We start from the raw sequence: 54,153 nt of genomic DNA, 5'->3' as shown, positions 1-54,153 counted from the left end.
GCGTGGCGCTGCGCTGCTCGTTGAGCGAGGCCTGCTGCGTGGCGAACACACCGTTGAGATTGTTGAAGCGGCGCGCCAGCGCGTCGGCCTCGCTGATCACCTGCTGGCGCAAGGGCACCGAGCTGGGCTCGACGCTGGCGGCGTTGAGCGCGCTGTAGAACTTGTCGAGGCCGCCCGACAGGCTGGTGCCGTCGCTGCCCATGACCTGCTCCAGCTGGGCGAAGTACGGCTGCGCCGCCGCCAGCTCGCCCTGCCCCGCCGCCGCCTGCCACATCTGCAGGTTCTTGTAGCTGTCGCTGAAGCGGCGGATGGCGGTGACGTCGACGCCCATGCCGGCGCCGAGACGGTCGCCCGCGCCCGGCACCAGGGTCGACAGCAGCACGCCCTGGCGCGAATAGCCGGGGGTCATTTCGTTGGAAAGGTTCTGGCTGACTGTGTTGAGCGCGGCCTGGGCGGCGATCGCGCCGGACAGCGCGTTCTGGATCATGCGCATGGCGGGCTGGCTATCTGTGGTTCAGTGGAAAAAACGGCGTGGCGAAGGCGGCCAGTGCCGGCGCCCGTCTCGGGCGCCTTCTGGGAAACAGAGGCGACCCCGGCGGCGTTTTCCTTAAGTGCATTATTGCCATTGACCGTTGCGCCGGGCAGTAGCTGCGCCAGGATGACGTTGGCGATACCGAACACGCGTTGCCGGGCGATCTGGCCGGCCACCGCGGTGTCGGCAAAGTCGAGCAGGTCGCTGTTGATGGACTGGGCGAAGATGCTGTCCTCGCCGGCCATGGCGCGCGTGGTCTTGCGCATCTGCCCCAGCATTTCGCGGACGAACAGCGCCTCGAACTCTTCGGCGGCCTTGCCGACCTTCTTGCGGTACTCGGCCGAGGGCGGCTGCACCGGGGTCTCGAGGTTGGCCGAAGAACCCTCGGCGCCGCTGCCGGCCTTCTTCACGTCGGTGCTCAGCATGCTCGCTCCTCCTCAGATCACCACCAGCTCGCCATCCAGCGCGCCGGCCTGATCCAGCGCCTGCAGGATGGCCATGATGTCGTCCGGCGTGGCGCCGGTGCTGTTGATGGTGTCGATGATGGTTTGCAGCTTGGCGCCCGCCGGCCACTTGAACATGCGGCCCTGGTCCTGCTGCACGCTGACGTCCGATTGCGGCGTGACCACGGTGTTGCCGCGCCCAAACGGATTGGGCTGGCTCACCTGCGAGCTCTCGGCGATCACCACGCGCAGGTTGCCGTGCGACACCGCGGCGGGGCGTACCGTCACCCCCTGGCTGATCACCACGGTGCCGGTGCGCGAATTGAATATCACGCGCGGCGTCTCTTCGCCCACCCCGATGTTGAGCTTCTCCAGCCGGGCGACGAAGGCCACGCGCGCGGTCGGGTCCGGCGGCGCCAGCACCTCGACCGAGGTGGCGTCGCGCGTGCTGGCGATGCGGCCGTAGCGCTGGTTGATGGTGTTGACGATGTTGGTGGCGGTCTCGAAATTGGGGCGCTTGAGGCTCAGGCGCACCGACGGCCCGCTCTCGAAGTCGGACGGGATTTCGCGCTCGATCGAGGCGCCGTTGGGGATGCGCCCCGAGGTCGGGGTGTTCACCGTGACGCTGGAGCCGCTCTTGCCCTGCGCCGACAGACCGCCGATCACCAGGTTGCCCTGCGCCAGCGCGTACACCTCGCCGTCGGCGGCGCGCAAGGGCGTCAGCAGCAGCGTGCCGCCGCGCAGGCTCTTGGCGTCGCCCAGCGACGACACCGTGACGTCGATGGTCTGGCCGTGCCGGTAACCGGGCGGCAGGCTGGCGCTGACCATCACCGCCGCCACGTTCTTGACCTTGGTGCTGCTGCCCTCGGGCTGCTTGATGCCGAACTGCTTGAGCAGGTTACTCACCGACTGGCCGGAGAATTTCACCTGCGAGTTGTCGCCGGTGCCGTCCAGGCCGACCACGATGCCGTAGCCGATCAGCTGGTTTTCGCGGATGCCTTCGACGCTGACCAGGTTGCGCAGCAGCTGGGCGCCGGCGTTGAGCGGCAACAGGCCGGCCACCAGCACCAGCATCAGGCGGGAAAGGTAACGGTAGGGCATGAGGTCTCTCAGAACGGCATCCATGGGCTGGTTAAGAAGCGCGTCAGCCAGCCCGGGGCGTTGGCGTCGCTCAGGACGCCCCGGCCGGAGTAGGCGATGCGCGCGTTGGCGATGCGCTGCGACGACACGCGGTTGTCGGTGTCGATGTCGTCGACGCGGACGTAGCCCGCCAGCTGCAGGTACTCCTCGCCCTGGTTGAGGGTGAGCTGCTTCTCGCCCTTCACCAGCAGCAGGCCGTTGGGCAGCACCTGGTGCACGATCACGCTGAGCGCGCCGGACAAGGCATTCTGCTGGGTGGACGAGGACGAGCCGTCGAAGGTGCGGTCGGCGTCGATCCCGACCTTGGTGTTGATGGTCTTGCTGCCGAGGATGGTGGGCTGGATGCTGGCGCCCGACTTCTTGTCGAGCAGGGTGCCGGCCTTCTTGCTGGCCTGGGTGGTTTCTTCCAGCACCACGGTCAGGGCGTCGCCGACGCGGTAGGCGCGGCTGTCAGTGACCAGCGACCGGGCGCCGCCGGCGGTGTACACGCCGCCGCCGATGCCGCGCGCCGCCGACTTCGGCGGCAGCGGCGGCTCGAACTCGGCGCGCGGCGGCGGCAGGGTCTGGGTGCAGCCGGCCAGCAGCAGCGTGGCCAGTACGAGCGCCGTCCGCTTCATCGCACCGACTGCGCCAGGTACTGCATCATGTTGTCGGCGGCGGACAGCACCTTGGTATTCATCTCGTAGGTGCGCTGCGCCGCGATCATGTCCACCATCTCTTCCACCACCTGCACGTTGGAGCCCTCCAGCGCGCCCTGCTTGAGCTTGCCCAGCGCGTCGCTGCCGGGATTGCCGACGGTGGGCGTGCCGCTGGCGGTGGTTTCCTGGAACAGGTTGTCGCCCAGCGCCAGCAGCCCGGTGGGGTTGACGAAGTTGGCCAGCGTCAACTGGCCGATCTCGGTCTGCGCGGTGGAGCCGGACTGGGTGATCGACACCGTGCCGGTCTCGCCGATGCTGACCGAGGTCGCCGTGACCGGCACCGTGATGGCGGGCACGATGGGCAGGCCCTGCGCGTTCACCAGCTGGCCGTCGGCGTTGACCTGCAGCTGGCCGGCGCGGGTATAGCCGGTTTCGCCGTTGGACATCTGCACCTGCAGGAAGCCCTGGCCGACGATGGCCACGTCCAGCGCCTGGCCGGTGGTGGTGATGCTGCCGCTGGTGAACACCTTCTGCGTGCCCAGGAGGCGCGTGCCGTTGCCCAGCTGCACCCCGGACGGCGAGGCGTTGTTGGCGTCGACGCGGGCGCCGGGCTGGCGTTCGACCTGGTAGAACAGGTCCTCGAACACCATGCGGTCGCGCTTGAAGCCAACCGTGTTGACGTTGGCCAGGTTGTTGGCGATGGCGCCCAGGCGCGCGTCTTGTGCCTGGATGCCGGTTTTACTGATCCACAATGCCGGATTCATGCCCTACCCCTCGGTTGCCTAACCGCGCACCAGGCGGTTACCGGCCTCGACCATGTCGTTGGCCGCGTTGAACATCTTCATCTGCATCTCGAAACCGCGATTGAGCGACATGGTGGCGATCATCTCCTCCACCGCCGACACGTTGCTCTGCTCCAGGTGCTCGCCCTGCACCCGCACCGTTTCGTCCGCCGGCAGCGTGTTGCCGAGGCGGCTGACGATCAGGCCGTTTTCATCCTTGGAGAGCTCTTCCGGCGCCGGCTTGACCAGCTTCAGCCGGTCCACCACCTGCAGCGCGCTCTCGCCCGGCGGCTGGATCGAAATCGTACCGTCGCCCGCCACCGCGACGCGCACGTAAGGCGGCAGCACGATCGGGCCGCCGTCGCCCAGCACCGGCCGGCCATTGACGGTGAGCGCGCCGTTGGCGTCGACACTGAAATTGCCGGCGCGGGTGTAGGCTTCGCCGCTGCCGACAGCGACGGCGAGAAAGCCGTCGCCCTGCAGCGCCACGTCGAGGTCGCGCCCGGTCTCCACCACGGTGCCGGCGCGATGGTCGACGGCGTTCGGTTCGGCGCGCGTCATGTGGCGGGCGTCGTAACCGTAGCCGCGTACCGCCTGGCTGCTGGCCACCTCGATATCGGCGCGGAAACCGTTGGTCTGGGCGTTGGCCAGGTTGTTGGCGTGCACCTGCTGCGCCTTGAGGGTGCGGTCGGCCCCGCTCATGATGGTGTAGATCAGCGCGTCCATGTCTTACACCGCCTGCATCAGTGCCTGGATCACCTGGCCCTCGGTCGAGATCACCTTGGTGTTGGCCTCGTAGTTGCGCTGCGCGCTCATCAGGTTGACCAGCTCGGCGGTCATGTCGACGTTGGATTGCTCCAGCGAACCGGCGCTGAGCGTGCCGGCGAGACCGCTGCCGGGCGCCGAGAGCAGCGCGGTGCCGGAGGCCGGCGAGTCCACCCAGCTGGTGGCGGACACCGGGATCAGGCCATCCTCGTTGGGGAAGTTGGCCAGTGCGATGGTGCCGACCGCCTGCTTCTGGCCGTTGCTGTAGGTGGCGAGGATGTCGCCGTTGTCCTGCAGGCTGACCCCGGTGAGCGCGCCGGAGGCGTAGCCGTTGCCGCTGTTGACGGTGGTGGTGGTATCACCGGCGAACTGGGTGGTGCCGGTGTAGTCGAGCTTGACGGCCAAGGCCGCGGCGCCCGTCGGGGTGCCCAGCGCGAGCGCGGCGCCGCCGCTGGCCAGCGCCGACGAGGTCAGCGCGCCGTTGCTGTCGAAGGCCAGGTCGGCGGTGTCCGCAAGCAGGCTGCCGTCGAGGCCGAAATGCACCGTCACGTCGTTGGTGCCGTTCTTGACGAAGTACTGGGTCAGGGTGTGCTTCTCGCCCAGCGAGTCGTACACGGTGGAAACGCTGGAGCCGTTGAAGGTGGTCGGGTCGGCCGGGTCGAAGGCCGTCGCCGGCGTGGTCCAGCCGGACGACAGGTTGCCGACGTATTGCAGGGTGTCGCTGGCCTTGGCCGCGATCTGCCCGGTGGGCACCGTGATGTCGCCCAGCGCGCCGCGGGCACCGCCGCTGGCGCCGCTGACGGCGGCGTAGCCCTGGACATGGCGGCCGAAGCTGTCGACCAGCACGCCGTCCTTGTCGGTGTTGAAGATGCCGACGCGGGTGTAGGCGACGCTGCCGGCGTTGTCGCGGGTGACGAAGAAGCCGCGGCCCTGGATCGCGGCGTCCAGCGCGCGCCCGGTGGTGACGGTGCCGCCGCTGCGGCCGATGCTCTGCGTGTTGGAGGCGACCTCGACCCCGGTGGCCTGGGTGCCGGCGTAGGTGGCGGAGAAGTTGGCGCGGCTCGACTTGAAGCCGTAGGTGCCGGAGTTGGCGATGTTGTTGCTGATGCTGCCGAGCTGGGAGTTGACCGCGTTGATGCCGGACAGGGCGATTTCAAGACTCATGGAAGACTCCGCTTACGAGACGCTGGACGAGGTGTTCCCCAGCAGGCGGGAAACCGAAGAGGCCGGGACATCCCCCAGCCCGGAAAGGGTGAGCATGGGCTCGCCGCCCTGCACCGGCAGGCGCACGCCCTGGACCACGGCGGCCAGCTCCAGCATCGGCGTGGCGCGCGAGGCGGTGGTCGCCGACAGCGCGTAGCTGCCGGCGGCAAGGCCGTAGTCGGCCGGGTTGACGCTGAACGCGACCTCGCCTGCCGGCTGGGCGCCCAGGTCGATCGGGTGCAGCTTGCCGTCGGCGCCGGTGAGCTGCAGCGTGACCTGGTTTTCCGCGCCGGACAGGGTGAGGCGGCCGGAGAGTGGCGTGCCGTCGAGCTGCACGGTGTTGCTCTGCACCAGCACGCTGTTGCCGACCTGGTTGCCCAGGCCCAGCCCCTGCAGCTCGCGCAGCAGCACGGCGTTGTCTTTCAGTTGCGACAACATGCCGAGCGAGGTCTGCATCTGGTTCATCTGCACCAGCTGGTTGACGAACTGCGACGGGTCGGCCGGGTCGAGCGGATTCTGGTTCTTGATCTGCGCCATCAGCAGCGTCATGAACATGCCCGAGCCACTGCTCTGCGACTGGCCGTTGCTGGCGACCGGGGTCGCGCCCTGGCTCGATGCGGTGCTGTCGTTCAACAGCGAATTGCTGACGGTCATCAGCCTTCTCCCAGTTTGAGCAGGTCCTGCTGCATGGTTTTCACCCGCGCCAGCACTTCCACGTTGGTCTGGAAGGCGCGCGAGGCGGACATCATGTCGGTCATCTCCTCGACCGGATTGACGTTGGGGTAGAACACGTTGCCGTCGGCGTCGGCGAGCGGGTTGGACGGCTCGTGCACCTTGCGCAGCGGGCTGTCGCTCTTCACCACGTCGAGTACCTGCACGCTGGCGCCCTGCCAGGCGCCGTCGCTGTCGGCGCCCCGGTACACGGTGGCGAACACCGGCTTGCGCGCGCGAAACGCCGCGCCCTCCGAGCCGGAGGCCGATTCGGCGTTGGCGAGGTTGCTGGCGACGGTGTTGAGACGCACGGTCTGGGCCGTCATGGCCGAACCGGCGATGCGGGAAATATCCCTGAATGCCATGGTGGATTACCCTGCGATGACTTTGGCCAGGCCCTTGTACTGCATGTTGAGGAAGGTCAGGCTGGTCTGAAATTCGGAGACGTTCTGCGAGAACTCGGCTTGCTCGACGCCGAGCTCGACGGTATTGCCGTCGCGCGACGGGTGGTTGGGGACGCGGTAGAGCAGACCGCCGGACGAATCGTCGAGCGGAAAATCGGCTTCATCGGCGGCGGCGGCCAGCGCCGAACGGAAATCGACGTCGCGCGCCTGGTAGCCCGGCGTGGTTTCGTTGGCGATGTTGGATGCCAGGACCTTGGTGCGTTCCGCCCGCAGCTTGAGCGCCTCCGGGTGGATATCCAGCGCCTTGTCGAAATGTATGCCCATTGCCACGCCCGATTCCGTTCAATACCATTGAAAAACAGAGCTATGTTAATAGCCGCCTTACTTGAAAGGCGATACTAATAACTGGCCATCCCGACGTACATGTAATAATTACCAAGCCCGAGCAAATGGCAATATTCACAGCCCTCCGCCCTACCCCCCTGTTGCTGACCCTGCTGACCCTGTCGCTGCCGGCCGCCGCGGACGCCAGCCCGGCCGCGCGCGAACTCGACCGCGCGGTGCTGACCCACGCCCGGCGCTGGCTCGACGACGCCGCGGCCCGGGTCGGGGTGGAGCAGGCACGGCCGCGCCTGACGCCGATCCCGCCGCGCGAGGCGGCGGCGCTGCCGGCCTGCCGCCAGCCGCTGGAGGTCGAGGCGTTCGACACGGCGTCGCTGTCGCGCCTGCGTTTTGCCGTGCGCTGCCCGGAGCCGCAGGGCTGGAGCACCGTCTACACCGTGCGTGCCGAACTCGACGCGCGTCAGCTGGTGGCGACACGCGACCTCGACGCCGGCAAGGTGCTCGGCGCCGACGACGTGGAATGGGCGCAGCGCCCGGTGTACGAGCTGGAAGAGGGTTTGCACAGCCCGGCCGAGGCGGTCGGCCTGAGCAGCCGCAGCGCGCTGCGACGCGGCCAGCCGCTGCGCAGGAAGCTGCTGGAGGCCGCCGTGCTGGTGCGGCGTGGCGAAGCGGTGGAAATCGTGGCGAGCAAGGAGGGGATCGTGGTGACGGCGCCGGGCGAATCGCTGGAAAGCGGACGCCGCAACGACGTCATCCGCGTGCGCAACGTCGGCAGCGGCAAGATCGTGCGTGCCCGGGTGACCGAGGCCGGGCGGGTGGCGCCGGAGTGAGGGCCCTGCCTCAGACGCACACAAGCCCCGTCCCGGACGGGGCTTTTGCATGGCGCCCCGACTCAGAACCCGCTTACGATCTGTCGCGAGCACCCCTCAGCGGGGTGAAGAGCAGCGCAGAAACCGGAATGTACTGCAGTACATGAGGATTTCGAGCAGCACATGAGCCCCGATCAGGGTGCACAGCAAGATCGTAAATGGGTTCTCAGCTGCCCGCCCGGATCGACGCTACCACCCGCGCCAGCTTGCCGGCGTAGTCCGGGTCGGTGGCGTAGCCGCCCTTGGCCAAGGCCTGGGCGAATGCCGCGGCGTCGTTGCCCACGCCCTGCACGCCACGGAAGCGCGGGTTGCTGGCCAAAAGCTGGGTGTAGTCGGCGAAGGCGCCGCGCCAATCCGGATAGGCGCGGAAGCGCTCGCTGCGCTTCACGTCGGCGCCCGCCTCGTGCTCGGTGGTGAGCGCCGTCACCACCTCGCCCTGCCAGCTGGCGCCGGCCTTGATACCGAACAGGTTGTGGCTGTTGGTGCCGTCGGCCTGTGTCAGCGGGCGCTTGCCCCAGCCGGACTCCAGCGCGGCGTGCGCGGCGATCAGATCGGGCGCCACCCCCAACCGCGCCGCGGCCTCGCGCGCGTACGGCTCGACCTCGCTCAGGAACGCCTGCTGTGCCGTGCCCGGCGTGCTGGCGTCGTCGCCACCCACCGTGGCCGCCATCGCCTCGGCACCGCGCTGGCGCGCCCAGGCGCCTTCCGGCGACAGCGTCATCTCGCTCGCGCCGAACCCCTTCTCGATCGAATCGACCACCTCCTGCCGGGTCTGGCGATAGAGCGCGGAGAAGCCGCCGCCCTCGCCCGCCGCCGGCAACGGCAGCGCCACGGCGCGCCAGGCGGCGTCGAAAGGGAGTGAACCGAGGGTTGGATCAGAGCGGAACATAGATATCCTTCTCGCCGAACAGCACACGCTCCAGGTTGTCGTGCTGCGCCATCAGCAGCCGGCCGTTGCGCTCGTTCAGCGTCTTGCACTGCGCCACCCGCCCGCGCAGCGTCGCCCACAGTGCTTCGCAGGCCTGACGCGGGGCGGCGGGCAGCTGTGCCAGCACCTCCTCGACCGACAGCCGCCGCGGTCGTCCCAGCAGCTCGGCCGCCAGTTCGCGCCGGGCGCGACGGCGACCGTCGAGCCGGCCGACCAGCGTCACGATCCGCTCGCCGGTCTCGGCCAGCGTCGCCGCGTCATGGCCCAGCGCGCCCTTGAACTGCCGCTCCAGCAGCTGTTCCAGTTGCTGGTAATCGGCCAGGTCGAGGCGCATGTCGCCCAGCAGCTGGCGGAAACGGGCCTCGCGGCTCATCCGCGTCCGCCGTGATAACGGTCGATCAGCGCCGCCAGCCGTTCCGGGTCGAACGGAGCCTCGCCACGCGCCAGCGCCGCTTTGACCGCCGCGACGCGCTCGAGGTCGATCTCGGGTTGCTCGCGCAGGGCGGCCTGCGCCGACTGCAGCAGCGCCGCCCCACTGGCCTCGGCCGCCGCCGCAGGGCGGACGGCAGGCGCGGTCGGGGAGGTGGCCGGGCGCTCGGCCGGGGCGACGTCGCGACGTTCAGGGCGTTGGGGAGTGATGCGCATGGTGAGCCTCGTCAATGCAATTCGTCTGTCTTATAGAGACAAGACGACCGCCTGCCAGAAAAACTTAAAAGTTCTCCGGCAGCATCTTGAGCAACACGATGCGGCGGTTTTCCATGCGGATGTAGTGGCCGTAGACCAGCTCCTTGAGGATGCGCGCCACCATCTCGCGCGAGGAGCCGATCTGGTCGGCGATTTCCTGCTGGGTCAGCGGCTTGTCGAGCTGCAGCACGCCGTCCTCCTCGACCATCAGCTCGTTGAACAGGATGCGGATGCGGCCGTAGACGTCGAGCAGCGCCAGGTTCTTGGCCGAGGTCGAGATGCGCCGCACCATGCCCGCCAGTCGCAGCAGGATCTTGCTGCGGATGGTCTCGCAGGGCAGACCGTCGGCCACGCCGAACACGCTGACCAGGTCGGTGCGCCGGAACATCAAGAGCCGGCAGTCGCGCTCGGCCACGGCGCTCCAGGCGCACGGTCCGCCGTCCAGGTAGGAGACCTCGCCCATGAGTTCGCCCGGTTCGTTGAACATGAACACGAACTTCTTGCCCTGGCCGTCCGAGACGAAGGACTCGATGCGTCCTTCGGTCAGCAGATAAATGGCGGCGCTGTTTCCCCCTTCCAGAAACAGCGGGTCGCCCTTGCGCAGGTTCAGTGGAACGGCGAGGTCGATCAATTCGTCGAGAGCGAAGTCGTTGAGGCTGCCGAAAAAATCGGTCGCGAGCAGGAGCTGTTTGGTATCTTGCTTTGTCATTTTTTTATATGTGCACGAGCTATTTAAACAAACACCACCGCGTGGCGCGGCATGGCATGAACGTTGTGGAGCGGACGGTTATTGGCATTTTTTTGTTTGTCCTGCCATGCCAAATCGATTAACGGTGCCATTGTTATTAATAACGGCCTTATTGTAAAGTTTTGCAAAGCAATTAGTGAACTTTTCTTGATTCAGACGATCAAAAGCCCGGATTTTTGTCCGGGCTTTTGTAGAGGAAGAGGTAAGGCGGGGCTTAAGGACGCAGTTGCTGCTTGAGCGCGGCCAGTTCGGCCGCGGAGGGTTTCTCGGCGCCGGCGGCGGGCTGGCCGCTCTCGCCGGGCATGCCGAACATCGCCGCCACGGTCTGCGCCTGGCCGGTGGTCAGCACCAGGAGTTCGATGCGGCGGTTGAGCGCGGCGTCCGGATGGCGCGCATCGAGCGGGGCACGGTCGGCCATGCCGACCACTTGCAGGATGCCGTTGCTGGCCATTCCCCCCAGCAGCAGTTGCATGCGCGCCGCCATGGCACGGTTGCTGGACAGGCTCCAGTTGGAGAAGGCGGCGTAATCCTGCCCCTTGTACTGCAGCGAGTCGGTATGGCCCACCAGCAACAGCTGGTTGTCGATGTGGGCGAACATCTGCCCCATCTTCTGCAGCAGGTGCTTGAAACGCTCGTTGATCACCGCGCTGCCGCGCTCGAACATGCCCTGCTTGTCGGTATCGTGCAGCATCACGCGCAGGCCGTAGGGAGTGATCACGGTCTGAATGTTGCCGGCCAGCCCGGCCTCGACCGACAGGTCCGACATCATCTTGGCCAGCTTCTGCAGGTCGGCGGCGCTGTCGTAGCGGTGGCGCAGCTTGGCGCCGTTGCCGTCGTCGAGCGCCGAGGGCTGGGCGCTGCTCTTGACCTGCGAATTGGGGCGCGACTCGGTGGCCTGCTGGCCGGGCACCAGTTCGCGCGGGATCAGGCTGCCGTGCGGCGTACCCTGGTGCTCGATGCGCGACTGGGTGCCCTCCGCCAGCGGGCTGCCGCCGCCGTTGCGCAATAGCTGGGCCATGGTCTCCTGCTCGCGCGAGGCGAGCAGCCACATCACCAGGAACAGGCACATCAGCGCCAGCACGAAGTCGGCGAACGCCACCTTCCATGCCCCGCTGTGGCCGCCATCGTCCTGGCGCCGCGACACTTTCTTGATGACGGCGGCGGTGCCTTCCTTTTTCTTGTCCAGGCTCACGGTGCGCTACCTCACACGCCTTGCAGCGCGTTGATCCAGCTTTCCAGCTGCGAAAAGCTCGGCTTGGTGTTGAGCTGGACCAGGCGGCGCCCGGCGTCGATCGCCAGCAGCGGCGGCTTGCCGGAGGCGTGCGTGGTGATCACCACCTTGACCGATTCGAAGTTGGAGAGCTCCTCCTTGACCTGCTGGTGCATCACGTTGCTGAGCGGGTCGAGCACGCCGTAGCAGAAGAAGATGCCGATGAAGGTGCCGACCATGGCGGCGCCGACCTTCTCGGCGATCTCGCCGGTGGTGGCGCCGTTGCCGACGCTGTTCATGGTCATCACGATGCCCAGCACCGCGGCCAGGATGCCGAAGCCCGGCATCGCCTCGCCGATCTTGTGCAGCGACTTGGAGGGCTGGTTGAGCTCCTCGTGGATGGCGTCGATTTCCTGATCGAGCACGCCTTCCAGCTCGTGCGCGCTGATCTTGCCCATCGCCATCAGGCGGAAATTGTCGACGATGAAGGCCAGCAGCTTGGGCTGCTGCAGCACCAGCGGGTATCGGTTGAACAACGGGCTCTGGCGCGGCGCCTCGACGTGCTCGTCGAGCGCCTTCAGGCCCTGGCTCGCGGTGATCAGGAGTTCGTACATCAACAGCAGGAGCTGGCGCTGGAATTCGGCGCCGTGCTTCTTGCGCAGCACCACACGCTTGATCTGGCCGCCCATTTCCAGCAGCACGTGCTTGGGGTTGCCCAGCACGATGGCGCCGATCGCGGCGCCGCAGATGATGAGCAGTTCCACCGGTTGCCAGATGACGTGGATCGCCCCCCCGCCCAGCATGAAGCCGCCGAAGACGCATCCGAGAACGATGCCGATGCCGAGTAGTTGCTGCATAGTTGCCTTTCCAGGGAGTTCAGGCGGCGTCGAGCCGGACCTTCATTTTCTTGAGAGCGCTCTTGTTGATCTGGCACACCCGCGCTTCGGTCAGGTCGAGCACGGCGGCGATCTCCTTGAGGCTGAGTTCGAATTCGTAGTAGAGCTGGATCACGCGCTGTTCGCGCTCGTCCAGCGCGGAGAGCGCCGCCGCCAGGGTGCGCCGCTGCAGCACGCTGGCCTCGGGGGTGTTGTCGTCGATGGGCTCGATGCCGGCCGCGACCAGTTCGTCGAAGCTGGCCATGGCCTCGGCGTTTTCAGCCACCAGCAGCGCACGGTAGTCCTCGGCGCTGAGCCCCAGCTGCGCCACCGCTTCCGCCTCGCTGGGCTCGCGCCCGAGACGGCGCGTCAGCTCGCGCAAGCCATCGCGCAGGCGGTGCGCGTCCTGGCGCAGCGCGCGCGGCCGCCAGTCGAGGCGGCGCAGCTCGTCGAGGATGGCGCCGCGCACGCGCAGCACGGCGTAGCCGGCGAAGCGCGCATCCGGTTCGCCGTAGCGGCGCAGTGCCTCGAGCAGCGCCATCAGGCCGATCTGCTCCATGTCCTCGCGCTCGATCACGCCGTTGGCTTGCGAATTGAGCTGGCGCGCCACGCGCTTCACCAGCGGAGCGAAATCGCGCAGGCAGCGCGCCTCGAGTTCGGCAGGCGCGTCGGGAGTGGCGTAGTCGGCGTACATGATGGGCTTACTCGATGATCAGCTTGCCGACCATGACTTCGGAGAACGGCTGGGCGCCGTGTTCGGCACCGTAGCTGGCGCGGTAGGCCTTGCCCAGCAGCTTCTGGTAGTCGTCGATGGTCATGCCGGAGGCGCGCGCCAGCGCGAGCGGCGACAGCGCGCGCACCGCCACGGTCTTGAGGAAGGGCAGTTGCTCCTTGAGCTCCTTTTCGTGCGTCTCGCCGGTGCGGAACACCAGGTCGAGCGCCATGTAGTGCAGTTCGGGGTCGCCCGCCTCGCTGCGCAGCATGACAATGACCTTGTCCAGGCTGACGTAGCGGCTCGGTTCGGCCTTCTCGGCGGAGGCCAGCGGAGCGGCCGCCTTGCCCTGCCCCAGCCACCAGTAGACGCCGCCGGCACCGAGCGCCACGGCCAGCACCATCCCCAGCACCGCGCCCATTATCGTTTTCGTGTTCATCCGATCTGTCCTTTCTCTGCCTCAGCCCTGCGCCAGCGCGAACGGTGCAAAACCATCGCCGCCGACCTCGGCCAGCGCGCGTCCCGGGCTGCGGCCGTCCGGCGCGCCGTCGCGCCCGGAGCGGCCCTGCCCCTGTCCCTGGTGGCCGCCGGGCGCACCTTCGCGCACTTCCACCGCCACCTGGGTGTACTGCCGTGCCGACAGGTCCTGGCGTAGCGCGTCGCCGATCGCCTGCAGCTGGCGCACCACCTCGCCGTGCGAGGCCACCAGCTGCACCGTCAGGGCGCCGGCCTCGTGGCGGATGGCGATTTCCAGCGAGCCGAACGACGGCGGGTCGAGGCGGATCAGCGCACGGTCCATGCCGTGCGTGCTCTGCACCGCCAGGCGCTCGCCCAGCGCGGCGCGCAGCGACTCGCCCCAGCGCGCCGGCTGGCCGGCGGGCAGCGAGAGCGGCGCCCATTCCGGCAAGGCCGCGCGCGGCTCGACGCCCTGGGCGTGGACGAACCAGCCCGGCAGCGGATTCGGCGCCGGGCTGCCGGCCAGCGGTGCGGCGCTGCCATCCTGCGTGGCCAGGCGCAGTGGGAGCCCGGCCGGGAGCGGGGATTGCGCGTCAGCCGGCAGCGCAGGAACGGTGCCAGCGGCGGAGGCCAGGCTGTCGCGCGCCGAGGCCGGCACGCTGCCCGCCGCCACGCCGGCCAGGCCCTGGAAAGCGGCAAGGTTGGCCGAAGGCAACGGCGGGGTAAGCGGGAGCGGCGGCAGCAGCAGCGACAAGGGCGTGACCGGCACGGTCGGCAACGCCGTAGCGGCCGGCTCCTGCTCGCTGTGATGGCGCTCGTCGTCCGGACCGGCATCGGTAGTCGTCGGGGGGGACGCGGTGCCCGGTGCCGGCGCTGCCGGGGCGGGCACCGGCAGCACCGCCGCCAGCAGCGCCGCGGCGAAGTCGGCCGGCGCGGCGGAGTCGGGGGACGCGGCGGGGGTCGCGGCGGGCGCTACCGCCGCGACGGCGACGGGTTCGGCGGAACGGGTTTCCGCCAGCGGTACGGTGGACAGGGTGGGCAAGGTCGTCATGCGCCCTCCCATTGCCGGGCCTGGGCGTAGGCGAGCTGGCCTTCGCGTTCCCGGCTCAGCAGCGCGAGGCGCTGTTCCAGTTCGGCTCCAGCCGTGCTGCCGGCCGCCAGGATTTCGCGGTAGAGCGCGCAGAAGCGCGCGAGGCGGACGGGCTCGATGGCCGCCGGCGCGCCGGCCAGCCACGCCGACAGCCGTGCGTCCAGCGCCGTCAGCCGCTCCCAGTCCTGCGCCGCCAGGGCCACGCGCAGGGCGCTTTCCAGGTGATCGAGTTCAGGCGGCTTCATGCTGATCGCGCACTCCCATCCAGCCGCCCTTGAGCGTGCCCAGCAGGCCGACGACCTCGTCCAGCGCCGCCACGTCGAGCTCCACGCTGGCATGGTAGAGGCGGAAGGCGCAGTAGTCGTAGAGCCGCGCCGGGTCGGTCACCACCTCGCCGCCCGACTCGAAATCCAGCGCGCTGGAGAGGCCGTTGAGGATGTTGATGCACTTGGTGATGCTGTCGCCCTTCTGCTCGAAACGCTGGCCCTCCAGGTGGCCGCGGGCGCGCGCCAGCTCTTCCAGCAGGCCGTCGAACAGCACCAGCACCAGCTGCACCGGCGAGGCGGTGGCGGTCTGCGCTTCCAGGTTGACCGAGTGGTAACTGCGGTAGGCTTCGTAATCCAAGGTGGCTTCCTGTCGTCGGTTACGGGTTACTGGCTGAAGTAGCTGTTGAGCGAATCCAGGGTCTGGCTCATCTGCGCCTGCATGGTCTGCAGCTGGGTGAACTGCGCCAGGTAGCGCTTGTAGGCCTGGTCGTACTGGTTATCGATGCGCGTCTGCTGCGCGTCGAGGTCGTTCTGCATGCGCTGCGCGCTGTCCTTGCGCTGCGTGATCAGGCCGCTGCTGGCGTTGAGCCACTTGTCGAGGTAGCTGCCGGCCTGGGCGAGCAGGCCGTCGGCGTTGCTGCCGTTGAAGAAGCCGTCGAGCGCGGTGGGCTGGTTGGCCAGGAGCTTGTCGAGCTTGCTGCGGTCGAGCGACAGCGTGCCGTCGCGCGCGGCGGTGATGCCCATGTCGGCCAGGCGCACGCCACCGAAGCTCTGGCGGATCAGGGTGTTGAGATGGTCGCGCAGCGAGCGCACCCCGGCGTCGGTGGCGAACGGCCCGGCCTTCTGGTCCTTGTCGGCGCCCCCGGCAGCGGTCAGGCCGCCCAGCGACTTGAGCAGTGTGTTGTAGGCGTCGACGAAGTTCTGCACGTTGCCGCCGGTGTCGCCGTCGCTGCGCGCCACGTCCAGCGTCAGGCTCTGGCCGGCGCTCATGGCGCCGAAGGTCATGGTGACGCCGCCGATGGCGGTGAAGGTGTTGGAGGCCTGCTGCATCAGCACCCCGCTACCCTGCCCGCCCAGCCAGACCTTGGCGTCCTGCGCGGGGCTCAGTTGCGACGAGGTCGCGAACGCGGTCTGCAGGGCGGCATCGCTGGCCTGGCTGGCGTCGACGCTGATGGTGTTGGCGGCCCCGGTCTTGCCCGAGGTCAGCACCAGGCGCGAGATGCCGTTGGCGGTCAGCACCATGGCGTTGACCTTGCCGGCGTTGCCCGCAGACTGGTTGATGGCCAGGGCGATTTCGCTGGTGGTGAGATTGTGGTCGCCGTCGCGGTCGGCGCTGGCGAGATCGACGCTGAAGGGGTTGCCGCCGAGGCTGACGGTGAGGGTACCGCCGCTGGCGCCGGACACCCCGTCGTACGCCAGCTGCTGCGCACTCGCCAGCTGCTCGACGAACAGCGAGTAGCTGCCGGCCTGGGCCGTGCCGCTGGCGCTGACGGTGCCGGCGTTGCTCTGGCTGAAGCTGGCGCTCATCGCCACCATGCTCTTCTTGGCCGACAGCGTGGTCAGCGCCGAGCGGAAGTCCTGCAGCGCGCTCTGCAGCTTGCTCAGGCCGTCGCTGCGCGCCTTGGCGCTGCTGTTCTGCATCGACAGGCGCTGCTGCGCCTGCTGCACGTACAGGTTGGCCAACTGCGTGGCCATCTGTGTCGGGTTGATGTCGGCCATGGTGTGCTCCTTATCCGGTCTCAATATCTGTTCAAGGCGACCGGAACGGCGGTTTCCTTCAGGCGGCGTGAATAATCACACCGTGCCGCGGCCGCGCCACCACGCCTGGCCGGCGAAGTCGTCGCTGTACTTCTGCTCGCGCCGGGCACGCTCGCTGGCGAGCCGTGCGGCGGTGTCGTCGCGCACCTGCGCCAGCGCCTCGCGCCGCAGCGTGGCCGCCGCCAGCGCGCGCTGGCTCACCGCGGCATCGGCCTCGGCCAGGTTCAGATCCTGTTGCTGCGAGGCCATCAGCTGCAGCAGCGCCCCCTTGTAGCCGGCGCAGTTGAGCGCCAGCGCCGGCGAGGCGGTGGCCGCGCTGGCGCCGCTCTGGCCGCACAGCTCGCCCATGCGCTCGATGTTGCGGCGGTAGCGTTCCTGCAGGCGGCGCTTGGCGACGAGCTCGGACTCCAGGCGTTCCACGTCGTTATCACGCAGCCGCACCATCAGCTGCAGGCGGTGCAGGGCTTCTTGCTGTTTCATGATGCGGACAGTTCCTCGAGTTGCTGCAGTGTCGCGCCGTAGGGCGCCGCGACGGCGGCGTCCTGGCGCAGGAAACGTTCGATGAGCGGCATCCGCTGCACCGCGCGGTCGGTCTCGGCGTCGGCGCCGGGCACGTAGCCGCCCAGCGGGATCAGCGCGCGCACCTCCTGGTAGCGCGCCCACAGCCCGCGCAGGGTGCGCGCCGCCTCGCGCTGGCTCGCCCCGGCCACCAGCCCCATGCAACGGCTGACCGAGGCGGCAATGTCGATGGCGGGGTAGTGGCCGCGCTCGGCCAGCCCGCGCGACAGCACGATGTGGCCGTCGAGGATGGCGCGCGCGGTGTCGACCACCGGGTCCTGCTGGTCGTCGCCTTCGGCCAGCACGGTGTAGATCGCGCTCATGCTGCCCTCGCCCTCGCCGTTGCCGGCGCTTTCGGCCAACGTCGGCAACAGCCCGAACACCGACGGCGGGTAGCCGCGCGTGGCGGGCGGCTCGCCCAGCGCCAGCGCCACCTCGCGCTGCGCCATAGCGTAGCGCGTGAGCGAATCGACCAAGAGCAGCACGTGGCGCCCCTGGTCGCGGAAATGCGCGGCGATGGTGTGGGTGAGCTCGGTGGCCTTGAGCCGCATCAGCGGCGACTCGTCGGCCGGCGCCACCACCAGCACCGCCTTGGCCAGGCCCTCGGCGCCGAGTGCGTGCTCGACGAACTCGCGCACCTCGCGGCCGCGTTCGCCGATCAGCCCGACCACCACCACGTCGGCCTCGGTGTGGCGGGTGATCATGCCGAGCAGCACGCTCTTGCCGACACCGCTGCCGGCGAACAGGCCGACGCGCTGGCCGCGCCCGAGCGTCAACAGGCCGTTGATGGCGCGCACGCCGACGTCGAGCGGGGTATCGACCGGGCGCTTTTTCAGGGGATTGACGCGCGGCGGATGCGCCGCCAGCGGGTGCTCGCCGCCGAGGCGGCCCAGCCCGTCGAGCGGCTCGCCCAGGCCGTTGACGATGCGCCCGAGCCAGGACGGGCCGATGAACAGCCCGGCGGCGTCCGGCGCCGGCTGCACGCGCGCACCGGTGGTCAGGCCGACCGGCTTCTTGAACGGCATCAGGTAGGACACCTCGCGCTTGAAGCCGACCACCTGCGCCTGCAGCCACTCGCCGGCGGCGGTTTCGATCAGGCAGCGCTGGCCGGTCTCGAGCGGACAGCCGACGCTCTCCAAGAGCAGGCCGGAGGCCCCGACCAGGCGGCCGGTGACGGTCGCCACCGGCACGTTGTCGAGTTCCAGCTTTTCCAGCGCGGCGCGCAGCATACTCAGACCTCCGCCACGGCGCCGGTCGCGGCCGTGCCACTGGGCGCGGTCAGCGGCGCAGCCGCGCCCAACTGCTCGCGCACCTTGTCGAGGCAGGCCTCCAGGCGCTGCTGACAGCCGGCGTCGGCTTCGCTCTCGGCAGTGCGTACGCGGCACTCGCCGGCGGCCAGCTTGGCGTCCGGCACCAGGCGCCAGCGCACGGCGCGCTCCGGCGCCAGTTCGCGGATGCGCGCGCATTCCTCGGCGTTGAGCAGCACCTCGACCTCGCCGCTCACCGGCGGCAGCGCGGCCAGCGTCTCCTCGACCAGGTCGAGGATCTGCGCCGGCTTCAGCGTCAGCTCGCAGCGGATCACCTGGCGCGCCACCTTGGCCACCAGCTCGACCACGTCCTCGCGCAGCGCGCCCTGGTAGTCCTCGCAGGTGCGGCGCATCGCCTCGGCCGCGGCGGCGAGCGGGGCAGCCAGGCCGTCCAGCTGCACCAGCACCTCGCGCCGCGCCGCCTCGAAACCCTGCGCGCGGCCTTCGGCCAACCCCTGGGCCAGGCCGGCGTCGCGCCCGGCCTGCTCGCCGGCGGCCACGCCCTCGCGGTAGCCGGCGTCCATGCCCTGGCGGAAACCGTCGGCGACCGAGGCCTGCAGTTGCGCGGCATCGTCACCGTGCGGGCCGGGCGCGGCGGACGGGGCCTGGAGCAACGGCGGAAAACGGAACGGGCGCCAGTGCTTCACTCGACCACTTCCTCGGGGAACAGCTGCAGGTCGATCTCTCCGGCATCGGCCAGCGCCTTGACCTGCGCCATGATCTCGCGCCGCACCTCTTCGACGCGGCTTTTCGGCACCGGGCCGGAGCGGCGCATCATGTCCTCGAAGCTCTGCGCCTGGCGGCGCGGCATGGTCTGCACGATGGCCTCGCGCACCGCCGGCTCGGCGCCCTTGAGCGCAATAGCCCACTGTTCCAGCGCCACCTCCTCGGCGATGCGCATCAGCACCGTCTCGGTCTGGCGCGACAGCACGAAGAAGTCGTACATGCGCGCCTCGATCTCGCCGACGATATCCGGGTCGTGCGCACGCAACAATTCGATCATGCGCGCGCGGTCGCCCGGCAGGCGGTTGATGATGTCGGCGGTCTGCTGCATGCCCTCCACCGCGGTGCTCTGCGTGTGCAGGCTTTCCAGGCAGCGGTTGACCAGCTCTTCCAGCTCGAGCAGGAGGTCGCGGTCGACGTCCTTGAGACGGGCGATGTTGACCAGCACGCGGTCGCGGTTTTCTTCCGGCAGCACCTCCACCACCCGGCCCGCCAGCGCCGGCGGCAGGAAGGCGAGGAACACCGCCTGCATGCGCACGTGCTCGCTGCCGATGCGGTCGGCCAGCCACTGCGGCGAGACCCACTGCAGGCGCGCCATCTTGGGACGGATGGCATCGCCGTAGATGTTGTCGAGCACGCTGTTGGCGATGTCGCTGCCCAGCGCCAGGTCGAGCGAGCGCTTGAGGAAGGAGCGGCTGGCGCCGTGCACCCCGCTCTGCTCGCGGTATTCGTCGAAGAATTTCTGGATCGCGCCCTTGACCGAGTCCACCTTGATGCCGCTCAGGCCCGACATCTCCTGGGTGACCGCCAGCAGCTCCTCGCGCGACAGGCAGCGCAGCACGCCGGCGGCCGGCTCCTCGCCCATGCACAGCAGCAGGATGGCGGCCTGCTGCACCGGGGTCATCGCGGCGGGATCGGCCGGCAGGTTGGCCGAAGCGGCGCTCGCGCCGGGCTTACTGGTTTCTTCCATCTTTCTGCACCCACTGTTTCACCACCTCGGCCACACGCTCCGGTTCCTTGGCGGCCAGACCCTTGAGATGGTCGACCAGCACGTCCACCGACGAACCCGCCGGCGGCAAATCGTAGTTCTCCAAGAGCGGCATCACCGGGCTCGCGCCGGTGGGCTGCCCCTCCGGCAACGCCAGCGGGCGGCCCTGCGGCGCCGCGCCGGCCGGCTGCTCGTCCGGCTCCAGCAGCAGCGGCTCCGGCTGCCCCTGGCCCGCCAGCGGCACCAGCGCCCCAGCGGTCTGCGGCCGGCTCGCCCACTGGCGCAGAATCTTCAACAGCGGGCGCGCGATCAGCAGGTAGCCCAGCAGCAGCGCCACGCCGTAGGCCAGCCAGCTGGCGCCGTCGAGCAGGGTGTCGCGCTGCTGCCACCACGGCTCCAGCGCCACCTGGCCGGGGAAGTTCATCGCCGTCACCGCCAGCGCGTCGCCGCGCTCGGCCTTGATGCCCAGGCCGTTGCGCAGCACCTTGTCGACGTTGGCGAGCTGCTCCGCCTGCCAGCCGCCCTTGGCCGGCGCGGCGGCCTGGTTCAGCACCACCGCCACCGACAGCCGAGAGAGCCGGCCGCGCGCATGCTTGATCTGCATGATGCTGCGGTCGTAGGCGTACTGGCGCGTCACGGCGTTCTTGCTGTTGCCGCCGACGCTCTCCTGCGCCGGCGCAGAGGAATCGGTATTGATCGGACGGTTGCTGAGCGAACCGGGAATGCCCAGCGCCAGCTTGTCGTTGGATTTTTCCTCGCGCGACGCCTCGTTGGTGATCTTGGGCGCCTCGCCGTACTTCTCGCGCGTCTCCTCGACGCGGTCGTTGTCCACCTCGGCGGTGATGCTCACCTTGAAGTTGTCGGCGCCGACCACCGGGGTCAGCAGCGCCCGCACGTTCTCCAGCGCCTCCTCGCGGTAGCGCTTGGCGGCGTCGCTCTCGGCGGCGGGCTGGCCGCCTTCGGCCAACTCGATGCGCGACGACAGCAGGTTGCCGGCCTGGTCCACCAGCGTCACCTTGGCCGGGTTCAGGGTCGACACGCTGCCCGCCACCAGGTTGACCACGGCGGCGATCTGCTCGTTGGAGAGCTGCCGCCCCGGCTTCAGCGTCACCACCACCGAGGCCGAGCCCTTGTCCTCGCCGGCGGTGACGAAGGACGAGGAGCGCGGCAGCGACAGGTGCACGCGCGCCGCCTGCACCGGCTCCAGCGCCAGGATGCTCTGCGTCAGCTCACCCTCCAGGCCGCGACGGAAACGCACGTCCTGCACGAACTGGCTGACGCCGAGCGGGTCGTTCTTGTCCAACAGCTCCAGCCCGGCCGGCAACTGCGCCACCACGCCCTTGGCGGCGAGCGCCATGCGCACGCGCCCTAGGTCGGCGTCCGGTACCAGCACCTGGCCGGTCTGCGGGTGAAGGCGGTAGGGAATCTTCTCGGCGTCGAGCACCGCCATCATGTCGGCGGCGACCACCTTTTCCTGGGCGCCGAACACCGGCTTGTAGCGGGCATCGTCGCGCCACAGCCAGAACGTCACCGCCAGCGTCAGGCCAATGGCCAGCACCAGCAGCGGCAACAGGGTGCGGACGGCAGCGGCGGGCATGGCCGGGCGGCGGGCGGCAAGGCCGCGCCACGAGGCCAGGCCGGAACGGAGTTGAGCTATCACGTCGGACCTGCGCTTCAGATGGGCATCTTGATCAGGTCGTCGACGGCGCCGACCACCTTGTTACGGACCTGCATCAGCATCGAGAACGACAGGCTGGCCTCCTGGCTCAGCATCATCGCCCCGACCAGGTCGTCGCTCTTGCCGCTGTCCACCTCGGCCATCTTGTCGTTGGCGGCGCGGGTCTGGGCGTCGACCTCGCGCACCGCCCCCTGCATCGCCTGCGAAAAGCTCGACGCCGCCGGCGCGGCGTCCAGTCCGGCCGGCTCGGCGGCGGCCGCCACCTTGGTCAGCCCCGACATGTCGCGGAGCAGTTGCGTCTGGTCGGCGTTGATCATCACGCCCAGGGATGGAGTCATGCGGAATTCCTTGCGGTACAGGGCCGTTGGCAGGGCCGGAACTGGCGGAGCCTAATCCGTATCTTCCCCAGCCTATCCTTGGCAAATTTCCGGGCAGTTTAAACTTTTGCTTACTGATAAGCGCCGTGAATTTTCACAACTGCTTATGTGAATTTTCACCTCCCAGTGCCACGGCCATTCAGTAAGATGCGCGATCATTTGTCCCGCCGCGGCGCGCCCGCCGCCGGCCGGCCCCGCAACCCGAACAGACCTGCCATGCCCAAGTCCAGAATCCTTCCTCCCGCCGACGGAGCCCGCTTAGCGGCGCTGGACCCGACCACGCTGGGACGCCCCTTCCATCTGCTGCCGGCGTTCCTGCGGCTGGTGGAACAGGAACTGGCCGACTTCGTCGCGCACGAGCTCAACGCCCGTTACCGCGCCCAGTTCCAGTTCAAGGGCGTGCAGGCCGGCCAGGCCGACCTCGACCCCGAGCGCCGCACCTGGCACCGCCTCGACGGTGCCGGCATCGGCGTCAACGTGGCGCGCCCGCTACTGCTGCGCATCCTCGACTACCGCTACGGCGGACGCGCCAGCCCGGCGCTGCCCGCCGCCCAGCCGCCGCGCGAAACCGAAACCGAACGGCGCCTGGCGCGCATGCTGGGCGAGCGCCTCACCGCGCGCCTGGTGCAGGCGGTACGGCGCCTCGCGCGCCGCCCGCTGCCCACGCTCAAGGCCCCCCCGGCGGTGGAGACCCTGCCCTTCCCCCGGCGACGCGCCGGCCTGGCACATGCAGCTGACGCTGGGCGAAGCCGGCAGCGGCGGCGCGAGCCAGATCGGCCTGGCGCTGGACGCGGCGGTGTTCGCCCAGGTGCTGCGCCAGCTGCCGCTGCAGGCGGCGCTGCCGGGCCCGGCCGCGGGCAAGACGCTGGCGCGGCCGTTTGCCGAACAACTGTCGATCCGGCTGTCGGCGCGCCTCATGGAAAAGCGCCTGACGCTGGGCGAAATCCTCGACCTCCGGGTCGGCTCGGTGCTGCCGGTCAGCCTGCAGCAGCAGGCCGACGTCTACATCGGCCGCACCCGGGTATTCACCGCCGCGGTGGCCGAAAGCCACGGCAAGCTGTGCCTGACCTCATTCGACGATGCGGAGTAAGCAATGGAACTGAACGACGATTTCGACCTGGACGGCATGCTGAAGGATATCGATGCCGCGCCAGCGGACCACGCCCCCGCCAGCGCGGCGCCGGCCCGCCCGGCACGCGACATGAGCCACTTCCTGCGCAAGATTCCGGTCACGCTGACGCTAGAAGTCGGCAGCGCCGACATCTCGCTGGCCGACCTGGTGAACATCGGCCAGGGCTCGGTGCTGGAACTCGACAAGCTGGCCGGCGAGCCGCTCGACATCAAGGTCAACGGCTCGGTGATCGGCCGCGCCGAAGTGGTGGTGGCGGGCGACAACTACGGCCTGCGCGTGGTCGAACTCAACGACCTCGACCTCGACACCCTGGCGCCATGATCCCCCCGCGACACCGCCTGCCGCGCCTCGCGCTGGCCACCGCCCTGCTGCTGGCGACGGCGCCGGCCTGGGCCGCCGACACGCTCAAGCTGCTGTCCGCCAACGCAGGCGGCACCCCGGTCGACTTCACGGTCAAGACCCAGATCCTGATCATCATGACCCTGCTCGGGCTGTTGCCCGTGCTGATGCTGATGATGACCAGCTTCACCCGCTTCGTGATCGTGCTGTCGCTGCTGAGGCAGGCGCTCGGCCTGCAGCAGGGCCTGCCCAACCGCCTGGTGACCGGCGTGGCGCTGATCCTGACGCTGTTGGTGATGCGCCCGGTCGGGCTGGAGGTGTGGAACAAGGCGATGCTGCCGTTCGACCAGGACAAGATCACCATGCAGCAGGCGCTGGACGTGGCGCAGCAGCCGATCTCGCGCTTCATGCTGGCGCAGACCAGCAAGGCGGCGCTGGCGCAGGTGGCCAAGCTGTCCGGCGAGGAGAACGTGGCGCGGCCGCAGGACCACGCCTTCGCCGTCAAGCTCGCCGCCTTCGTGCTGTCCGAACTGAAAACCGCGTTCCAGATCGGCTGCATGCTGTTCATCCCCTTCCTGGTGATCGACCCGGTGGTGTCCAGCGTGCTGATGGCGATGGGCATGATGATGCTGTCGCCGCTGGTGATCTCGCTGCCGCTCAAGCTCCTGATGTTCGTGCTGGTGGACGGCTGGTCGCTCACCGTCAACACCCTCGTCACCTCGATCCAGGCCTACTGACATGCTCACCCCCGATATCGCGGTCGACCTCGTCAACGACAGCCTGCGCGTAGTGGTCACCCTAGTGGTGCTGCTGGTGCTGCCGAGCCTGATCGTCGGTGTCGTGGTCAGCCTGATCCAGGCCGCCACCCAGATCAACGAGCAGACGCTGTCCTTCCTGCCGCGCCTGTTGATCACGCTGGGCACCATCGCGCTCACCGGGCACTGGATGACCGGCCTGCTGATGGACTTCTGCATCGACATGTTCCACCGCGCCGCCACGCTGGTGGGATGACGGGCGCGCCGCCATGACCGGCCTGTTCGCCGACCTGATCCAGCTGCTGCCGGCCCTGTGGTGGCCGTTCTGCCGCTTCCTCGCCGCGCTCGCCGTCGCCCCGCTCAGCGGCGAAGGCATGACGCCGGCGCGCGTGCGCGTCGGCGCCGCGCTGGCGCTGGCGGTGGCGTCGCTGCCGGCGCTGCGCGGCATGCCGGCGATCGACCCGTTCTCGCTGTACGGCATCGCCGTCACCGTCGAGCAGGCCATCATCGGCCTGATCTTCGGCACTGGCGTTCCAGCTGGTGATGGCGGTGCTGTCGCTGCTGGGCTTCCTGGTGTCGTCGCAGATGGGGCTGTCGATGGCGGTGATGAACGATCCCGGCAACGGCAACTCCTCCGACGTGGTCTCCACCCTGCTCTACCTGTTGGGTGCCATGGTGTTCTTCGCCGTGGACGGTCACCTGGTGCTGATCCAGGTGGTGTACACCAGCTTCAAGGCCTGGCCGGTCGGCAGCGGCATCGACGCGCTGTCGCTCACGACGCTGGCCAACAGCGTCGGCTGGGTGCTGGCGGCGGCCATCCTGCTGGCGCTGCCGGCGGTGTTCGCCACCTTCGTGGTGCAGATCGGCTTCGGCCTGATCAACCGCGTCGCCCCCGCCCTCAACCTGTTCTCGCTGGGCTTCCCGGTGGTGACGCTGTTCGGCCTCGGCACCCTGGGGCTGATCGTGCGCTTCGTGCCGGAGCAGTACCTGCGCCTGTCCGGGCAGCTGCTGCAGATGCTCGACGGCATGCTGGGGCACGGCCATGGCTGAGACGCGCGGCGGCGACAAGACCGAAAAGGCCACTCCGCACAAACTGCGCCAGGCGCGCCAGCAGGGCCAGGTGGCGCGCTCGCGCGACATGGCGAGCGCCATCGGCCTGCTCGTCGCGCTCAAGCTCGCCTTCCTGTCGATGCCGGGCTGGCTGGACGACTTCCGCCGCCTGTTCGCGCTGTCGTTCGCCACACTGTCGGGCCAAGGCGCCCTGGGCAACACCTGGTCGATGCTGTTCTCCGGCACGCTGACGCTGCTCGTCAAGATGATCCTGCCGCTCGCGGTGATTCCGCTCCTGGTGGCGACGGTGTCGCTGTTTCCGGGGGGCTGGGTATTCGTCATGAAACACTTCCAGCCGCGCTTCGACCGCCTCAACCCGCTCGCCCACTTCGGCCGCATCGCCTCACCGCAGCACGCCAGCGACATCGCCAAGTCCATCGTCAAGGCGCTGGTGCTGGGCGCGGTGCTGTACCACGTCAGCCGCGGTGCGGCGCAGGACTTCTTCGCGCTGCAGGGCGTGCCGCTCGACGAGGCGCTGAGCCGCGCCGCCAGCCTGCTGATGGACGCGCTGCTGGCGCTGACCGCGGTGTTCATCGCCTTCGCGCTGATCGACCTGCCACTGCAGACCCTGCTGTTCCTGCGCCAGCAACGCATGAGCAAGCAGGAGATCAAGGACGAGTACAAAACCACCGAAGGCCGCCCCGAGATCAAGCAGCGCGTGCGCCAGCTGCAACTGCAAATGGCGCAGCGCGGCGTGCGCAAGTCGGTGCCCACCGCCGACGTCGTGATCGTCAACCCCAGCCATTACGCCGTGGCGCTCAAATACGACGAAGGCCGCGCCGAGGCACCGTTCATCATCGCCAAGGGCATCGACGAGATGGCGCTCTACATCCGCCAGGTGGCGGCCGAGCACGCGGTGGAGGTGCTGCCGATCCCGCCCCTGGCGCGCGCCGTCTACCACACCACCCAGGTCAACCAGCAGATTCCCGCCCCGCTCTACCGGGCGGTGGCGCAGGTGCTGACCTATGTTCTGCAACTGAAGGCGTTCCGCGCGGGTTCGCGGCATAGCCGGCCGGAATTGCCGGCCGAGCTGCCCGTCCCGCACGAGTTGGCCGAACCCCGAAATCCAGCATGAAGTCACTGTCCCGCCTGTTCGCCGAAATCGCCCGCCACAAGGTGGCCGCGCCGCTCTACCTGCTCGCCATCCTGGCGATGGTGATCCTGCCCTTGCCGCCGTTGATGCTGGACGCCCTGTTCACCTTCAACATCGTGCTGGCGATCATCGTCATTCTGGTCAGCGTGTCGGCCAGTGCGGCCGCTGGACTTCTCGGTGTTCCCCACCATCATCCTCGCCACCACGCTGATGCGCCTCACGCTCAACGTCGCCTCCACGCGCGTGGTGCTGCTCAACGGCCACCAGGGCACGGCGGCGGCCGGCCGGGTGATCGAGGCCTTCGGCCACGTGGTGATCGGCGGCAACTTCGTGGTCGGCCTGGTGGTGTTCGTGATCCTGATGATCATCAACTTCGTGGTGGTGACCAAGGGCGCCGAGCGCATCTCGGAGGTGTCCGCGCGCTTCACGCTGGACGCCCTGCCCGGCAAGCAGATGGCGATCGACGCCGACCTCAACGCCGGCGTCATCAACCAGGAAGCCGCGCAGCAGCGCCGCCGCGACATCGCCAACGAGGCCGACTTCTACGGCGCCATGGACGGCGCCTCCAAGTTCGTGCGCGGCGACGCCATCGCCGGCATCCTGATCCTGATCATCAACCTGTTCGGCGGCGTGGCGATCGGCGCCCTGATGCACGACATGGGCTTCGCCGACGCCTTCCGCCAGTACGCGCTGATGACCATCGGCGACGGCCTGGTGGCGCAGATCCCGGCGCTGCTACTGTCGTCCGCCGCCGCCATCATCGTCACCCGCGTCAGCGACTCCGGCGACATGCAGGAGCAGGTCGGCTCGCAGCTGTTGGCCTCGCCCACGGTGCTGCTGTCCGCCGCCGGCATGATGTTCGTGCTGGCCATCATCCCCGGCATGCCCTGGCCGACCTTCCTCGCCTTCGCCGCCCTGCTCGCCTTCGTCGGCTGGCGCCTGCGCCGCGCGGGCGAGCATGCCCCGGCCGCGGCCGACCCGGCCAAGGTCCACCAGGCGCTGCTGGCCGACGGCGAAATCGAGCTGGAGTGGAACGCCCTGCCCTACGTCGAGGTGCTGTCGCTGACGCTGGGCTACAAGCTGGTCGGGCTGATCGACAAGGCGCAGGGCGCGCCGCTCAGCAAGCGCGTCAAGGGCGTGCGCCAGACCCTGAGCGAGAGCATGGGCGTCCTGCTGCCGGCGGTGACGGTGCGCGACGACCTGCGCCTCAAGCCCTCGCAGTACGCCATCGCCATCAACGGGGCGACGTTGGCCGAAGCCGAGGTCTACGCCGACCGCCTGATGGCCATCCCCTCGCCCGAGGTGTACGGCCAGCTCGACGGCCTCCCCGGCATCGACCCGGCCTACGCCATGCCGGTGACCTGGATCGCGCCGGACGACAAGGCGCGCGCGCTGGGGCTGGGCTACCAGGTGGTGGACTGCCCCAGCGTGATCGCCACCCACCTCAACAAGGTGATGCGCGAAAACCTGGCCGAGCTGTTCCGCCACGACGACGTCGCCGCGCTGGGCGAGCGGCTGTCGGCGCTGGCCCCCAAGCTCTCCCAGGCACTGACCCAGGCGCTGGGGCCCAGCCAGCAACTCAAGGTCTTCCGCGCCCTATTGACCGACACCGTGTCGCTCAAGGACATCGTGCCGATCGCCACCACCCTGGTCGAAGCCGCCGACACCAGCAAGGACCCGATCATGCTGGCCGCCGAGGTGCGCAGTGCGCTCAAGCGCCAGATCGTGCAGGGCATCCTGGGGCCGCGCGGCGAGATGAAGGCGTTCAACCTCACCGCCGAGCTGGAAAACCTGCTGCTGGGCGCACTGTCGCAGGCGCAGCAAACCGGCAAGCCGGCGCTCGACAGCTTCCCGATCGACCCCAACGTGCTGCAGCAGCTGCAGGTCAACATGCCGATCATCCGTGACCAGATGAAACAACACGCCACCGCGCCGATCCTCTTGGTGATGCCGCAGATCCGCCCGCTCCTGGCGCGCTACGGCCGGCTGTTCGCCCCCGGTCTCAACGTGCTGTCCTACAACGAAGTACCGGAAAACCGCGAAGTCAGCCTGATCGGCACGCTGGGCTGAACGGTACGGAGGGGAAGACACGCAGGATGGAGGCTAAAACGTTAGAGGGTGCAGCGCAGCACAGCCCCACGCGCGCCTCCCGACAAGCAGACAGCAGCGAACTAGCCTCCCCCACAGAAACATAGGCTGGGTGCAGCACATCGCCCCCTAAACCAGCCCGGCCGGCGTGCCGCCCTGCACCGATTCCGGCGGCGGGCAGAGCAACAACATCACTTCCGCCGCCACGGCAAACAGCGCCAGCGACACCCGCCTCGCCTCGAGCAGGCTGACGCCGTGGCGCCCCAGCGCCAGCCCCGGCAGTACATCCCGTTCGCCGATATGGCAGGCGACAAGATGCAGCCCGGTACGCTCCACCGCCTGGCGAATCGGCTCGCGCCACGCCGCCAGCCACCGGCAGCCCGCGGCAGACGCCACCAACACCAGAACCACGCCCGCTGGCTGTAGACGCAGCCGCAGCCGCATCCAGCCGAGCTCCGGCAAGGTCGCCTCCAGCAGCAGATCCAGCGTGTCGTCGTCCGACGCCTCGTCCTGCCCCGGCACGGCGTCTTCCACGCTCAAGGCCAGCGCCGGCCCGCCCCACAACCACAACGGCAGGCTCAGCGGCAACGGGGCTTCGGCCAACGTTTGCCCCCGCAACCCGGCCAGCGCCAGTTGCGGCGCGGCCAGCAGCAAGGCGCCGGACAGATGGCTGCCGCCTTCCTGCCGGAAGCGCGCCGCGCTGACGGCCAGCTTGCCCAGCAAGGCCTCACGCCAATCGCCCCCCAACTTCGCCGCATCCGGACGCTCGGGGGTCAGCCGTGGCCAGCTCGCCTGATCCCTCTGCCAGGCCGGCGCCGCAGCGCCCTCCTCCGGTGTCGCGGCAACCCCTGGGGGGCATCCAGCCACACCAGTTCCAGGCGTGGCGTCACCGCGCGCACCAGCAAGCGCAACTCGCTGCCCGGCGGCGGAACCTCTCCGGGCAACGGCCACGCCGGCAGCAGCCATGTCACGTCCGCCCCCTGCAGCTCCAGCGCGCCGTCGCTCCGCCGCGCAGCGAGGGTCAGCCGCAGCTCCTCGCCGGCCACCGGCAAGCGTCCGCTCTCGGCGGCGGTACTGCGCCTCACCGCTGCCACTGGCGACAGCGCCGCAATACGTTCCACCATCGGTCAACCCCAATGAAAAAGGCCAGCCGCACAAAAGCGGCTGGCCTGGATACCGTGGGAAGGGAGGAGCGTCGTGAAACCCATCGCACGCTCCCGACGGGGCAAGGCCGCTCTGGCCCTCCCCATCCTCCCTGCACCTTACTGCATCAGCGACATGGCCAGCTGGCCGATGGTGCCGCTCTGCTTCAGCATGCCGGTGCCGGCCTGCATCAGCATCTGCTTGGTGGTCATCGACGCGGTCTCGGCAGCGTAGTCGGTGTCCATGATGCGGCCCTTGGCGATCTGGGTGTTGTTGTTGACGTTGGACAGGTTGTTGTAGACGTGGTCCAGACGGTTGGCGCCGGCACCGATGGCCGAACGCACCGTGCCCAGGTCATTCAGCGCGGTCTCGGCCAGGGTGATCGCGGCGTTGGCACCGGTGGTCAGGTCGCCGGCCTGCAGCGCGGCCATCGACGTGGCGAAGGTGCCCATCTGAGTGGAGGCATCGAAGGCGTAGGTTTCGCTGGCGGAGGAACCGATCTGGAAGGTGACCGGGCCGGTGCCCAGCTTGCCGCCAGCCAGCAAGGCGGTGCCGCCGAACTTGGTGTTGCTCATGATGTTGGTCAGTTCGTTGCCCAACTGAGCGAATTCGGCCTGGGCCGCGGTCTGGTCGGCGGCGCTGGCGGTGCCGTTGGCCGCTTCGGTGGCGAGGTCCTTCATGCGCAGCATGATGTTGGACACTTCACCCAAGGCGCCATCGGCGGTCTGCAGCATGCTGATGCCGTTCTGGGCGTTCTTCATCGCCACGGTCATGCCACGGCTCTGCGCGTCCAGGCGGGTGGCGATCTGCAGGCCGGCGGCGTCGTCCATGGCCGAGTTGATGCGGAAACCGGTACCCAGGCGGGTCATCGCGGTGGTCAGGGCGCTCTGGCTGGCGTTCAGGTTGCTCTTGGTGAACAGGGCGGCGGCGTTGGTTTGCAGGCTCAGCATGGTTTAGTGCTCCTTTTGGGCTAATCGGGACCGGCGTCATCGCCGTCACCAGTACAAAGCGACCAAACCAGCGGGCACATTAAACCTCGGTGAGTGTGAAAAATCACACCCCGCCAACACGCCGAGGCGCCGCTTCCCGATGCCACCAGCCAAACCCAAGCCACCATGCCCTATCCGGAACCAGGCACGGCGATCCTCACCCAGAAGCGTCACGACCAGGCGACGCCATCCGAAAACCCAAACGGGCAGGCGCCCCCTCCCCGGATCGACCGCAACCGCCGGGCAACGCCGGCAAAACGATGGAAAGGAGAGAGTCGTGCCCGCAGTACATGGCAACGCCATATGGCACCGACGCCGGCGCGACGGTTAGCACGTAAGACAATAGTGAAGGGACAAAAACAAAAGGACGCCGGCTTTGCAGCCGGCGTCCTTGGAAATACTTTGGCTCCCCGAGCAGGGCTCGAACCTGCGACCTGCGGATTAACAGTCCGTCGCTCTACCAACTGAGCTATCAGGGAACATCTGAAGAGGAAAGGATCATAAACAAAACTCCCCTCTTCGTCAACACCGTCGAGTCACCTCGAACGATTTTTCTACCTCAGTGCCGGGTCTCCACCTGCACCAGCTCCACCGGGGCGCCGGACTCGAGCGACTCGCGCACCGCTTCACGACGGCGCACCCCCGTCACCACCGGCTCGACCAGCGGCTGAGGCTGCGCCTCGGCCGTCGGCTTGGTGCTGACCATCACCAGACCACCCAGGTCGATCGCTGCAGGCGCAGCAGCGACAACCGGAGCGGCCGTCTCCACCGCGACGGCAACGACCTCGGCCACCGGCTCCTGGCTCGACGGTGCCACAACCGGCTCCGCCGCTACCTCGGCCACCGCTTCGGCAGGCGCTTCGACGACCTGGACCGGCTCGACCGCCACGGCAGGCGTCACCACCTCCGCTGCGACCACCTCCTCAACCGCCGCGACAGCGACCGGCGCCGCCACTTCAGGTTCGGCGACTTCGGCCACCTCCGGCTGTACCGGTTCGGCGACCGGCGCTTCCGCTACCGTCGGTTCGACCGCCGCTACGGGCGCCTCGACAACCGCCTCTGCGGCAACCGCTTCCACCGCCACCTCGGTTGCGGCTTCGGCAGCGACCACGACCTCGGCCGCCTTCGCTACCGGCACCTCGGCAGCAGCGACAGCCACCGGTTCGGCCACTTGCGGGGCCTCGGCAACCTGAACCGCTTCCGTCACGGCCGCCTCGGTGGGCGCGACGGCTTCCGCCACGACCTCGCCCTCGGCCTCGGTCGGTTGCTGCAGGGTGCCGTCACGCTGTGCCTCGATGCCTTCACGACGGTTACGGTCGCGACGGCCACGGCGACGGCGACGCTCGCCGCGCTCCGCGGTCTCGCCGCCCTCCTCGGCAACCGCCGGCACCATCTCGGCCGACTTCACTTCCTCGAGATTAGCCTGCTCGACCGGCTCCTTGACCTGCTCCACTTCGCTGACCTGCGGGGTCGGGCGACGACGCGGTTCCTGCTGACGCGGCGACTGCGGCGCCTTGTCCTCGGCAGCCTGCGGCTGCGGACGCGGGGTCTCGCGTGCCTCACGCGGTTCGCGCGGTTCACGACGCTCTCCGCGTTCGGCGCGTTCGCCTCGCTCGGCACGCTCGCGGCGCGGTGCACGCTCCTGGCGCGCTTGCTGCTCCTGGCCAGCCTCGCCACGTGCCTCGGCCGGCGCGGCCGGCCGGCGACGATCTTCCTGCTGCGCACCACCCTGACGGCGCTCGTCACGGTCACGACGCACCTGGTTGCCATGACGGCGATCGCCCTGGCGGGAACGCGGGTTGCGCTGTTCGCGCACCGGCTCCTTCTTGACTTCCACCGGCGCCGGCTTGGCCGGCTCTGCCGGTGCCAGCACCGACTTGAACCAGCCCACCAGGCGTTCGATCAGGCCCGCGCTCTGCACCGGCGTGGCGGCAGCGGCAACCGGTTGCTCGACCGGGGCCGCCGGAGCGGCCACTTCCGGAGCCGGCTGCAACGGGGTAATCCCCTTGACCGCGGCTTCCTGACGTTCGATCTTGGGCTTGGCCTCGGCCGAAGTTGGCCGTGCCTTCTTCTTCCTGGATTTCGACACGACTGTAGCTCGGCAGATCGCCCAGTTCGCTCATGTCGTCGTGGCGCACGCGCACGATCTTGTAATGCGGGGTTTCCAGATGGATGTTCGGGATCAGCACCACGCTGACATCGAGGCGCTCTTCGATCGAATAGATTTCGGCGCGCTTCTCGTTGAGCAGGAAGGTGGCGACGTCCACCGGCACCTGGGCATGCACCGCACCGGTGTTCTCCTTCATCGCCTCTTCCTGAATGATGCGCAGGATGTGCAGCGCGGAGGACTCGGTGCCGCGGATGAAGCCGATGCCGTGGCAACGCGGGCACGGCTCGTGGCTGGTCTCGCCGAGGCTCGGCTGCAGGCGCTGACGCGACAATTCCAGAAGGCCGAAGCGCGACAGCTTGCCCATCTGCACGCGGGCGCGGTCGTGCTTGAGCACGTCGCGCAAGCGGTTTTCCACCTCGCGCTGGTTCTTCTGGATCTCCATGTCGATGAAGTCGATCACGATCAGACCGCCCAGGTCGCGCAGGCGCAGCTGGCGGGCGATTTCCTCGGCCGCCTCCAGGTTGGTCTTGAGCGCCGTCTCCTCAATGTCCGCGCCCTTGGTGGCGCGCGCCGAGTTGACGTCCACCGACACCAGCGCCTCGGTATGGTCGATCACGATGGCGCCGCCGGACGGCAGCTGCACGCTGCGCGAGAAGGCGGTTTCGATCTGGTGTTCGATCTGGAAGCGCGAGAACAGCGGCACCGGGTCCTGGTACAGCTTGACCCGGTTGATGGTGTTCGGCATCACGTGCGCCATGAACTGGCGCGCCTGCTCGTGGATTTCCTCGGTATCGATGAGGATTTCGCCGATGTCCGGCTGGTAGTAGTCGCGGATGGCGCGAATCACCAGGCTGCCTTCCTGCAGGATCAGCAGCGGACCGCTCTGGGCGCCGGCGGCGCCTTCGATGGCGCGCCACAGTTGCAGCAGGTAATTGAGGTCCCACTGCAGCTCTTCGAAGGTACGGCCGATGCCGGCGGTGCGCGCGATCAGGCTCATCCCCTGCGGCACTTCCAGCTGCGCCAGCAGATCCTTCAGTTCCTGCCGCTCCTCGCCCTCGATGCGACGCGAAACGCCGCCGCCACGCGGGTTGTTGGGCATCAATACCAGATAGCGACCGGCCAGGCTGATGTAGGTCGTCAAGGCCGCGCCCTTGTTGCCGCGCTCGTCCTTCTCGACCTGCACCATCACTTCCATGCCTTCACGCAGCACGTCCTGAATGCGCGGACGGCCACCTTCGTAGTTCTGGAAATAGGAACGGGAGACTTCTTTGAAGGGCAGGAAACCGTGACGGTCGGTGCCGTAATCGACGAAGCAGGCCTCGAGCGAAGGCTCGATGCGGGTGATCACACCTTTGTAGATGTTCCCCTTGCGCTGTTCTTTCCCGACCGTTTCGATATCCAGATCGATGAGCTTCTGCCCATCGACAATGGCAACGCGCAGCTCTTCGGCTTGCGTTGCGTTAAACAGCATACGTTTCATGTATACGTTCCCTGCGCGGCACTCACGCAAGGACGCAGCCAGTATTTGACGGCCCAGTGGCTAGAAATGGGCGCTTTCCGAAAGAAGTAGTGGTCTAAAGAGCATGAAAAACGGATTTAACAAGCCGACTTCCTGATTTTCTCTCACACGAACGACGCCCGCGCATGCATTGTCATACAGTGGGTACGGTCGGCATCCTTGGCATTGGCTTCTGGGATGTCGCCGGGCAGGGGCGCTCGTGCCGGGTCAAACTTTGCTGCGGGATTCCCTGACTGGCTTTGCATCAGGGAATGGAATGCTCGTGAGTGCGTTATGCGATCAAATGCATTACCATCGCTACTTTTCGGTGAGCGACTTAACCTTTGGCTGCGGCCGGTTCATCCGGCGTCAGGTCAGGGGAACACCCTGCCGGCCGAACTCTTTCCCCGCAGCAGCGTCATCAGGCGCTAAACCCATGACCCTTGCTTCCGGATTCGCCAGCGATGCGTTGCAAAATAACGTGTCGAGGCGCAAGAAGTATAAGCAATATGACTGATATTCGCAAAGACTCTGTAACCTTCTACACGGTGGGCGAGGCCGAGTCCGGCCAGCGCATCGACAATTTCCTGGTTCGCCTGCTCAAGGGCGTGCCGAAGAGCCATATTTACCGCATCCTGCGCTCCGGCGAAGTGCGCGTGAACAAGGGCCGCATCGATGCGGCCTACCGTTTGCAGGCCGACGACCAGATCCGCCTCCCCCGGTGCGCGTGGCGGAACGGCAGGAGAACGACGCTCCGGCCACGACCTTCCCCGTGATCTACGAAGACAACGCCCTGCTGGTCATCGACAAGCCGGCCGGCATCGCGGTGCACGGCGGCAGCGGCGTCTCGTTCGGCGTCATCGAACAGTTGCGCAAGGCCTACCCGGAGTACCGTTTCCTCGAGTTGGTGCACCGGCTCGACCGCGAGACCTCGGGCCTCCTAATGCTGGCCAAGAAGCGCTCGGCCCTGCTCAAGCTGCACGACATGATGCGCTCGAGCACGCCGGACAAGCGCTACCTGGCGCTGGGCGTGGGACGCTGGCAGGACGACAAGCACGTCAAGCTGCCGCTCTTCAAGTTCACCAACGCCGAGGGCGAGCGTCGCGTGCGCGTCGCCGACAACGGCCAGAGCGCCCATACCATTTTCAAGGTGCAGGAACGCTTTGCCGACTTCACCTTGGTCGAGGCGCGCCTGCGCACCGGCCGCACGCACCAGATCCGGGTGCACATGGCGGCCAGCGGCCACCCCATCGCCGGCGACGACAAGTACGGCGACGCGGCACTCAACCGCGAACTGGGCCGGCGCGGCCTGCGCCGCATGTTCCTGCATGCCGCCTCGCTCTCGCTGCCGCACCCGCTGACCGGCGAGCCGCTCAGCCTCCAGGCCCCGCTTCCGCCCGAACTCGCCCACTTCCTCGACAGTCTGAGGCCGCATGAACAAAACGTTTGATCTGATCGTCTTCGATTGGGACGGCACCCTGATGGACTCGACCGCCCACATCGCCACCTCGATCCAGAAGGCCTGCGCCGATCTGGGCTTGCCGGTGCCGGACCGCAGCGCCGCCAGCCATGTCATCGGCCTGGGCCTGGGGGATGCCTTGCGTCACGTCTGCCCCAGCCTGCCGGAGGAGCGCTTCGAGGACATGGTGGACGCCTATCGGCAGCATTACCTGAACGGTGACGCTACGATAGAATTGTTCGAGCATGTGCAGGAAGGGTTGGCCGAGCTGCAGCAGAGCGGGCTCTTCCTCGCCGTGGCCACAGGCAAAAGCCGCAAGGGCCTCGACCGGGCACTGTCCGAAACCGGGTTGGGCACGCTGTTTCATGCCAGCCGCACGGCGGATGAGTGCCACTCCAAGCCCCATCCGGCCATGCTGCTGGAACTGACCGACGAACTCGGCGTCCCCCCCGGACGCACCCTGATGGTGGGCGACACCACGCACGACCTCTTGATGGCGCAGAACGCTGGCACCCACAAGGTGGGCATGAGCTACGGCGCCCATCCGGTTTCCGCGCTACGGGAGTGCCAGCCGCTGGCCCTGTTCGACGATTTCCGGAGCCTGCTGCAATGGCTGAAACCGCAAATCGGCTGATCTGCGCCTCCGCCGACTTGGCCGACAGCGGTAAGGCGGTACGCTTCGAGACCACCGACGCCAACGGCCAGCCGGTCAGCGCGCTGGTCTTTCGCTACCAGGGCCGGGTTTTCGCTTACCATAACAGCTGTCGCCATATTCCGGTCGAGCTCGACCTCACCGATGGCGAGGTCTTCGACCTGACCGGGCATTACCTGGTATGCAGCATGCACGGCGCGCTTTATCTGCCGGACAGCGGCCTGTGTGTCGGCGGCCCCTGCCGCGGCCAGCGCCTGACCCCCATCAACGTCAGCGAGCAGGACGGCCAGGTGTTTTGTGTAACCGCCGCCGCACGAGGCGACACGGAGAAAAACGGTGAACGATAACCCGCAATGGGAACGCCAGCTGCTGGAAAAGCTGGCCATGGCCTCGCTGGTGGAACAGCGCCGCACCCGCCAGTGGAAAATCTTTTTCCGGCTAGCCTGGCTCGTCATCATCGGCGCCGCGGTTTTCGGCCTGTTCTACACCAAGGACGAGGTGCCGGGCGAGCGGCTGATCGGCGACGGCCACACCGCCACGCTGCAGCTCAAAGGCGTCATCGACAGCGACAACGATACCGCCGAGAAGCTGATCACCGGCCTGAACGACGCCTACCGCGACAAGAACACCCGCGGCATCATCATCCAGGCCAACAGCCCGGGCGGCAGCCCGGTGCTGTCGGGCATGGTCTACGACGAAATCCGCCGCCAGAAGAAACTGCATCCGGCCATCCCGCTCTACGTCGTGGTCGAGGAAGTGTGCGCTTCCGGCTGCTACTACATCGCCGCTGCCGCGGACAAGATTTTCGTCGACAAGGCCAGCATCATCGGCTCGATCGGCGTTTTGTCGGACGGTTTCGGCTTTACCGGGGTGATGGAGAAACTGGGGGTCGAGCGCCGCTTGAGGACCTCAGGGGAAAACAAGGCGATGGGCGACCCGTTCTCGCCGCTCAACCCCAAGCAGGAAGCCATTCGCCAGCAATTGCTGGATGACATCCACCAGCAATTCATCTCGGCGGTGAAGGACGGGCGCGGCGCCCGCCTGCACAACGACCCAGAGCTGTTCAGTGGCCTGATCTGGCTGGGGACCAAGAGCATCCCGCTGGGCCTGGCCGACGGCTACGGCACGGTGCACAGCGTGGCGCGCGACGTCATCAAGTCTGAAAAGACCGTCGACTACACCCCGGAGGACACCTTCCCCAGCCGTTTCGCGCGCCGCCTGGGCGTCGAGTTCAGCAGCGGGGTCAAGGGCCTGTTCGACCCCCGCTTTTTCTGATTTCTGAGCAAACGGATACCATGGCACGCCGGCGACGCAGCGAAGACGAACATGAAAATCATGAACGGTGGCTGGTTTCCTATGCCGATTTCATCACCCTGCTGTTCGCCTTCTTCGTGGTGATGTACGCCATCTCTTCGGTCAACGAAGGGAAGTACCGGGTCCTGTCGAGCGCCATCGTCGACGCCTTCCGCACCGGCACGGCGATCAGCTTGCAGACCACGCCCCCCACCGGCGGCGCCAACACCATGATCGAAGTGGCGCAGAACAAGCCGGTGGCCAAGGCGATCAAGGGCGAGCAGCAACTCAAGGAACAGGCCCGGCTGGGCAGCCTCGCCAGCGACCTGCAGAAAGTGATGGAGCCCCTGGTCAAAGGCGGGCAGGTCAAGATTACCCAGAGCCCGAAAGGCGTCACCATCGAGATCCGCGACAGCGCCTTGTTCCCCATCGCCCAGGCTCAGCCCGCGCCACAGTCGCTGCAGGTGCTGGCGCAGATGGCGAAAGTGCTGTCCCAGGTCGACAACCCGATCAGCGTCGAAGGCTTCACCGACAACATCCCGATCCGCAACACGTTCTACCCGTCCAACTGGGAACTGTCGGCGGCACGGGCCGGCAGCGTGGTGCGGCTGTTTGTCGAGAACGGCATCGCACCGGCCCGCCTGGTGGCGGTCGGCCGTGCCGAGAACCTGCCCGTGGCGGATAACACCAGCGAGGAAGGACGGGCCAGCAACCGCCGGGTGTCGATCACGGTGCGCTCCGTCGCCGCCGAGGACAGCAAGCCCTTGGCGGTGGAGTCGCTCGATGCCGCCGCCACCCCACATGCCAACCCTAACTGACGACATGCAAGAGGAACGCCCATGAGCACCCCGATCAGCAATACCGCCCTGGATCAACTGTTTAACAATGCGCGCACCCACACGCATTGGCAGTCCCGGCCGGTCGGCGACGACACCTTGCATCAGCTGTTTGATCTGCTGAAGATGGCGCCGACCAGCGCCAATTGCTCGCCAGCGCGCTTCGTGTTCGTGAAGAGCGCCGACGCCAAGCAGCGCCTCAAGCCCTGCCTGTCGGAAGGCAACGTCGACAAGACCATGGCGGCACCCGCCACGGTCATCGTGGCGATGGACACCCGTTTCTACGAGCACCTGCCGCAACTGTTCCCCCACACCGATGCACGCAGCTGGTTCGAGGGCAACGAGGCCCTGATCCAGACCACCGCCCTCCGCAACAGCACCCTGCAAGGAGCCTACCTGATCATGGCGGCTCGCTCGCTCGGGCTCGACTGCGGCCCGATGTCCGGCTTCGACAACGCCAAGGTCGACGCCGAATTCTTCCCGGACGGTCGCTTCAAATCGAACTTCCTGATCAATCTCGGCTACGGCGAGGCCAACAAAATGCACGCCCGAGCCCCGCGTTTCCGCTTCGACGAAGCCTGCTTGATCGCATAAGGCTTCGGCCAACCCCGCCCGCCCGGTTATAATCCGGGCATTTCCCTACCCGGAGACCCGCATGCTCTACTCGCTTCTGCGCCCTCTTCTGTTCAAGCTAGACGCAGAAACCGCCCACGAAACCACCCTGAAGCTGCTCGACAAGGCGCACCAGCTCCACCTGGACAGCATTCTGGGCCAGAGCACCACACGGCTGCCGGTGCAGGCCATGGGCCTGACCTTCCCCAATCCGGTGGGGCTGGCGGCGGGCCTCGACAAGAACGGGGAGCACATCGACGCCCTGGCCGGACTCGGCTTCGGCTTTCTGGAAATCGGCACCGTCACGCCGCGACCGCAGGCCGGCAACCCTAAGCCGCGCCTGTTCCGCGTTCCCGAGCACCAGGGCATCATCAATCGCATGGGGTTCAACAACCTGGGCGTCGATGCATTGCTGGAGAATGTGCGCAACTGCCGCTTCAAGGGCATCCTTGGCATCAATATCGGCAAGAATGCCACCACCCCTATCGAATCCGCGGTCGACGACTACCTCGCTTGCCTCGACAAGGTCTACGCCTACTCCAGCTACATCACGGTCAACATTTCTTCGCCCAACACCAAGAACCTACGCCAACTGCAGCAGGCGGACGAGCTGTCGGCCCTGCTGGCCAGCCTCAAGGTGCGCCAGCAGGAACTGGCCGACAAGCATGGCCGCTACGTACCGCTGGCCGTGAAAATCGCCCCGGATCTCGATGACGAGCAGATCGTCGCCATCGCCCGCCTGCTCACCGGGCACAAGATCGACGGCGTCATCGCCACCAACACCACGCTGTCGCGCAGCGAGATCGCCGGGCACCCCATGGCGGACGAAGCAGGCGGCCTGTCCGGCGCCCCGGTGCGCGAGCGCTCCACCGCCCTGATCCGCAAACTGGCCAAGGAACTCGACGGCGCCCTGCCCATCATAGGAGTGGGAGGCATCGACTCCGGTGAGGACGCCGCCGAAAAGATGGATGCCGGCGCCACACTGGTGCAACTCTACAGTGGCCTGATCTATCGTGGCCCGGACCTGGTCGGCGAGGTGCTGCAAGCGTTGAAAGCACGCCGCCAACTGGACTCTGGCAAATGATCCATCGCAAGGAAATGAACATGCTGAAATCTGCTCTGCGAACCCTCGTCGCGGCGGCCCTCGTCACTGGCACCCTGGCTGGCTGCGCCACGTCGGACTCGGCCGCAGTTTACTCCAAGGGCCAGATGCGCCAGGCCCAGAACGTGGAATTCGGCACGGTGGTCTCGGTGCAGAACGTGCTGATGGAAGGCAACAACAACGAGCTTCTGACCCTGGGTGGCGCGGCGCTGGGCGGCATTGCCGGCAGCACCATCGGCCAAGGGCGCGGGGCCGCCGCCGGCACCATCGTCGGCGCCCTGGCTGGCGGCTTTGGCACCCAGGCCGCACAGCGCAACCTCGGCACCAAGAATGCACTCGAAATCACCGTCAAGCTCGACCGTTCCGGCCGCATGCTGTCGATCGTTCAGGAAGCCGACATCCCCTTTGCCCCGGGACAACGCGTCAAGGTGCTGACCGGTGGTGGCAACGATCGCGTGGCACCGCTCTAAGCCACGTCCGGCTGACAGGACAGACGACAAAGGGGCCAGACTGGCCCCTTTTCTTCGCTTCCCTCTCAGCAGAATGGCTCCCAACGCCCGTCCCGCAGCCTTTCCAAAGGACGATATGCCGACTTGTAATCCATCTTGCGGCACCCCTCGATCCAGTACCCCAGGTAGACGTAAGGCAACCCCAGCCGGCTTGCCAACTGCACCTGCCACAACACGTTGTAGACCCCATAGCTGGCACGTACATCGTCCGGCTCGTAGAAGGTATACACCGCCGACAGGCCGTCGCTCAGCCGGTCGATCAGACTCACCATTTTCAATACCCCGTCCTGGCGGAACTCGGCAAGGAAACTCTCCACATTGCTTTTCAGGATGAACTCGGCGTACTGGCTCGAATCGTCCTCGGACATGCCGCCGCCGGCATGGCGTGCCGCCTGATAACGCCGGTACAAGTCGTAATGCTCCTCCCGGTACAGCAGCGGCAGCAGCTCCACGGCCAAACTGTCGTGTCTTTTCCAGGCACGCCGCTGGGTCCGGTTGGAGGTAAAAGCTGCCACAGGGATACGTACAGGCTGGCAGGCCTTGCAGCCATCGCAATAAGGCCGGTAGGTGTAATGCCCGCTGCGCCGGAACCCCAGCCGCACCAGTTGGCTGTAGACGGCGCTATCGATGGCTTCCGCCGGTATCGCCACCTGCGAGCGAGCCTGCAGATCGGGGATGTAACTACACGGATACGGCGCCGTGGCGTAGAAATGGATGGCCATCAACGGGCCGGCATCACGGTGACTCATTGCTATACCTGTATGACCACATGCCTTCAGGGGCGGAAAGCCCCACCAGTTCTTTCAGCGTAGCAAGAAACTCGTACCGCGGTATACGCCGGGCTCCTAGGCTGGCCAGATGCGGGGTGTACATCTGGCAGTCGATCATGGCGAAACCGCAGCTCTGCAGGTGCCGGGACATATGCACAAAAGCCAGCTTGGAGGCATTGCTGACGCGGGAGAACATCGACTCGCCATAAAACATCCGCCCCAGCGCCACACCATACAAACCGCCCACCAGCACCCCTTGCTGCCAGGTTTCGAAGGAATGGGCCAGCCCCAGCTCATGCAGGTGACAGTAGGCATCGACCATTCCCGGGCCGATCCAGGTGCCGGGCTGCCCATCACGCGGTGCCGCACAGGCTTTCATGACCTCGCGAAAGGCGGTGTCGACCCGGATTTCATAAGGGTGGTTGCGCAGTGTTTTGGCCAGGGACCGGGTGATGCGCAACTCGGCCGGAAACAGCACCATGCGCTCGGAAGGAGACCACCAGAGAATCGGTTCCCCCGGTGAAAACCAGGGGAAGATTCCCTGGCTATACCCCAGCACCAGCCGCGCGGGCGAAAGATCCCCTCCCGCAGCCAGCAAACCATCCGGCTCGATCAGGGCATTCTCGACGCTGGGGAAAGCCAGCTCACGGTTGAGCCAGGGGACCATGGGTCAATCAGGGTTTTTAGTGCCGGCGCACTCAGGGCATTCGCCATACATGTAGAGGGCATGATCGACGATGTGGAAGCCGTGCTGCTCCGCAATACGATCCTGCAGCGCCTCGATTTCGGGATCGAAGAATTCCACGACCTTGCCGCATTTGACGCACACCATGTGGTCATGATGGCCGCCCTCGTTCAATTCGTACACCGCCTTGCCGGTTTCGAAATGGTGGCGCACCAGAATACCGGCCTGTTCGAACTGGGTCAGGACGCGATAGATGGTGGCGAGGCCAACATCGATATTCTCGGCGATGAGGCGGCGGTAAACGTCTTCTGCCGACAGGTGGCGCGACTCGCTGGTTTCGAACAAATCCAGAATTTTCAGGCGGGGACCGGTCGCTTTCAGACCAATATCTTTAAGGTGACTGGCTTTACTCATCATGATATAAATGTAGGTGGTCCAAAAACCATGATAAAGCCTTTTCGCGGCTTTGCCTAATTACCATCCCATAAATTCTACCTGAGCGGAGTCACATGCGCGTCCTGATTATTGCCGCCGCCATCGTCCTGTCCGGCTGCAGTTCTCTGAACCCGATGAGCTGGTTCACCCCTTACCAAATGGACATCCCTCAAGGGAATTACGTCACACAGGATGCCGTCGCCAAACTCAAGCCCGGCATGACCCGCAGCCAGGTCCGCTTCCTGCTGGGCACACCGCTCCTGACCGATGCCTTCCATAGCAATCGCTGGGATTACAAATATCGCCTGGTACGAGCGGGCAAACCGGCAGAAGACAAGCTGCTGACGGTGTTCTTCGACGGCGACGCCATGACGCGCGTGGAGGGCGAAGCCCTGCCGGCTGAACGCGCCATTCTCCCTGCCGATGCCTCGGCCCCCGCTCAGCAATCGAAGGCACAATAACCATGATGAATGTAGTGATCGTAGGCGCCAGCGGCCGCATGGGGCGTACGCTGATCGAATCGGTACTGGCGACCGAGGGCTTGCAGCTGCACGCCGCCGTGGAGCGGCCGGGTTCCGATTTCATCGGCCAGGATGCCGGCCTGTTCCTCGGCCAGGCCACCGGCATCAAAGTCACCACCGACTTCGATGCCGCGCTGCAAGGTGCAGACGTCGTCATCGACTTCACCCGACCGGAAGGCACACTCCACTACATGGCCAGCTGTGTCGCGCACAACGTGAAGCTGATCATCGGCACCACCGGCTTCGATGAAGCCGGTAAGGAAGCCATCCGCCAGGCCTCGGAAAAGATCGGCATCGTGTTCGCACCGAACTTCAGTGTTGGCGTAAACCTGACGTTCAAACTGCTCGACATCGCTTCGCGAGTTCTGGCAGAGGACTACGATATCGAAATCATCGAAGCCCACCACCGCCACAAGGTGGATGCTCCATCCGGAACGGCGTTGCGCATGGGTGAAGTGATTGCCAACGCGCTTGGCCGCGACCTGAAAGAATGTGCCGTCTACGGCCGCGAAGGCGTCACCGGCGAACGCGATGCCAAGACCATTGGCTTTGCCACGGTGCGTGCCGGCGATGTAGTCGGTGACCACACCGCCTTGTTTGCCACCAATGGCGAACGCGTGGAGATCACCCACAAGGCATCCAGCCGTGCCACCTTCGCCAACGGCGCCGTGCGTGCAGCCAAATGGCTGTCCGCCCAGCCGACCGGCCTGTTCGACATGCAAGACGTCTTGGGCCTGCGCTGACACAAATAAAGAGGAGGGGCCTGCCCCTCCTCTTCTTTATAACGGCGAATCACCACTTCATCGCTTCACACCGGGCCTGACCACCTACCTCGGTCGCCCGCGCCAAGGACACGGCTCCATACTGTTCGGCCAACCTTCATTCCCTGGACGTACCTCGCCACCATCCAATCTGCCCCGCCGGGTCAAGCCGACTGCAATGACAACTGTTCGGGCAGATGCTTCACCTCAAAGGTCTGCTCCACCTCCCCGGCTTCGTTGACGCTCTCCAGCCGAACATCGAACCCCCACAGACGCGCAACATGCTTCAGCACCTCGTGAGCGCTTCCGGCCTCCAGCGGCCGACGACGATGCATCGTGTGCCGTAGCGTCAGGCCACGGTCACCGCGTACGTTGACCGACCATACCTGTATATTAGGTTCACGTGATCCCAGGTTATACTGCTCGGACAACTTCTGCCTCACGTCACGATAGCCCTCGTCGTCGTGAATAGCCGACACCAGCAAGGTGCTGTCGCGGTCATCGTCACGAATGGAGAAGAAGCGGAAATCGCGGATCAGCTTGGGTGACAGGTATTGCGAGACGAAGCTTTCGTCCTTGAAGTTCTTCATGGCGAAATCGAGCGTCTGCTGCCAGTTGCTGCCGGCGATATCGGGGAACCACAGTCGATCTTCTTCAGTTGGCTCCTCACAAATACGCTTGATGTCCTGATACATGGCAAAACCCAAAGCATATGGATTGATGCCGTTATACCAGCGCGCCGTGACAGGAGGCTGATAGACAACGTTGGTATGCGACTGCAGGAATTCCATCATGGCGCCATCGGTGACCAGACCCTTGGCAAACAGACGATTCATGATGGTGTAGTGCCAGAACGTGGCCCAGCCTTCGTTCATCACCTGAGTCTGGCGCTGCGGATAGAAATACTGGGCTACCTTGCGTACGATGCGTACGATTTCGCGTTGCCACGGCTCGAGAAGCGGAGCCGACTTCTCGATGAAATACAGCAGGTTCTCCTGCGGTTCGGACGGGAAGCGCACCGGTTCATGCTCGCCACCGCTCTTGGCCGGCCGCGGGATGGTGCGCCACAGATCGTTGACCTGCATCTGCAGGTACTGCTCACGCTCCTCCTGCCGGGCTTGTTCTTTAGCCAGCGACAGCTTTTGCGGCCGCTTGTAGCGATCCACACCATAATTCATCAGGGCATGGCAGGAATCGAGCAACTCCTCCACGGCGTCGATGCCGTAGCGCTCCTCGCAACGTGCGATGTAGCTCTTGGCGAACACCAGGTAGTCGACAATGGCCGAGGCATCGGTCCAGGTGCGGAACAGGTAGTTGCCCTTGAAGAACGAATTGTGGCCGAAGGCAGCATGCGCAATCACCAGTGCCTGCATGGTCATGGAGTTCTCCTCCATGAGATAGGCGATGCAGGGGTTGGAATTGATCACGATTTCGTAGGCCAGCCCCATGTGGCCGCGCTTGTAGCTCTTTTCGGTGGAAACGAAATGCTTGCCGAAAGACCAGTGATGGTAATTCACCGGCATGCCGACTGATGAGTAGGCATCCATCATTTGTTCGGCGGAAATGACTTCTAGCTGAACCGGATACACATCCAGCCCATACTCCTTGACGGCGATCTCGCGAATCGCACGCTCGTACTCGTCGAGCAGGTCGAAGGTCCATTCGGAACCAGTCGAAATGGGTGTCATGCTGCACCTCCGCAAAGTCGGCTTGGCCTAGTCAGGCACGGGTAGCGGGCTGACGCTTGAAAATTTCCCGGAACACCGGGTAGATGTCCGCCGTAGAGTGGATGCGCTGCATGGCGAAGTGCTTGCAGCGTTCCTTGACCTTGAGGTACTCATACCAGAGGTTTTGCGGCTCGCTTTCGGTGATCTCGACATACGCGTAGTACTGACACAACGGCAGGAGCGACTCGCTCAGGATTTGGGCGCAATTCGCCGAATCGCTGTCCCAATTGTCGCCGTCCGACGCTTGCGCCACATAGATGTTCCACTCACTGCTGTTGTAGCGCTTGTAGACGATCTCCTTCATCAGGTTGAGTGCTGACGACACCACGGTGCCACCCGATTCGCGCGAATGGAAGAAATCGTGCTCGTTGACCTCGACGGCACTGGTGTGATGCCGGATGAACACCACCTCGATCTTCTCGTAATTCCGCTGCAAAAACAGATAGAGCAGGATGAAGAAACGCTTGGCCATGTCCTTCTTGGCTTCGTCCATGGAGCCGGATACGTCCATGATGCAGAACATCACCGCTTGGCTGGTCGGTTTCGGCTGCCTGACGCGGTTGTTGTAGCGCAAATCGAAAGGGTCGATGAAGGGAATGCTGGCGAGCCGCTCGCGCAGCATGTGGATACGCTTACGTTTCTCCCGGACCTCGATGTCATGCTCGTCATCGGATTCGAGCAGGGTATCCAGATCCTCCTCGACCTCATTGAGTTCAGACAGAGTGGGGGCGGACAGTGCCACACGACGCGCCAAGGCACCGCGCAGCGAACGGACGATACTGATGTTGGTTGGCGTGCCGTCGCTGGTATAGCCGGCACGCACGGACTTCATTTCCTCAATCCCCATGAGCTGGGTCTTGATCAGGTTGGGCAGTGCCAGATCCTCGAAGAAGACGTTCATGAATTCTTCGCGAGACAGTTCGAAGGCAAAGTCATCCTCCCCCTCGCCATCCTGGCTGGCCTTGCCGCCCCCTCCTCCGGCCCCGCCCTGCGGCCGGTTGAAGCGATCACCCTTGATGAATTCCTCGTTCCCCGGATGAACATTCTCGGTGACGCCCCCCTTGCCATGATGGAATACCGGCTCGGAGACATCCTTTACTGGAATGGAAACCTTCTCACCGCTGTCGATATCGGTGATGCTCCGCCCCTTGATGGCCTTGGAGACGGCTTCCTTGATTTGGGCCTTGAAACGGCGCAGGAACCGTTCGCGGTTTACCGCGGACTTGTTCTTGCCGTTCAGACGACGATCAATGATGTGAGCCATAGCCACCTCTGCAATCCCGGTTCGACAAGGCGAGTACCTTGCCGCTGACGCCTGGCCGGGACCGGAGCCCCGGCCAGAAAAGCGGGCTTACGACGACTTGCGCACTCGGAGGTACCATTCGCACAGCAGGCGCACCTGCTTGGCGGTATACCCCTTGTCGACCATGCGGTTGACGAAGTCCTCATGCTTCTTGGCGTCCTCGGCACTCGCCTTGGCGTTGAAGGAGATGACCGGCAGCAACTCCTCGGTGTTGGAGAACATCTTCTTCTCGATCACCATACGCAGCTTCTCGTAGCTCGTCCAGGTCGGGTTCTTGCCTCCATTGCTGGCTCGTGCTCGCAGCACGAAGTTGACGATTTCGTTGCGGAAATCCTTCGGGTTGGAAATGCCCGCCGGCTTCTCGATCTTTTCCAGCTCCGCGTTGAGCGAAGTCCGGTCGAAACTCTCGCCGGTATCAGGGTCACGGTATTCCTGGTCCTGAATCCAGTAGTCGGCGAAGGTCACGTAGCGGTCGAAGATGTTTTGCCCGTACTCGGAGTAGCTTTCCAGGTAGGCCGTCTGAATTTCCTTGCCGATGAACTCGACGTACTTGGGCGCCAGGAACTCCTTGATGAAGGTGAGGTACTTCTGTTCGACCTCAGGCGGGAACTGCTCGCGCTCCACCTGCTTTTCCAGCACGTACAACAGGTGCACCGGGTTGGCCGCCACTTCGGAATGATCGAAGTTGAATACCTTGGACAGGATCTTGTAGGCAAACCGGGTGGAAAGCCCACTCATGCCTTCGTCCACACCGGCATAGTCGCGGTACTCCTGCAACGATTTGGCCTTAGGATCGGTATCCTTCAGGTTTTCGCCGTCGTAGACCTGCATCTTGCTGAACAGGCTGGAGTTTTCCGGGTCTTTCAGCCGGGACAGCACGGCAAACTGCGCCATCATCTTGAGCGTTCCCGGTGCGCACGGGGCATTGGCCAGCGAAGAATTGCGGATCAGCTTGTCGTAGATCTTCATTTCCTCGGATACACGCAAGCAGTATGGCACCTTGACGATATAGATACGGTCGAGGAAGGCCTCGTTGTTCTTGTTGTTCTTGAACTGCTTCCATTCGGACTCGTTGGAGTGCGCCAGGATGATGCCCTCGAACGGGATCGCGCCAAAGCCCTCGGTACCCTTGAAGTTGCCTTCCTGAGTAGCGGTCAACAACGGGTGCAGCACCTTGATCGGCGCCTTGAACATTTCCACGAACTCCAGCAAGCCCTGGTTGGCCAGGCACAGGCCACCGGAATAGCTGTAGGCATCCGGATCGTCCTGAGCGTATTTTTCCAGCTTGCGGATATCCACCTTGCCGACCAGCGACGAGATGTCCTGGTTGTTCTCGTCACCCGGCTCGGTCTTGGCCACGGCAATCTGCTTCAATACCGAAGGGTAGCGTTTGACGACGCGGAACTGACTGATGTCGCCGTTGAACTCATGCAGACGCTTCACTGCCCACGGGCTGGGGATGGCACGCAGGTAGCGGCGGGGAATGCCATACTGTTCCTCGAGGATGGAGCCGTCTTCGTCGTAGTTGAACAGGCCGAGCGGGGACTCGTTGACCGGCGAGCCTTTCAGGCAATAGAAAGGCACCAGTTCCATCAACTCTTTGAGCTTTTCCGCGATGGACGATTTACCGCCCCCAACCGGGCCCAGCAGATAGAGAATCTGTTTCTTCTCTTCAAGCCCTTGGGCCGCATGGCGGAAATAGGCCACGACCTGCTCGATCACCTCTTCCGTGCCGTAGAAATCGCGGAAGGCCGGGTAGATCTTGACCATCTTGTTGCTGAAAATTCGCGATTGCCGCGGATTGTGGCGGGTGTCGATCAGTTCAGGCTCGCCGATGGCCATCAACATGCGTTCGGCGGCGGTGGCGTAGGCGGCGGGTTCGCGCTTGCAGATATCCAGGTATTCCTGGATGGTGTACTCCTCCTCGCGCGTCCGGTCGTAACGTGAAGCGTATTGGCTGAAGATATCCGGGTACATGGCTCTGCCTCCTGACGTTTCGGCAGGGGGCGGCGGCGAATGTACGCGCATCCGCCATGCCCCCTTGCACCATTAGAGTGACTGCTTGAGAACCGGTTCTAGTTCATTATGTTTTTTTGGGTATAGCACAGGAATCCAGAGGCGTCGCTGTAATCTATGTCAGCCGAATGTCAGAAAATCCGCCTCAGGTCAGGGCTTCAGCTCGATGATACGCACGCCGATTTCGTAAAGCCGCCCACGCTCGATTTCATTACAGCGGCGCACTTCCACCTCGGCCTCGAACGGTTTGCCGGCCAGGCCACCTACCGCTGGCGCGCGCACCACGACCAGCAGCCTTTCGCCGAATTGCGGCACGAACGAAGTGCGCAGTGCAAGCCCGTCGATCGACAGGTCGATGCATTCGCCATAATGGGTTTCGCCGGTATTGCGTGACTTGATGCGGGCGTTGCACCCCATGCGTACACGTCGTGCGCCACGTCGTTCGTGGTGCGGATCAAACGGCGGCACCCGGCAACCTCCCGTCGAGGTGGGCGGACAGCCAGTGCAGGCCGACGATCGACTTGCTGTCGCAAATTTCGCCGGTCAGGGCCATGCCCAAGGCGTCGGCCAGCGGCACGGTGACGACGTCGAGAAATTCGCCGTGATCCAGCTGCCGTTCGTGCAGGGTCAGGTCCTGAGCGAGGTAATAGCTGATCTGTTCGTTGGCGTAGCCGATGCAAGGATGCGCCGTGCCCAGGTAAATCCAACGCTCGGCCTGATAGCCCGTTTCCTCGCGCAATTCCCGGCGCGCCGTGCTGTCGCGCGCTTCGTCCGGATCGATCTTGCCGGCAGGAATTTCGAGGAAGACCCGGCCGGCGGGATAGCGGTACTGGCGCTCCATGACCAGTTCGCCATCAGGCGTCAGCGCCAGGATAGCGACCGCACCGGGATGCAGGATGTATTCGCGAAACGCGGTGCTGCCGTCAGGCAGTTGCACCGTGTCCCGCCGCACCTGGAGAAAGCCCCCTGGTAAACCGTTTCCGTGCTCAAGGTTTGTTCAACGAGTTCCACGCCATCCCTTCCGTTTCTTCCATGCCATCACGATATAACAGCGCCATCCTGCCCGAACGCACAGATATCCGGCAAGCCCGAACGTGAGACCCAGCATGGGCACGCCGACCGCCAGTGGCAAGCCCAAGCCCGCCATCCAGTCTGCCACCTGTTGCAGCCATTCCATGGGTGACGACATCGACCCCTCCGGTACCGCTGTCATCGTATCGTGGTTGACCCTCCCCAACAGCAGCTTGCCGTAGGTATACGCCAGGTAATAGAGCGGGAGGTACGTCAGCGGGTTGCTATAGAGCGTGGTGACAATGGCGACCGGCAGATTGACGCGGAACACGAGCGCCAGCAAGGCGGCGGTGATCATCTGGCTCGGCCCCGGCATCAGCCCGGAGAACAGGCCGATGGCAAAGGCCAGGGCCACCTTGCGCCGGTTCAGTGACCAGAACGCCGGATGGTCCAGATACGGCGCCAGCCATCTCAGGTAGCGGTTCTGGAACAGCACATGGCGATCTGGCAGCAGCTTGCGCAGATGTTGGCGTATTTGGCTCATGCGGACGGACTGTCGTTAATTAGCAACCATGCCTCAGTCCATGTTAGCGAAAAAGCTTGCCAAAGCTTCGCCTATAATTTAAACATACGTTTGATTTACTGATCGGTGCGACACCATCAGAAAAAGATTGCCCGAACCGCACGGCTACGGACCGAGCTACCCAGGAGACAACACCATGCCAGCCTACAAGGCCCCCCTGCGCGATTTCGATTTCGTCCTGAACGAACTGATCAAGGTCCAGGACGTCATCCCCTCCCTGCCCGGCTACCAAGAAGCCACGCAGGATATCTATACCTCTTACCTCGAAGCCGCCGCCCAGTTCTGCGAGAACGAGCTGGCTCCGCTCAACCGTCCGGGCGACGAGGAAGGCTGCCACTTCGACGCCGCCACCCATAGCGTGACCACGCCGGCCGGCTTCAAGGAAGCCTACGCCCAGTACTGCGAACTGGGTTTCCCGGCACTCGACTGCGATCCGGCCTACGGCGGCCAGGGCATGCCCAAGTCGCTGGCGTTCCCGGTGATGGAAATGCAGTGTTCGGCCAACGTGGCGTGGTCGATGTACCCCGGGCTCTCCCATGGCGCTTATTCCGCCATTCATGCCCACGGCAGCGAGGAACAGAAGGCTACCTATCTGCCCAAGCTGGTTTCGGGAGAATGGACCGGCACCATGTGCCTGACCGAGCCGCATTGCGGCACCGACCTGGGCCTGTTGAAGAGCAAGGCCGAGCCGAACGGCGACGGCAGCTACAGCATTACCGGCACCAAGATCTTCATCTCGGCCGGCGAGCACGATATGTCCGCCAACATCATCCACCTGGTGCTGGCACGCCTGCCGGACGCGCCTAAGGACGTGAAGGGCATCTCGCTGTTCATCGTGCCCAAGTTCCACGACGACGGCAGCCGCAACAGCGTGTACTGCGGCGCGCTGGAGCACAAGATGGGCATCAAGGGCAACGCGACCGCCGTGATCAATCTCGACGGCGCCAAGGGTTGGCTGATCGGCGAGCCGAACAAGGGGCTCTCCTGCATGTTCACCATGATGAACGCGGCGCGACTGGGCTGCGGCATGCAGGGGCTGGGGATCGGCGAGGCGTCGTTCCAGGGCGCGCTGGCGTACGCCAAGGAGCGCCTGCAGATGCGCGCGCTCAACGGCGTGCACAGCCCGGACAAGCCGGCCGACCCGATCATCGTGCACCCGGACGTGCGCCGCATGCTGCTGACGCAGAAGGCCTACACCGAGGCCGGCCGCGCCCTGACCACGCTGCTGGCGCTGCAGCTGGATATCGAGGAGAAGCATCCGGACACGGCGGCCCGCCAAGATGCGGCCGACCTGGTGGCGCTGCTGACCCCGGTGGCCAAGGCCTTCATGACCGACAACGGCTACACCGCCGCCAACATGGGGATGCAGGTGTTCGGGGGCCACGGTTTCATCCGCGAATGGGGCATGGAGCAGCTGGTGCGCGACTGCCGCATCTCGCAAATCTACGAGGGCACCAACGGCATCCAGGCGATCGACCTGCTGGGCCGCAAGGTGCTGCTCGACCAGGGCCAGAAGTTGCGCAAGTTCACCAAGCAGATTCACAAGTTCTGCCAAACCAACGAGGGCAACGACAAGCTGGCGGAGTTCGTCGGCCCGCTGTCCAAGCTGCTGAAGGAAGTCGGTGACATCACCATGGCCGTCGGCATGGCTGCGTTCAAGGACAAGGACGAGGCCGGTGCGGCCGCCACCGACTATCTGCGCCTGATCGGCCACCTGACCTACGCCTGGATGTGGGCGCGCATGGCCGAAGTGGCCTACGCCAAGCTGGGCCAGGGCGAGGACGATTTCTACCAGGCCAAGATCACCACCGCCCGCTTCTACTACGCCAAGCTGCTGCCGGAGGTGGAAGCGCTCAAGGCCACCATCAAGAACGGCGCCAAGCCGCTGATGAGCTTGGGCGAGGAGCAATTCGCCTGCTAACCGGTTTGTTCGACTCTGTGCAGGAGTGTGTTTTGGCGGCCCTTCGGGGCCGTTTTTTTCTTGGGAGGATGGATCACTCCCGACATGAAAACCGCCCCACGAGCGTGCAGCCGGCGGGGCGGTCGTTATGTGACGGATCGAATTCGCTCAGAACCTGTTCACGATCTTGCTGCGCATCCCTGATCGGGGCTCATGTGCTGCTCTGTGCGTGCGAATCTCCTGTGGAGATTCGCTCAGCCATGATCCTCATGTACTCCAGTACATTCCGGTTCCTGCGCTGCTCTTCACCCCGCTGAGGGCTGCTCGCGACAGATCGTGAACAGGTTCTCAGAGCTTGTGAAAGAAATCGTCGCGAGCGGCCCGAGGCTGGTTCGAGAAGCGCAGCCGTACAAGTGGTACGGCGAGCATCGCAGGACCGGGATCGGGGTGCCCAGCAGATTTATTTACAAGCACTCAGTTCTTGCCGTGGCAGGCCTTGTACTTCTTGCCGCTGCCGCACGGGCAGGGGTCGTTGCGGCCGACCTTGTCGCCCTCGCGGCGCATCGTGCTCGGGGCCTGTTGCTTGGCCTGCCAGTAGGCGTAGACGGCACGGACGGCGTCGGGCAGTTCGTCCTTGAAATTGTCGAGTTCGGCGTCGGTGAAGGTGATCAGCTCCTTGCCCTCTTCCTCGTCCTCGAACATGCCGCCCAGCGCCATGATCGGCAGCAGCAGGTCTTCGAAACCCTCGTCATCGGCGGCCTCGAACCAGTCGGTATCGACGTTGTCGAGCGCGTACAGGTAGGCGTTGCACCACGGCCAGAAGTCGGCCTCTTCGGCATCCTCGGCTTCGTACAGGATCAGATCAGGCACCTCGCCGGCAGCCAGCGCGGTTACGGTGGCATCGTACAGCTTCTGCAACAACGCGCCGAGTTCGGCTTCGGTCGTGGCATCCTCGAACTCGGGCGCGTCACCGAGCACCTCGTCGAGCCAGCTGCCGGCCTCGACCGTGTCCGGGCCGCTGGCCAGTGCCGTGAAATAGCCCTGCACCTCGTCCGGACGCATGGTGCTGCCGCTTTGCGACAGCGGGGTCAGCAGTTCTTCCAGACGGGCCAGGTCGGCGTCGGTGAATACGATGTCGCTCATGATGATTCCTCGGGTTGTTTGCCGGGCATTGTAGCGAAAAGCCCCGCAAGGCGGGGCACTTCACGGTAAGCGCAGGTCAAGGCATGACAAACGGCGGACGAGGCGTGACGGCTGTGGTTGCGGGTGCCGGCATGGCCATGTACGCCATGCCAGCACCACCAAGCCGCATGCCTTGCTGTGCGCAACGGTTCTTACTGCTCGGCACCGTGTGCACTGCCGTCCACTCGACCCGAGACCTCCGTCGCCACGCCATGCCAGGCGGGCCGCCTCAGGCGGTCTTGTGCTCGCTCAGCCCCAGCTTCTCCTTCATCTGTTGCCGCATCATGAACTTCTGGATCTTGCCGGTGATGGTCATCGGGAAGCTGTCGACGAATTCGATATAGCGCGGAAT

At 65.9% G+C, this 54,153-nt stretch carries 62 protein-coding genes, 1 tRNA gene and 3 pseudogenes (2 of these 66 cut by a window edge); 20 read left to right on the top strand and 46 right to left on the bottom strand.

The window, feature by feature from the left end; genetic code table 11:
* The 10 genes in view from flgK to flgB are tightly spaced (at most 18 nt apart) and all read right to left on the bottom strand, a layout consistent with a single transcriptional unit that may run on beyond the window.
* Window positions 1–493, bottom strand: partial view of a flagellar hook-associated protein FlgK gene (flgK, locus tag ABKF58_RS11555; protein WP_482580768.1) — the 5' end (the start) only. It extends 881 nt beyond the left edge of the window; 493 of the gene's 1,374 nt are visible here — the first part of the coding sequence; the start codon lies at window positions 491–493; the stop codon falls past the left edge of the window.
* A complete protein-coding gene (locus tag ABKF58_RS11550; RefSeq protein ID WP_482580766.1) occupies window positions 484–957 on the bottom strand; it encodes a flagellar biosynthesis protein FlgJ in 474 nt (157 codons plus the stop codon). The genes flgK and ABKF58_RS11550 overlap by 10 nt, the downstream gene beginning before the upstream one ends.
* A gap of 12 nt (window positions 958–969) precedes the next feature.
* Complete coding sequence (locus ABKF58_RS11545; RefSeq protein ID WP_014087874.1) at window positions 970–2,076, bottom strand: flagellar basal body P-ring protein FlgI; 1,107 nt, start codon at window positions 2,074–2,076, stop codon at window positions 970–972.
* Window positions 2,077–2,084: 8 nt separating this feature from the next.
* On the bottom strand, window positions 2,085–2,732 hold the full coding sequence (gene flgH, locus ABKF58_RS11540; protein ID WP_482580764.1) for a flagellar basal body L-ring protein FlgH: 648 nt from the start codon (window positions 2,730–2,732) through the stop codon (window positions 2,085–2,087).
* Complete coding sequence (gene flgG / locus ABKF58_RS11535; RefSeq protein WP_482580762.1) at window positions 2,729–3,517, bottom strand: flagellar basal-body rod protein FlgG; 789 nt, start codon at window positions 3,515–3,517, stop codon at window positions 2,729–2,731. The genes flgH and flgG overlap by 4 nt, the downstream gene beginning before the upstream one ends.
* A gap of 18 nt (window positions 3,518–3,535) precedes the next feature.
* The gene (locus ABKF58_RS11530; RefSeq protein WP_482580760.1) at window positions 3,536–4,261 is read right to left on the bottom strand and encodes a flagellar basal body rod protein FlgF; all 726 of its coding nucleotides are present in this window, start codon (window positions 4,259–4,261) and stop codon (window positions 3,536–3,538) included.
* Between the two features lie 3 nt (window positions 4,262–4,264).
* Window positions 4,265–5,464 carry a flagellar hook protein FlgE gene (locus ABKF58_RS11525; protein ID WP_482580758.1) on the bottom strand — a complete coding sequence of 400 codons (1,200 nt, stop codon included), beginning with the start codon at window positions 5,462–5,464 and terminating at the stop codon, window positions 4,265–4,267.
* Between the two features lie 12 nt (window positions 5,465–5,476).
* Window positions 5,477–6,157, bottom strand: a complete 681-nt coding sequence (locus ABKF58_RS11520) for a flagellar hook capping FlgD N-terminal domain-containing protein (protein WP_482580757.1) — start codon at window positions 6,155–6,157, stop codon at window positions 5,477–5,479.
* Window positions 6,157–6,579, bottom strand: a complete 423-nt coding sequence (gene flgC / locus ABKF58_RS11515) for a flagellar basal body rod protein FlgC (RefSeq protein ID WP_008954401.1) — start codon at window positions 6,577–6,579, stop codon at window positions 6,157–6,159. Before flgC ends, ABKF58_RS11520 begins: the two co-directional genes overlap by 1 nt.
* A gap of 6 nt (window positions 6,580–6,585) precedes the next feature.
* Window positions 6,586–6,942 (bottom strand): flagellar basal body rod protein FlgB, encoded by a 357-nt coding sequence (gene flgB / locus ABKF58_RS11510; RefSeq protein WP_008954400.1) that lies wholly within the window; start codon window positions 6,940–6,942, stop codon window positions 6,586–6,588.
* 125 nt (window positions 6,943–7,067) lie between these two features.
* Between flgB and flgA the strand changes: the two genes are divergently transcribed.
* Entirely contained in the window at window positions 7,068–7,790 is a 723-nt protein-coding gene (gene flgA / locus ABKF58_RS11505; protein WP_482580756.1) for a flagellar basal body P-ring formation chaperone FlgA, read from the top strand.
* Window positions 7,791–7,995: 205 nt separating this feature from the next.
* Here flgA and ABKF58_RS11500 read toward each other — a convergent pair whose 3' ends face one another.
* The 18 genes from ABKF58_RS11500 to fliE all read right to left on the bottom strand — a co-directional run bounded on the left by ABKF58_RS11500 (window position 7,996) and on the right by fliE (window position 22,148).
* Complete coding sequence (locus ABKF58_RS11500) at window positions 7,996–8,718, bottom strand: glycoside hydrolase family 73 protein (protein WP_482580755.1); 723 nt, start codon at window positions 8,716–8,718, stop codon at window positions 7,996–7,998.
* Entirely contained in the window at window positions 8,705–9,130 is a 426-nt protein-coding gene (gene flgN, locus ABKF58_RS11495) for a flagellar export chaperone FlgN (protein WP_014087881.1), read from the bottom strand. Before flgN ends, ABKF58_RS11500 begins: the two co-directional genes overlap by 14 nt.
* Window positions 9,127–9,402 (bottom strand): flagellar biosynthesis anti-sigma factor FlgM, encoded by a 276-nt coding sequence (flgM, locus tag ABKF58_RS11490; RefSeq protein WP_482580754.1) that lies wholly within the window; start codon window positions 9,400–9,402, stop codon window positions 9,127–9,129. The genes flgN and flgM overlap by 4 nt, the downstream gene beginning before the upstream one ends.
* Before the next feature lie 64 nt (window positions 9,403–9,466).
* The gene (locus ABKF58_RS11485) at window positions 9,467–10,150 is read right to left on the bottom strand and encodes a Crp/Fnr family transcriptional regulator (RefSeq protein ID WP_294865048.1); all 684 of its coding nucleotides are present in this window, start codon (window positions 10,148–10,150) and stop codon (window positions 9,467–9,469) included.
* A gap of 253 nt (window positions 10,151–10,403) precedes the next feature.
* Window positions 10,404–11,381, bottom strand: coding sequence for a flagellar motor protein MotB (locus ABKF58_RS11480; RefSeq protein WP_482580753.1), 978 nt, complete (start codon window positions 11,379–11,381; stop codon window positions 10,404–10,406).
* A gap of 11 nt (window positions 11,382–11,392) precedes the next feature.
* A complete protein-coding gene (gene motA, locus ABKF58_RS11475; RefSeq protein WP_014087885.1) occupies window positions 11,393–12,256 on the bottom strand; it encodes a flagellar motor stator protein MotA in 864 nt (287 codons plus the stop codon).
* 19 nt (window positions 12,257–12,275) lie between these two features.
* Window positions 12,276–12,968, bottom strand: coding sequence for an RNA polymerase sigma factor FliA (locus ABKF58_RS11470; RefSeq protein WP_482580752.1), 693 nt, complete (start codon window positions 12,966–12,968; stop codon window positions 12,276–12,278).
* Window positions 12,969–12,975: 7 nt separating this feature from the next.
* Window positions 12,976–13,425 carry a flagellar basal body-associated FliL family protein gene (locus ABKF58_RS11465; protein WP_482580751.1) on the bottom strand — a complete coding sequence of 150 codons (450 nt, stop codon included), beginning with the start codon at window positions 13,423–13,425 and terminating at the stop codon, window positions 12,976–12,978.
* A 21-nt stretch (window positions 13,426–13,446) separates the two neighbouring features.
* Window positions 13,447–14,493: a flagellar hook-length control protein FliK gene (locus tag ABKF58_RS11460; protein WP_482580750.1), complete on the bottom strand. Its 1,047-nt coding sequence runs from the start codon at window positions 14,491–14,493 to the stop codon at window positions 13,447–13,449.
* Window positions 14,490–14,777: an ABC transporter substrate-binding protein gene (locus ABKF58_RS11455; RefSeq protein ID WP_482580749.1), complete on the bottom strand. Its 288-nt coding sequence runs from the start codon at window positions 14,775–14,777 to the stop codon at window positions 14,490–14,492. The genes ABKF58_RS11460 and ABKF58_RS11455 overlap by 4 nt, the downstream gene beginning before the upstream one ends.
* The gene (fliS, locus tag ABKF58_RS11450; protein WP_482580748.1) at window positions 14,764–15,156 is read right to left on the bottom strand and encodes a flagellar export chaperone FliS; all 393 of its coding nucleotides are present in this window, start codon (window positions 15,154–15,156) and stop codon (window positions 14,764–14,766) included. Before fliS ends, ABKF58_RS11455 begins: the two co-directional genes overlap by 14 nt.
* 26 nt (window positions 15,157–15,182) lie before the next feature.
* A complete protein-coding gene (gene fliD, locus ABKF58_RS11445; protein ID WP_482580747.1) occupies window positions 15,183–16,517 on the bottom strand; it encodes a flagellar filament capping protein FliD in 1,335 nt (444 codons plus the stop codon).
* Window positions 16,518–16,592: 75 nt separating this feature from the next.
* Window positions 16,593–17,036: a flagellar export protein FliJ gene (gene fliJ / locus ABKF58_RS11440; RefSeq protein WP_482580746.1), complete on the bottom strand. Its 444-nt coding sequence runs from the start codon at window positions 17,034–17,036 to the stop codon at window positions 16,593–16,595.
* The gene (gene fliI / locus ABKF58_RS11435) at window positions 17,033–18,343 is read right to left on the bottom strand and encodes a flagellar protein export ATPase FliI (protein WP_482580745.1); all 1,311 of its coding nucleotides are present in this window, start codon (window positions 18,341–18,343) and stop codon (window positions 17,033–17,035) included. The genes fliJ and fliI overlap by 4 nt, the downstream gene beginning before the upstream one ends.
* 2 nt (window positions 18,344–18,345) lie before the next feature.
* Entirely contained in the window at window positions 18,346–19,068 is a 723-nt protein-coding gene (gene fliH, locus ABKF58_RS11430; RefSeq protein ID WP_482580744.1) for a flagellar assembly protein FliH, read from the bottom strand.
* A complete protein-coding gene (locus ABKF58_RS11425) occupies window positions 19,065–20,114 on the bottom strand; it encodes a flagellar motor switch protein FliG (protein ID WP_482580743.1) in 1,050 nt (349 codons plus the stop codon). The genes fliH and ABKF58_RS11425 overlap by 4 nt, the downstream gene beginning before the upstream one ends.
* The gene (gene fliF / locus ABKF58_RS11420; RefSeq protein WP_482580742.1) at window positions 20,098–21,792 is read right to left on the bottom strand and encodes a flagellar basal-body MS-ring/collar protein FliF; all 1,695 of its coding nucleotides are present in this window, start codon (window positions 21,790–21,792) and stop codon (window positions 20,098–20,100) included. Before fliF ends, ABKF58_RS11425 begins: the two co-directional genes overlap by 17 nt.
* Before the next feature lie 14 nt (window positions 21,793–21,806).
* Window positions 21,807–22,148 (bottom strand): flagellar hook-basal body complex protein FliE, encoded by a 342-nt coding sequence (gene fliE, locus ABKF58_RS11415; protein ID WP_008954381.1) that lies wholly within the window; start codon window positions 22,146–22,148, stop codon window positions 21,807–21,809.
* Window positions 22,149–22,914: 766 nt separating this feature from the next.
* Between fliE and ABKF58_RS11410 the strand changes: the two genes are divergently transcribed.
* The 7 genes and pseudogenes from ABKF58_RS11410 to ABKF58_RS11380 all read left to right on the top strand — a co-directional run bounded on the left by ABKF58_RS11410 (window position 22,915) and on the right by ABKF58_RS11380 (window position 26,598).
* A complete protein-coding gene (locus ABKF58_RS11410) occupies window positions 22,915–23,277 on the top strand; it encodes a FliM/FliN family flagellar motor switch protein (RefSeq protein ID WP_482580741.1) in 363 nt (120 codons plus the stop codon).
* A gap of 3 nt (window positions 23,278–23,280) precedes the next feature.
* Entirely contained in the window at window positions 23,281–23,640 is a 360-nt protein-coding gene (gene fliN, locus ABKF58_RS11405; protein WP_482580740.1) for a flagellar motor switch protein FliN, read from the top strand.
* Window positions 23,637–24,395: a flagellar type III secretion system pore protein FliP gene (gene fliP, locus ABKF58_RS11400; RefSeq protein WP_482580739.1), complete on the top strand. Its 759-nt coding sequence runs from the start codon at window positions 23,637–23,639 to the stop codon at window positions 24,393–24,395. Before fliN ends, fliP begins: the two co-directional genes overlap by 4 nt.
* A 1-nt stretch (window position 24,396) precedes the next feature.
* Window positions 24,397–24,669 (top strand): flagellar biosynthesis protein FliQ, encoded by a 273-nt coding sequence (gene fliQ / locus ABKF58_RS11395; RefSeq protein WP_482580738.1) that lies wholly within the window; start codon window positions 24,397–24,399, stop codon window positions 24,667–24,669.
* Between the two features lie 13 nt (window positions 24,670–24,682).
* Window positions 24,683–24,880: pseudogene (locus ABKF58_RS11390) on the top strand (flagellar biosynthetic protein FliR); the annotation flags it as partial.
* An 82-nt stretch (window positions 24,881–24,962) separates the two neighbouring features.
* Window positions 24,963–25,463, top strand: a complete 501-nt coding sequence (locus ABKF58_RS11385; RefSeq protein WP_482580737.1) for a flagellar biosynthetic protein FliR — start codon at window positions 24,963–24,965, stop codon at window positions 25,461–25,463.
* On the top strand, window positions 25,456–26,598 hold the full coding sequence (locus ABKF58_RS11380; RefSeq protein WP_482580736.1) for an EscU/YscU/HrcU family type III secretion system export apparatus switch protein: 1,143 nt from the start codon (window positions 25,456–25,458) through the stop codon (window positions 26,596–26,598). The genes ABKF58_RS11385 and ABKF58_RS11380 overlap by 8 nt, the downstream gene beginning before the upstream one ends.
* 2 nt (window positions 26,599–26,600) lie before the next feature.
* Here ABKF58_RS11380 and ABKF58_RS11375 read toward each other — a convergent pair whose 3' ends face one another.
* Window positions 26,601–26,810 (bottom strand): hypothetical protein, encoded by a 210-nt coding sequence (locus ABKF58_RS11375; protein ID WP_482580735.1) that lies wholly within the window; start codon window positions 26,808–26,810, stop codon window positions 26,601–26,603.
* On the opposite strand from ABKF58_RS11375, the gene ABKF58_RS11370 reads away from it, so the two are divergent.
* Window positions 26,794–28,686 carry a flagellar biosynthesis protein FlhA gene (locus ABKF58_RS11370; protein ID WP_482580734.1) on the top strand — a complete coding sequence of 631 codons (1,893 nt, stop codon included), beginning with the start codon at window positions 26,794–26,796 and terminating at the stop codon, window positions 28,684–28,686. The genes ABKF58_RS11375 and ABKF58_RS11370 overlap by 17 nt on opposite strands.
* Window positions 28,687–28,833: 147 nt before the next feature.
* Here the strand turns inward: ABKF58_RS11370 and ABKF58_RS11365 are convergent, their stop codons facing one another.
* From ABKF58_RS11365 to ABKF58_RS11340, 6 genes and pseudogenes are all read right to left on the bottom strand, one after another.
* Complete coding sequence (locus ABKF58_RS11365; RefSeq protein WP_482580733.1) at window positions 28,834–29,451, bottom strand: hypothetical protein; 618 nt, start codon at window positions 29,449–29,451, stop codon at window positions 28,834–28,836.
* A gap of 26 nt (window positions 29,452–29,477) precedes the next feature.
* Entirely contained in the window at window positions 29,478–29,789 is a 312-nt protein-coding gene (locus ABKF58_RS11360; protein WP_482580732.1) for a hypothetical protein, read from the bottom strand.
* A gap of 177 nt (window positions 29,790–29,966) precedes the next feature.
* A complete protein-coding gene (locus ABKF58_RS11355) occupies window positions 29,967–30,797 on the bottom strand; it encodes a flagellin N-terminal helical domain-containing protein (protein WP_008954372.1) in 831 nt (276 codons plus the stop codon).
* Between the two features lie 442 nt (window positions 30,798–31,239).
* Window positions 31,240–31,315: transfer RNA gene (locus ABKF58_RS11350), tRNA-Asn, on the bottom strand.
* A gap of 80 nt (window positions 31,316–31,395) precedes the next feature.
* Window positions 31,396–32,709 carry a hypothetical protein gene (locus tag ABKF58_RS11345; RefSeq protein ID WP_482584420.1) on the bottom strand — a complete coding sequence of 438 codons (1,314 nt, stop codon included), beginning with the start codon at window positions 32,707–32,709 and terminating at the stop codon, window positions 31,396–31,398.
* A gap of 125 nt (window positions 32,710–32,834) precedes the next feature.
* Window positions 32,835–34,426 (bottom strand): annotated as a pseudogene (locus tag ABKF58_RS11340) (Rne/Rng family ribonuclease); the annotation flags it as partial.
* 527 nt (window positions 34,427–34,953) lie between these two features.
* Between ABKF58_RS11340 and rluC the strand changes: the two are divergent.
* The 8 genes and pseudogenes from rluC (at window position 34,954) to ABKF58_RS11300 (ending at window position 40,868) form a co-directional block, all read left to right on the top strand.
* Window positions 34,954–35,894, top strand: a pseudogene (rluC, locus tag ABKF58_RS11335) (23S rRNA pseudouridine(955/2504/2580) synthase RluC).
* Window positions 35,878–36,537, top strand: a complete 660-nt coding sequence (locus ABKF58_RS11330) for an HAD family hydrolase (protein WP_482580731.1) — start codon at window positions 35,878–35,880, stop codon at window positions 36,535–36,537. Before rluC ends, ABKF58_RS11330 begins: the two are co-directional and overlap by 17 nt.
* Window positions 36,513–36,902 (top strand): Rieske (2Fe-2S) protein, encoded by a 390-nt coding sequence (locus ABKF58_RS11325; RefSeq protein WP_008954368.1) that lies wholly within the window; start codon window positions 36,513–36,515, stop codon window positions 36,900–36,902. Before ABKF58_RS11330 ends, ABKF58_RS11325 begins: the two co-directional genes overlap by 25 nt.
* Window positions 36,892–37,830 carry a S49 family peptidase gene (locus tag ABKF58_RS11320; protein WP_482580730.1) on the top strand — a complete coding sequence of 313 codons (939 nt, stop codon included), beginning with the start codon at window positions 36,892–36,894 and terminating at the stop codon, window positions 37,828–37,830. Before ABKF58_RS11325 ends, ABKF58_RS11320 begins: the two co-directional genes overlap by 11 nt.
* Before the next feature lie 20 nt (window positions 37,831–37,850).
* Window positions 37,851–38,666: a flagellar motor protein MotD gene (gene motD, locus ABKF58_RS11315; protein ID WP_482580729.1), complete on the top strand. Its 816-nt coding sequence runs from the start codon at window positions 37,851–37,853 to the stop codon at window positions 38,664–38,666.
* Between the two features lie 21 nt (window positions 38,667–38,687).
* Window positions 38,688–39,278 carry a malonic semialdehyde reductase gene (locus ABKF58_RS11310; protein ID WP_482580728.1) on the top strand — a complete coding sequence of 197 codons (591 nt, stop codon included), beginning with the start codon at window positions 38,688–38,690 and terminating at the stop codon, window positions 39,276–39,278.
* Window positions 39,279–39,339: 61 nt separating this feature from the next.
* A complete protein-coding gene (locus ABKF58_RS11305) occupies window positions 39,340–40,380 on the top strand; it encodes a quinone-dependent dihydroorotate dehydrogenase (protein WP_294865096.1) in 1,041 nt (346 codons plus the stop codon).
* A gap of 20 nt (window positions 40,381–40,400) precedes the next feature.
* Window positions 40,401–40,868: an outer membrane lipoprotein gene (locus ABKF58_RS11300; RefSeq protein WP_232503471.1), complete on the top strand. Its 468-nt coding sequence runs from the start codon at window positions 40,401–40,403 to the stop codon at window positions 40,866–40,868.
* Between the two features lie 65 nt (window positions 40,869–40,933).
* Here ABKF58_RS11300 and ABKF58_RS11295 read toward each other — a convergent pair whose 3' ends face one another.
* The 3 genes from ABKF58_RS11295 to fur are packed head-to-tail and all read right to left on the bottom strand — an operon-like array spanning window position 40,934 to window position 42,776.
* On the bottom strand, window positions 40,934–41,656 hold the full coding sequence (locus ABKF58_RS11295; RefSeq protein ID WP_008954362.1) for an arginyltransferase: 723 nt from the start codon (window positions 41,654–41,656) through the stop codon (window positions 40,934–40,936).
* The gene (gene aat / locus ABKF58_RS11290) at window positions 41,643–42,344 is read right to left on the bottom strand and encodes a leucyl/phenylalanyl-tRNA--protein transferase (RefSeq protein WP_482580727.1); all 702 of its coding nucleotides are present in this window, start codon (window positions 42,342–42,344) and stop codon (window positions 41,643–41,645) included. The genes ABKF58_RS11295 and aat overlap by 14 nt, the downstream gene beginning before the upstream one ends.
* A 3-nt stretch (window positions 42,345–42,347) precedes the next feature.
* Complete coding sequence (gene fur, locus ABKF58_RS11285) at window positions 42,348–42,776, bottom strand: ferric iron uptake transcriptional regulator (RefSeq protein ID WP_482584365.1); 429 nt, start codon at window positions 42,774–42,776, stop codon at window positions 42,348–42,350.
* Window positions 42,777–42,871: 95 nt separating this feature from the next.
* On the opposite strand from fur, the gene ABKF58_RS11280 reads away from it, so the two are divergent.
* On the top strand, window positions 42,872–43,258 hold the full coding sequence (locus ABKF58_RS11280; RefSeq protein ID WP_008954359.1) for an outer membrane protein assembly factor BamE: 387 nt from the start codon (window positions 42,872–42,874) through the stop codon (window positions 43,256–43,258).
* 2 nt (window positions 43,259–43,260) lie between these two features.
* On the top strand, window positions 43,261–44,061 hold the full coding sequence (gene dapB, locus ABKF58_RS11275) for a 4-hydroxy-tetrahydrodipicolinate reductase (protein ID WP_482580726.1): 801 nt from the start codon (window positions 43,261–43,263) through the stop codon (window positions 44,059–44,061).
* A gap of 182 nt (window positions 44,062–44,243) precedes the next feature.
* Here the strand turns inward: dapB and ABKF58_RS11270 are convergent, their stop codons facing one another.
* The 6 genes from ABKF58_RS11270 to ABKF58_RS11245 form a co-directional block, all read right to left on the bottom strand.
* Window positions 44,244–45,767: a SpoVR family protein gene (locus ABKF58_RS11270; RefSeq protein ID WP_014087915.1), complete on the bottom strand. Its 1,524-nt coding sequence runs from the start codon at window positions 45,765–45,767 to the stop codon at window positions 44,244–44,246.
* Window positions 45,768–45,798: 31 nt separating this feature from the next.
* Window positions 45,799–47,070, bottom strand: coding sequence for a YeaH/YhbH family protein (locus tag ABKF58_RS11265; protein WP_482580725.1), 1,272 nt, complete (start codon window positions 47,068–47,070; stop codon window positions 45,799–45,801).
* 87 nt (window positions 47,071–47,157) lie between these two features.
* Window positions 47,158–49,086, bottom strand: coding sequence for a PrkA family serine protein kinase (locus ABKF58_RS11260; protein ID WP_008954355.1), 1,929 nt, complete (start codon window positions 49,084–49,086; stop codon window positions 47,158–47,160).
* A gap of 189 nt (window positions 49,087–49,275) precedes the next feature.
* Entirely contained in the window at window positions 49,276–49,593 is a 318-nt protein-coding gene (locus tag ABKF58_RS11255; RefSeq protein ID WP_081455953.1) for a PilZ domain-containing protein, read from the bottom strand.
* Complete coding sequence (locus ABKF58_RS11250) at window positions 49,580–50,062, bottom strand: NUDIX domain-containing protein (protein WP_482580724.1); 483 nt, start codon at window positions 50,060–50,062, stop codon at window positions 49,580–49,582. Before ABKF58_RS11250 ends, ABKF58_RS11255 begins: the two co-directional genes overlap by 14 nt.
* A gap of 60 nt (window positions 50,063–50,122) precedes the next feature.
* Window positions 50,123–50,680, bottom strand: a complete 558-nt coding sequence (locus ABKF58_RS11245; protein ID WP_482580723.1) for a DUF2062 domain-containing protein — start codon at window positions 50,678–50,680, stop codon at window positions 50,123–50,125.
* Between the two features lie 175 nt (window positions 50,681–50,855).
* Between ABKF58_RS11245 and ABKF58_RS11240 the strand changes: the two genes are divergently transcribed.
* Window positions 50,856–52,640 (top strand): acyl-CoA dehydrogenase C-terminal domain-containing protein, encoded by a 1,785-nt coding sequence (locus ABKF58_RS11240; protein ID WP_482580722.1) that lies wholly within the window; start codon window positions 50,856–50,858, stop codon window positions 52,638–52,640.
* A gap of 453 nt (window positions 52,641–53,093) precedes the next feature.
* Here ABKF58_RS11240 and ABKF58_RS11235 read toward each other — a convergent pair whose 3' ends face one another.
* Window positions 53,094–53,762 (bottom strand): YecA family protein, encoded by a 669-nt coding sequence (locus ABKF58_RS11235; RefSeq protein WP_014087920.1) that lies wholly within the window; start codon window positions 53,760–53,762, stop codon window positions 53,094–53,096.
* A 268-nt stretch (window positions 53,763–54,030) separates the two neighbouring features.
* Window positions 54,031–54,153, bottom strand: partial view of an AMP-binding protein gene (locus tag ABKF58_RS11230; RefSeq protein WP_482580721.1) — the end only. 1,566 nt of this gene lie beyond the right edge of the window; the window shows 123 of its 1,689 coding nt (coding positions 1,567–1,689); the start codon falls outside the window, past its right edge; it ends in the stop codon at window positions 54,031–54,033.

It is taken from the genome of Pseudogulbenkiania sp. AW2-16 (assembly GCF_056824575.1).
Note: the sequence above shows the minus strand (reverse complement) of the source record. Positions and strands in the feature narration are given on the sequence as shown.

Bases quoted from the DNA above. Each gene is read 5' to 3' on its own strand.
- ABKF58_RS11550 (WP_482580766.1), bottom strand. From the start codon at position 957: ATGCTGAGCACCGACGTGAAGAAGGCCGGCAGCGGCGCCGAGGGTTCT.
- ABKF58_RS11545 (WP_014087874.1), bottom strand. From the start codon at position 2,076: ATGCCCTACCGTTACCTTTCCCGCCTGATGCTGGTGCTGGTGGCCGGC.
- flgH (WP_482580764.1), bottom strand. From the start codon at position 2,732: ATGAAGCGGACGGCGCTCGTACTGGCCACGCTGCTGCTGGCCGGCTGC.
- flgG (WP_482580762.1), bottom strand. From the start codon at position 3,517: ATGAATCCGGCATTGTGGATCAGTAAAACCGGCATCCAGGCACAAGAC.
- ABKF58_RS11530 (WP_482580760.1), bottom strand. From the start codon at position 4,261: ATGGACGCGCTGATCTACACCATCATGAGCGGGGCCGACCGCACCCTC.
- ABKF58_RS11525 (WP_482580758.1), bottom strand. From the start codon at position 5,464: ATGAGTCTTGAAATCGCCCTGTCCGGCATCAACGCGGTCAACTCCCAG.
- ABKF58_RS11520 (WP_482580757.1), bottom strand. From the start codon at position 6,157: ATGACCGTCAGCAATTCGCTGTTGAACGACAGCACCGCATCGAGCCAG.
- flgC (WP_008954401.1), bottom strand. From the start codon at position 6,579: ATGGCATTCAGGGATATTTCCCGCATCGCCGGTTCGGCCATGACGGCC.
- flgB (WP_008954400.1), bottom strand. From the start codon at position 6,942: ATGGGCATACATTTCGACAAGGCGCTGGATATCCACCCGGAGGCGCTC.
- flgA (WP_482580756.1), top strand. From the start codon at position 7,068: ATGGCAATATTCACAGCCCTCCGCCCTACCCCCCTGTTGCTGACCCTG.
- ABKF58_RS11500 (WP_482580755.1), bottom strand. From the start codon at position 8,718: ATGTTCCGCTCTGATCCAACCCTCGGTTCACTCCCTTTCGACGCCGCC.
- flgN (WP_014087881.1), bottom strand. From the start codon at position 9,130: ATGAGCCGCGAGGCCCGTTTCCGCCAGCTGCTGGGCGACATGCGCCTC.
- flgM (WP_482580754.1), bottom strand. From the start codon at position 9,402: ATGCGCATCACTCCCCAACGCCCTGAACGTCGCGACGTCGCCCCGGCC.
- ABKF58_RS11485 (WP_294865048.1), bottom strand. From the start codon at position 10,150: ATGACAAAGCAAGATACCAAACAGCTCCTGCTCGCGACCGATTTTTTC.
- motA (WP_014087885.1), bottom strand. From the start codon at position 12,256: ATGCAGCAACTACTCGGCATCGGCATCGTTCTCGGATGCGTCTTCGGC.
- ABKF58_RS11470 (WP_482580752.1), bottom strand. From the start codon at position 12,968: ATGTACGCCGACTACGCCACTCCCGACGCGCCTGCCGAACTCGAGGCG.
- ABKF58_RS11465 (WP_482580751.1), bottom strand. From the start codon at position 13,425: ATGAACACGAAAACGATAATGGGCGCGGTGCTGGGGATGGTGCTGGCC.
- ABKF58_RS11460 (WP_482580750.1), bottom strand. From the start codon at position 14,493: ATGACGACCTTGCCCACCCTGTCCACCGTACCGCTGGCGGAAACCCGT.
- ABKF58_RS11455 (WP_482580749.1), bottom strand. From the start codon at position 14,777: ATGAAGCCGCCTGAACTCGATCACCTGGAAAGCGCCCTGCGCGTGGCC.
- fliD (WP_482580747.1), bottom strand. From the start codon at position 16,517: ATGGCCGACATCAACCCGACACAGATGGCCACGCAGTTGGCCAACCTG.
- fliJ (WP_482580746.1), bottom strand. From the start codon at position 17,036: ATGAAACAGCAAGAAGCCCTGCACCGCCTGCAGCTGATGGTGCGGCTG.
- fliI (WP_482580745.1), bottom strand. From the start codon at position 18,343: ATGCTGCGCGCCGCGCTGGAAAAGCTGGAACTCGACAACGTGCCGGTG.
- ABKF58_RS11425 (WP_482580743.1), bottom strand. From the start codon at position 20,114: ATGGAAGAAACCAGTAAGCCCGGCGCGAGCGCCGCTTCGGCCAACCTG.
- fliE (WP_008954381.1), bottom strand. From the start codon at position 22,148: ATGACTCCATCCCTGGGCGTGATGATCAACGCCGACCAGACGCAACTG.
- ABKF58_RS11410 (WP_482580741.1), top strand. From the start codon at position 22,915: ATGCAGCTGACGCTGGGCGAAGCCGGCAGCGGCGGCGCGAGCCAGATC.
- fliN (WP_482580740.1), top strand. From the start codon at position 23,281: ATGGAACTGAACGACGATTTCGACCTGGACGGCATGCTGAAGGATATC.
- fliP (WP_482580739.1), top strand. From the start codon at position 23,637: ATGATCCCCCCGCGACACCGCCTGCCGCGCCTCGCGCTGGCCACCGCC.
- fliQ (WP_482580738.1), top strand. From the start codon at position 24,397: ATGCTCACCCCCGATATCGCGGTCGACCTCGTCAACGACAGCCTGCGC.
- ABKF58_RS11380 (WP_482580736.1), top strand. From the start codon at position 25,456: ATGGCTGAGACGCGCGGCGGCGACAAGACCGAAAAGGCCACTCCGCAC.
- ABKF58_RS11375 (WP_482580735.1), bottom strand. From the start codon at position 26,810: ATGATGGTGGGGAACACCGAGAAGTCCAGCGGCCGCACTGGCCGACAC.
- ABKF58_RS11355 (WP_008954372.1), bottom strand. From the start codon at position 30,797: ATGCTGAGCCTGCAAACCAACGCCGCCGCCCTGTTCACCAAGAGCAAC.
- ABKF58_RS11330 (WP_482580731.1), top strand. From the start codon at position 35,878: ATGAACAAAACGTTTGATCTGATCGTCTTCGATTGGGACGGCACCCTG.
- ABKF58_RS11325 (WP_008954368.1), top strand. From the start codon at position 36,513: ATGGCTGAAACCGCAAATCGGCTGATCTGCGCCTCCGCCGACTTGGCC.
- motD (WP_482580729.1), top strand. From the start codon at position 37,851: ATGGCACGCCGGCGACGCAGCGAAGACGAACATGAAAATCATGAACGG.
- ABKF58_RS11310 (WP_482580728.1), top strand. From the start codon at position 38,688: ATGAGCACCCCGATCAGCAATACCGCCCTGGATCAACTGTTTAACAAT.
- ABKF58_RS11305 (WP_294865096.1), top strand. From the start codon at position 39,340: ATGCTCTACTCGCTTCTGCGCCCTCTTCTGTTCAAGCTAGACGCAGAA.
- ABKF58_RS11300 (WP_232503471.1), top strand. From the start codon at position 40,401: ATGCTGAAATCTGCTCTGCGAACCCTCGTCGCGGCGGCCCTCGTCACT.
- ABKF58_RS11295 (WP_008954362.1), bottom strand. From the start codon at position 41,656: ATGAGTCACCGTGATGCCGGCCCGTTGATGGCCATCCATTTCTACGCC.
- aat (WP_482580727.1), bottom strand. From the start codon at position 42,344: ATGGTCCCCTGGCTCAACCGTGAGCTGGCTTTCCCCAGCGTCGAGAAT.
- fur (WP_482584365.1), bottom strand. From the start codon at position 42,776: ATGAGTAAAGCCAGTCACCTTAAAGATATTGGTCTGAAAGCGACCGGT.
- ABKF58_RS11280 (WP_008954359.1), top strand. From the start codon at position 42,872: ATGCGCGTCCTGATTATTGCCGCCGCCATCGTCCTGTCCGGCTGCAGT.
- dapB (WP_482580726.1), top strand. From the start codon at position 43,261: ATGATGAATGTAGTGATCGTAGGCGCCAGCGGCCGCATGGGGCGTACG.
- ABKF58_RS11270 (WP_014087915.1), bottom strand. From the start codon at position 45,767: ATGACACCCATTTCGACTGGTTCCGAATGGACCTTCGACCTGCTCGAC.
- ABKF58_RS11265 (WP_482580725.1), bottom strand. From the start codon at position 47,070: ATGGCTCACATCATTGATCGTCGTCTGAACGGCAAGAACAAGTCCGCG.
- ABKF58_RS11260 (WP_008954355.1), bottom strand. From the start codon at position 49,086: ATGTACCCGGATATCTTCAGCCAATACGCTTCACGTTACGACCGGACG.
- ABKF58_RS11245 (WP_482580723.1), bottom strand. From the start codon at position 50,680: ATGAGCCAAATACGCCAACATCTGCGCAAGCTGCTGCCAGATCGCCAT.
- ABKF58_RS11240 (WP_482580722.1), top strand. From the start codon at position 50,856: ATGCCAGCCTACAAGGCCCCCCTGCGCGATTTCGATTTCGTCCTGAAC.
- ABKF58_RS11235 (WP_014087920.1), bottom strand. From the start codon at position 53,762: ATGAGCGACATCGTATTCACCGACGCCGACCTGGCCCGTCTGGAAGAA.